Raw genomic sequence first — 53771 nt, 5'->3', positions numbered from 1 at the left:
TACTCTCGCAGGGATAGGCAGGAACCTTTAATAAACAAGGGCGATAAAAAGCCGCCAGGGCACGGCTGTTGCGGAGGACAGGGTGGGGACCACGCAGTTGGAAGCGGCTCCGGAGCCGAAGTACTGGCACCTGAAGACCGTGCTCACCGATGCGCTCGACTCCGAGTTCACGGTGGGCGAGATCCTGCCGAACGAGCGGGACCTCGCGGCCCGCTTCGGTGTCGCCCGCGCGACCCTCCGCCAGGCCCTGGAGCAGCTGGAGCTGGAAGGCCGACTGCAGCGCCGCCGCGGCGTGGGCACCACGGTCGCACCGCCCCGGATGGGCGTCGCCGTCGCGTCGAACGACCGGGACTGGCCCGGCGGCAGCGCGGACGCGTGGCAGGCCGTCGACTCCACCGTCGAGGTCCCGCCGAGCGCCGTGGCCGCGGCCCTGGAGACCGGCCCGGACACCGAGGTGCACGTCCTGCGCCGCACGCGCGTCTCGCACGGCCAGCCGGTCGCCGCCGAGCTGCTGTACGTCCCCGTCGGCGCGGACCCCGACCTGACGGCGGTCGACGCCGCGTCCGGTGCCGCACGCGCGCGTGCGGTCGTGCGCGAGCTGCAGCGCCTCGGGCTCGACGGGGAGGACCGCGCGGTCGAGCTGGGCTCGGCGCGCGCCGACGACGCGAAGGAGCTCGACCGGCTGCCGGGCGCCCCGGTGCTCGTCGTCACGACCCGCTACTTCAGCCGCGGCACGACCGCCGCGGTCTCGGTGGCGACCTACCGCGCGGACACCTGCCGGCTCACCTTCGGCGACACGGCGGGCGTGGAGATCCACCACGCGCCGGAGACGCGGGCTTCGTAGCGTCCCGGCCGGCGCTCAGCGGCGGGCCGTGACCGTGCTCTCCGTCGCGAAGAGTTCCTCTTCCACATGGTCGAGCGCGAGCCGCAGCGCCCCCGTGGCCACGGCCGCCTCGCCCAGCGTCGACAGCGTCACCCGCGGCGGCCGCAGGCAGTAGCGCTTCAGCTCCCGCCGCAGCGGTTCGAGCACGCCGTCGAGGCCCGCGGCCCAGCCGCCCACCACGACCAGTTCCGGATCGAGCGCGAGCACCAGCGCCGCGACGTCGTGCACGAGCCGCTGCAGGAACCGCTCGACCGCCGCCGTCGCCCGGTCGTCGCCCTCGCGCGCCAGCGTGAACACCTTCGCCACGGCGAGCTCGTCCAGCGGGTGCAGTGGCTCGTCCGTGGTGGACAGCAGCGCCTCGGGCCGCACCTCGCGGCCCAGCAGGTGCAGCGCGCCGATCTCCCCTGCGGCGCCCCCGAAGCCGCGGTGCAGCCGGCCGCCGATCAGGGCGCCCGCCCCGGGGCTCAGGCCCGCGAGGACGAACACCATGTCGTCGGTCTCCACCCCCGCACCCTTCCAGTGCTCGGCCACGGCCGCCGCGTTCGCGTCGTTCTCCACGAGCACCGGGCACTTGAAGGAGCGCCGCAGCCGCTCGCCGAGCGCGAGCCCGGTCCAGCCCGGGAGCGCGGTGCCGAGCCGCACCGACCCGTCCGCCCGCACGATCCCCGGACTGCCGACACCGACCGCCCGCAGCGAGGCACGGGCCACGCCCGCGTGGCGCAGCAGATCGGCGACGGTGCCGCGCAGCTTCTCCAGGCGCTCGTCCGCCGGTGCGGCCTCGTCGACCTCCTTGGACGCAGAATCGAGCACCCTGCCGTCCAGCGCCGAGAGCACTGCGGTCACCCGGTGCGCGCCGATCTCCAGGCCGAGCAGATGCCCGGCCTCGGCGCGGAAGCGGAACTTGCGCGCGGGCCGGCCCTGCCGCCGCGTGCCGGGCTCCTCGACCGTGGTCTCCACGACGAGTCCGGCCACCATCAGCCCCTCGACGACACCCTCCACCGTGGGCCTCGACAGGCCGGTGACGCGGGTGACCTCGGTGAGCGTGGCGAAATCGGTGGAGCGCAGCGCGTGCAGCACCACCGCGGAATTGATCCGCCTGAGCAGAGAGGGGTCCCCGCCGGTCAGCCGCCCCACCGTCGTCCTCCCCGCAGTCGCGCGTGTTCGCCGGATGGTACCCGCAGCCACGGGCGGCGGCGAGAGTCGGGTGCACCTCTGTGACGTACGGTGCTCAGCCGCGCGCGGCCGAAACCGTGCAGGTCGGACGTCATCCCGGCGCCACGAACCCCGACTCGTACGCCGCGATCACCGCCTGCGTCCGGTCCCGCGCGCCCAGCTTCGTCAGCACCGCGCTGACATGCGACTTGACCGTCTCGGTGCCGACGATCAGGTCCGCGGCGATCTCGGCGTTCGACAGGCCGCGCGCCATGAGCCGCAGCACCTGCTCCTCGCGTTCGGTCAGCGCCGCCCGCTCCAGCGTCTCGCGGGCCGCCGAACTCCCGTACTCCGAGGCCAGCTTGCGGACCGCGGCGGGGAACAGGAGCGACTCGCCCGCCGCGACGAGCCGCACCGCGTGCACGATCTCCTCGGGGCGCGCCCGCTTCAGGAGGAAACCGTCGGCGCCCGCGCGCAGCGCCCCGTACACGTACTCGTCGTTCTCGAACGTGGTGATCACGAGGATCTTCGGCGGCCGCTCCGCGCCGCGCAGCACCGCGCGCGTGGCCTCGATCCCGTCGAGCAGCGGCATCCGGACGTCCATGGCGACCACGTCGGGGCGCAGCTCCCGGACCAGGGGGACGACCGCCGCGCCGTCCGCGGCCTCGCCGACCACCGTGATGTCCGGCTGCGCCTCGAGGACCGCGCGCAGGCCGGCGCGGACGAGTGGTTCGTCGTCGACAAGCAGGACGGTCAGCGGCACGCCGCCAGCCTAGATCACCCGATGATCACCCGACGGGCAGTTCGACGTGAACCTGCCACTCGTCGCCAAGGGGGCCCGTCCGGGCGTTCCCGCCGAGCAGCGCCGCGCGCTCGCGTACGCCGCGCAGCCCGCTGCCCGTGCCGCCCTGCCCGGAGCCGCGTCCCGGCGGCAGCGGATTGCGCACCTCCAGGATGAGGCGCCCGTCCGCGACCTGGAGGGTCACGGTGACCGGCACGGTTCCGCAGTGCCGCAGCACGTTCGTGAGCGCCTCCTGGAGGATGCGGTAGCCCTCGCGGGACACCGGCCCCGGCACCGTCTCCAGCGGTCCCGACACCGTCACCTCCACCTTCGCCCCCGAGGCCCGCGCCGAGTCGAGGAGCCGGTCCGCCTCCTGGAGCGTGGGGCGGCTGCCCACCGGCCGCTCCGCCTCGCGCAGCACCAGGAGCACCCGCTCCAGTTCCTCCAGGGCGGCCCGGCCGGTCTCCTCGATGGCGTCGAGGGCCCGGTCGGTGAAGGCCGGATCGCCCGCCGCCCGCGCCGCGCCCGCCTGCACGACGGCGACCGTCAGCGCGTGGCCGATGGAGTCGTGCAGTTCCCGGGCGATGCGATTGCGCTCCAGGAGCTGTTCGGTGCGCTCCTCCAGCGCGGCGAGACGCTCCGCGCCGGACGGGCCGAGGAGCACCTGAGCCGTGCGGGCCGTCAGCCGGCCCGCGCCCGCCACCACGTACACGAGGAAGAGCAGAACGAAGGGGATCGCCACCGCGCACAGCCAGGGAGCCCCCGGCACGGGCAGTGGCGAGACCGAGTCGTCCCGCATGTCCAGCGCGCCGCCGGCCAACTCGATGGTGACTGACGCCACTTGACCCGAGAACAGGCCGACCGAGAGCCCCAGGAACAGCCGGAGCACCAGCCAGGCCGAGGTCCTGCCGCGGTCCTGCCACGACGCCGACGGCGTCACCGAGATCTCGCGCTCCGCACCGGAGCCGGCCCCGCGCGCGTGCTTGCCGGGGAACAGCATCATCCGCGCCTGCAGCCCCTCCGAGCGCCGGATCACCGGAATCGTGCCGAGCAGCAGGAGCAGCGGCACGGGCGTCACGTAGACGAGCACCCAGTCGCGCACCGAGGGGGAGGAGAGCCCCGGGTAGACCATCGCGAACACGAACGCGATCACCGACGAGCACAGCAGATGCAGCCAGCGGGTGTACGTGACCGCACGGGCGAGCGGTCTCAGGAAGCGGGGCATGCCGTCATCGTGCCAGCAGCCCCGCGCCGCCCGGCTCCCCCGCACGGGGGAGGCGAAGTCCACGGGCGGGGGAGGCCCGGAAGCCCCGGCGCGGCCGATTCTGAGGACATGACCAGTATCGACGTCCAGGACCTCACCAAGGTGTACGGGACGACCCGCGCCGTGGACGGCCTCACCTTCCAGGTGGAGCCGGGCCGTGTCACCGGCTTCCTCGGCCCGAACGGCGCCGGCAAGTCCACCACCATGCGCCTCGCCCTCGGCCTCGACCGCCCCACCTCGGGGACCGCGCTCATCGGGGGCCGCCACTACGCCGCGTACGACGAACCGCTGCGCGTGGTGGGCGCCCTGCTCGACCCGCAGGCCGCGCACGGCTCCCGCACCGCGCACGATCATCTGCGGGCGCTGGCCGTCAGCAACCGGATCCCCGCGCGGCGCGTCGACGAGGTGCTCGAACAGGCCGGGATCGCCGCCGTGGCGAAGAAGCGCGTCAAGACGTTCTCGCTCGGCATGCGCCAGCGCCTCGGCATCGCGGCGGCGCTCCTCGGCGACCCCGAAGTGGTGCTGCTCGACGAGCCGTCCAACGGCCTGGACCCCGAAGGCATCATCTGGATCCGGGAGTTGATGCGCGACCTCGCCCGCACCGGACGCACCGTCCTGGTCTCCAGCCACCTCATGAACGAGACCGCGACCTTCGCCGACCACCTCGTCGTCCTCGGTCGCGGGCGGCTCCTCGCCGACACCCCGATGGCGGAGTTCATCGCCGCGCACAGCGCACGCCGCGTACGGGTGCGTTCCACGGATCCCGCGCGCCTGAGAGCCGCGCTCGTGCGCGCCGGACACACGGTGACGCTCGCCGACGACGGCCGCTGCGACGTCGAGGGTGCCACCGCCGCCGACGTGGGCGCGCTCGCCGCCGCCGAGGGCGTGCCCGTCCTCGAACTCGCCGACGAACAGGCCTCGTTGGAGCAGGCTTACCTCGCCCTCACCGCGCACGACACCGAGTTCGCCGCCACGCCCCTCCAGGAGGCCTGACCATGGCCGGGATGTCCGCCAACGCCGTACTGCACGCCGAGTGGATCAAGGTCAGATCGCTGCGCGGCAGCTTCGGCTCGCTGCTCGCCGTCTTCGTCGTGACGCTCGCCATCACCACCCTGACGTACTCCACGATCGGCCAGGAGGAGGCAGGCAACGGCGGGGACCTGCTCTTCGAAGCCTTCTACGCCCTCAACTTCGGGCAGATCGCCGTACTCGCCTTCGGCGCCACGGCAGTCTCCTCCGAGTACCTGAACAACGCGCTGCGCGTCTCGCTCGCCGCCGTGCCGAACCGGAACCTCTTCTACGCCGCGAAGACGGCGGTCGTCGGCGCCTGCGGCCTTGCCGTCGGTCTGGTCACCAGCTTCACCGCGTTCCTCGTGGGCCAGGCGTTCATGGGCCCGTACACGATCGGCCTCGGCGACCCGGGGGCGCTGCGGGCCTGCGTCGGAGGCGGGGTGTACCTCGCGCTCATGGGCCTGTTCGCGGCGGGGCTCACGGCCGTGCTGCGCAGCGCGGTCGCCGTGCTGAGCATCCTCGTTCCGTTCCTGCTGATCGTGTCCTTCGTCATCGGGGACGTCGCGGGCTCGGTCGCCGACTTCCTGCCCGACCGCGCGGGCCAGCAGGTCCTCCACCAGCACGCCGAGGGCTCCCTCGGACCGTGGGCCGGGCTCGCCGTGACCGCGCTGTGGGCGGGGGCCGCGGTGCTCGCCGGCTGGTGGGCCGTGCGGCGCCGGGACGCGTAGTCCTGGCGGGCCCGTCGCGCACTTCATCGAACTCCCGTGCCAAGATGGGATCTTGAGCGGAGACCGGCTACGTACAAGGGAGATCGCATGAGTGACGCCGACGGGTCCAGGCCGGATGGACGGATCTCCAGCCACATCGCGCACAACGCGCGGGTGTGGAACTACTGGCTGGGCGGCAAGGACCACTACGAGGTCGACGAGAAGGTCGGCAACATGGTGACGTCCATGTACCCGAGCATCGGCGAGGTCGCCCGCGCCGACCGCGCGTTCCTCGGCCGCGCCGTCTCCTTCCTCGCGGGCGAGGCGGGCATCCGCCAGTTCCTCGACGTCGGGACCGGCCTGCCGACCGTCGACAACACGCACGAGGTCGCCCAGCGCATCGCGCCGGACGCGCGCGTCGTCTACGTCGACAACGACCCCATCGTGCTCACCCATGCCCGCGCGCTGCTCACCAGCTCCGCCGAGGGCCGGACCAACTACGTGGACGCGGACGCCCGCGACCCGAGGGCGATCGTCGAGGCGGCCTCCGAGACCCTCGACTTCGACCGGCCGGTCGCGGTCATGCTCCTGGGCATCCTGAACTTCGTGCTCGACACGGAGGAGGCCGCGTCCATCGTGCGCGAGCTCGTCGACGCCGTCCCCTCCGGCAGCTACGTGGTGCTCACCCACCCCACCCTCGAACTGGGCGGGGAGGGCAACGAGGCGGCCATGGCCTTCTGGAACGAGAACGCGAAGCCGTCGATCACCGCCCGCACGGGCGCAGAGATCGCGGCGTTCCTCGACGGCCTGGAGTTCGTCGAGCCCGGCCTCGTCTCCTGCGCGCGCTGGCGCGACGACGAGGCCACGCAGGTCGCCCAGTACGGGGTGGTGGCCCGCAAGCCGTGATGATCTAGGCCGCGGCCCCGTGCACCCGGGGCCGCGGTGTCCGGCCCCCCGCCCCGGCCACGATCTTCTGCAACAGGCTGTACGAGAGGATCGGCAGCAGTACCTCGGGGCGGTGGGAGAACCAGCCGGTCGCGAGCACGGCGGCGGCGCTGCTGTTGTTCATGCCGGTGGCGAAGGTGAGCGAGACCGTGTCGGGCCGGTCGCACCGCGTCCAGCGGGACAGCCACCGGCCGCAGCGGAACGTCAGAGCGCACACCGCTCCCGACAGGGCGAGCGCGAGCACCAGCAGGTCGGGGTCCGGGTGGGCCAGCGCCTGCCGCAGCGCGCCGGCCGCGTTGATGTAGCAGAGCAGCAGGATGTTCCCCAGGTTGACGGCCGTGACGGAGGGCAGCGTTCGGCGCACCCGGCCCTCGCCGAGCACGATCCGTACGGCGATCCCGGCCAAGCACGGCAGCACCACGGCGACCAGCGCGAACAGCCCGGCCCCTGTCCGGGCGACCGTGTCGATCCGCGCAGTGTCGTCCAGCGCTCCCGTACCACCGGGGCCGACGAGCGCCCCCGCCACCCGGATCCCGAAGGGGACCGTGAGCGGGCTCAGCAGCGTGGAGCCCATGACCATCGCGACGACCAGCGGGACGTTGCCGCCCGCCGTCTGACCCCAGGACGCGGCGCCCCCGGCGATCGGCATCGCGAGCACCAGCATCAGCCCGACCACGAGCCCCTCGGCCTCCGCCGGATCGGGCCAGGTGCGCAGGCAGAGGGCGACGACCGGCAGCACCAGGAGGGGCAGCAGCGCGTTGGCGGCGATCCCGAGCACGAGCCGCACGGGCCGGCCCGTCACGGCCCGCAGATCCGCGAGGCGCACCCCGAGCCCCGCGTTGAACAGCATCACCGCCAGCAGCACCATCGGCACGTGCAGCGCGGACGCGCGCAGCCGTTCGCCGGGTCCTGGCGCCACCCCGGCCAGCAGGTAGCAGCACACCATCAACAACAGCAGCCGTCGTCGCACGGCGGCGGTCAAGGTCGTCACGCAGCGGAGCGTAGGCATTCCCCTGCGTGAGATCCGGTCGTGTTGGTGCCGACTTGACCAAGCTCTCACCCCGGACGCGTCCGGGACCGACTACTCCTCGGCGGCCGCCTCGCGCAGCCGTGCGTACTCCTCGGCCATCGTCGCCGCCGTCCAATGGGCGTTCAGGCCACTGGGGTTGGGCAGCGCCCACACCCGGGCGCCGCCGATCTTCCGCTCCTGCGGGCCGATCCGCGCCCTGGGTTCACCGAAGGCCGAGCGGTACGCGGTCACGCCCACCACGGCGAGCCAGCGGGGTGTCAGCCGGGCCACCTTCTCCTCCAGGAGCCGGCCGCCCTCCCGGTACTCCTGCGCGCTCAGCTCGTCCGCCCGCGCCGTGGCCCGCGCGACGACGTTCGTGATCCCGAGCCCGTACGAGAGGAGTTCCTGCTGCTCGGAGGGCTTGAGCTGCCGGGGCGTGAAGCCGGACAGGTGGAGGACCGGCCAGAAGCGGTTGCCGGGGCGGGCGAAGTGGTGGCCGGTCGCGGCCGTCATCAGGCCGGGATTGATGCCGCAGAACAACACCGAGAGGCCGCTCGCGACGACGTCCGGAACGAGACGGTCGCGGGCGGCCTCCAGGTCGGCCTGTGTCAGGCGGGTCAGAGGATCGCTCCGGGCGTGTAGCCGGCGGCCTCCGGGTGCTGCTTCGCGATCTCCTCGACGCGGGCCACGAGCTGCGCGACCTGACCGGCGGCGGCGCCCGTGAAGGACAGCTTGTCCGCCATCAGCTCGTCGAGCTGCGCGCGGTCCAGCGGGATGCGGGAGTCGGCGGCCAGCTTGTCGAGCAGCTCGTTGCGCTCGACGCCCTGCTCGCGCATCGCGAGGGCCGAGGCCACCGCGTTCTCCTTGATCGCCTCGTGGGCCTCCTCGCGGCCGACGCCCGCGCGCACCGAGGCCATGAGCACCTTCGTGGTGGCGAGGAACGGCAGGTAGCGGTCCAGCTCACGGGCGACGACGGCCGGGAAGGCGCCGAACTCGTCGAGGACGGTGAGGAAGGTCTCCAGCAGACCGTCCAGCGCGAAGAACGCGTCCGGCAGCGCCACGCGACGGACCACGGAGCAGGACACGTCGCCCTCGTTCCACTGGTCGCCCGACAGCTCGCCGGTCATCGACGCGTAGCCGCGCAGGATCACCATGAGGCCGTTGACGCGCTCGCAGGAGCGGGTGTTCATCTTGTGCGGCATCGCGGAGGAGCCGACCTGGCCCGGCTTGAAGCCCTCCGTGACCAGCTCGTGCCCGGCCATCAGGCGGACCGTCTTGGCGAGCGAGGAGGGGGCCGCGGCCAGCTGCACCAGCGCGGTCACGACCTCGTAGTCGAGCGAGCGCGGGTAGACCTGGCCGACCGAGGTGAAGGCCTGCGAGAAGCCCAGGTGCTGGGCGATCCGCTGCTCCAGGTCGGCCAGCTTGTCGGCGTCGCCGCCGAGCAGGTCGAGCATGTCCTGGGCCGTGCCGACCGGACCCTTGATGCCGCGCAGCGGGTAGCGGTTGAGGAGTTCCTCGACCCGGCCGAACGCGACGAGCAGCTCGTCGGTCGCGGTCGCGAAGCGCTTGCCGAGGGTGGTGGCCTGCGCCGCGACGTTGTGCGAGCGGCCGGCCATGACCAGCTCCGCGTACTCCCCGGACAGCTTGCCGAGGCGCGCGAGGACGGCGACGGCGCGGTCGCGGACCAGCTCGAGGGAGAGGCGGACCTGGAGCTGCTCGACGTTCTCCGTCAGGTCGCGGGACGTCATGCCCTTGTGGACCTGCTCGTGCCCGGCGAGGGCGTTGAACTCCTCGATGCGGGCCTTCACGTCGTGCCGCGTGACCTTCTCGCGCTCGGCGATGGAGGCCAGGTCGACCTGGTCGAGCACGCGCTCGTAGTCGGCGATCGCGTCGTCCGGGACGTCGATCCCGAGGTCCTTCTGGGCCTTCAGCACGGCGAGCCAGAGCTGTCGCTCCAGCTTCACCTTCTCCTCGGGGGACCAGAGGGTGGCGAGCTCGACGGAGGCATAGCGGCCGGCGAGGACATTCGGGATACGGGGCTTTGCAGGCGCAGTCACATGGACGGAGTTTACCGGGCGTCCCTACAGGCTCCGAACCGTCGTCCGAATGTAGGAACGTACAGGTCACCGGCTCTGCCGTGAGGCGAGGGCACCGCCGAGCCCGTCGCCGTCGGGTTCCCCGGTCCCGGTGGCCAGCACCGTCGTGCGGAACGACGCGACCACCGGCCGCAGGTCGATCTGGTGCCAGGTCGCCCAGAGCCGAACGGACCGCTGGAACCAGGGGAGTTCGCGCACGGTGATCCCTGCGGTGCGGCCCGGCAGCATGCTCCGCTGGACGAACGCCATGCCGAGCCCCGACGCCACCAATCCCACCGCCGTGAGCGGTTCGGGGGCCTCGAAGCGGATGTCCGGGGTGAACCCGGCGGCGGCGCAGGCCGCGACGAAGTCGTCCCGCCAGACGTGATCCTGCGCGTCCTCGACGGCGATCCACGGCTGCCCGTCGAGGTCCTCGGGCCGCACCTCGGCGGCGTCCGCCAGCGGATGGGTGCCGGGGACGGCGAGCAGCAGCGGGTCCTCCAGGAGGAGCGTGCTGCGCAGGTCCGGATCGTCCTCCGGCGGCGCCTCCGGGACCAGCGCGATGTCGAGGCTGCGCTGGCGCAGGCCCTCGAACTGCTCGTGCGCGGTCATGTCGTACAGGGCGACGTGGATGCCGGGGCGTTCCTCGTTCAGCGAGCGCAGCGCCTTGGGCAGCAGCCCGGTGTGCATGGCGTCGCCGACGTAGCCGACGCACAGGCCGCCCTCCTCGCCGCGCCCGAGACGGCGGCCCAGGTTCTCCAGGCGGGCGGCGTGCCGCAGCAGGGCCGTCGCCTCGGTGAGGAAGACGCGGCCGTCGGAGGTGAGCCGGATGCGCTGCTGGCTGCGCTCGAACAGGGTGAGGCCCAGGTTCTTCTCCAGCTGGGCGATCTGCCGGCTCAGCGGCGACTGCGAGATGTGCAGCCGCTCGGCGGCCCGGCCGACGTGCTCCTCCTCGGCCACGGCCACGAAATAGCGAAGTTGTCGCAGGTCAAGCATGTTGGACCTCGGGGGACTCAAGTGTGTCCAAGCAAGTCTTGGACAGTCTTACCCGTCGATCCTAGCCTCGGAGGAGCAAGAGGCGCGGAGCAGGAGAAATCACGGCAAATCTCCTTCGGGCCGCGTACAGCACCAGACGTACGGCACCAGACGAGACGTACGGCACCAAGGCAAGGAACGAACTCCATGGGCATCAAGTCCCTCCTCCCCGGCAAGCTCGGCTTCGGCACCGCTCCCCTCGGCAACATGTTCCGCGCGATCCCCGACGAGGAGGCCCGCGCCACCGTCGAGGCGGCCTGGGACCACGGCATCCGCTACTTCGACACCGCACCCTTCTACGGCGCGGGCCTCGCGGAGGAGCGCCTGGGCGAGGTCCTGTCCACCAAGCCGCGCGACTCCTACGTCCTGTCGACCAAGGTCGGCCGCGTCATCCTCGACGAGCACGAGACGGACGTCCCGGACTTCGGCGAGAAGGGCGGCCTGTTCGAGCACGGCAACCCGAACAAGATCCTCCACGAGTGGACCGCCGACGCCACCGAGCGCTCCATCGAGGGCAGTCTCGAGCGCCTCGGCACCGACCGCCTCGACATCGTGTGGGTGCACGACATCGCCCAGGACTTCCACGGCGACGACTGGATCCAGAAGTTCGAGGAGGCCCGCACCGGCGCCTTCCGCGTCCTGTCGCGGCTGCGCGACGAGGGCGTCATCAAGGCCTGGGGCCTCGGCGTCAACAAGACCGAACCCATCGAGCTGACCCTCGCCCTCGACGAGCCGCGGCCCGACGGATTCCTGCTCGCCGGCCGCTACACCCTCCTCGACCACGAGCACGCCCTCACGCGACTGCTCCCCATGGCCCAGGAGCAGGGCGTCGACCTCGTCGCGGGCGGCCCCTACAGCTCCGGCATCCTCGCCGGCGGCACCCACTTCGAGTACCAGGAGGCGCCGCAGGAGATCATCGACCGCGTCGCCCGGCTGAAGGCCCTGACCGAGAAGCACGGCATCGGCATCAAGTCCGCCGCCCTGCAGTTCTCCCTGGCCCACCCGGCCTCCGCCGCCGTGATCCCCGGCGCCACCCGCCCCAGCCGCATCGCCGAGGACACCGCCGCCCTCGCCGAGGAGATCCCCGCCGCGTTCTGGACCGACCTGCGCGCCGAGGGCCTCGTCAGCCCCGCCGCGCCGCTCCCCGACAACGCCTGACACCACACCACTTGAACGTGAAGGAGGCGGCCGTCATGGCTTCCACCACCGCATCCCTCGACATCCCGCGCAGCCCCGACCGCGTCTGGCGGCTCATCGGCGGCTTCGGCTCGCTGCCGGACTGGCTCCCGTACATCCCGCAGAGCGAACTCGGCGAGGGCGGCCGGGTGCGCCGCCTGACCAACGCGGACGGCGGCGTCATCGTCGAGCGCCTCGTCGGGTTCGACGAGGCCGGGCGCCACTACAGCTACGCCATCGAGCAGGCCCCGTTCCCGGTCACCGGCTACCTCTCGACCATCACGGTCCACGCCGTCCCCGGCCACCCCGATGCCTCCCGCGTCGAATGGTCCGGATCGTTCACGCCGGTCGGTGTGAGCGACGCCGAGGTGGAGGAACTCTTCCAGGGCATATACGCCGACGGTCTCGCCGCGCTCCTGACGACCGTTCAGGCCTGACGGGCGCGCCCCGACGCCGGGTACCGGAGGCGGACCGCCCCCGGCACCCGGCGATCCGTGTCCTCACCTCGATATCCTTGCCCCGATCGACTCGACCCGGAGGTAAGGACCCATGGCGCGGCGGCCGACCGTCACCAGCGTGCAGATCGCCCGCGAGGCCGGAGTGGCGCAGTCGACCGTCTCCCGCGTCCTGAACGGCGGGAGTGTCGCGCCCGAGACGCGCCGCCGGGTTCTTGAAGTGGTCGACAAGTACGACTTCCAGCCCAGCCAGGCCGCCCGCAGCCTCGTGGGCTCGCGCTCCGGCCTGATCGGCGTGGTCATCCGCGATCTGACGAACCCGTTCTACCCGGTCATGGTCAAGGCGATGGAGCGCGTCCTGCACGAGCAGGGGATGCGGCTCACCCTGGTCACGGACGTCATGACCGCGGAGGAGGGGCTCGCCCAGCTGCGCCGCGAGGGCGTCGACGGCGTCGTGTTCACCTCGGCGTTGCAGGACGAGCCTCTGGCACATCGCACGGCCGGGCACGGCATCCCCGTCGTGCTGGTCCACCGCACCCTCGCGGACTTCCCCGCCGACCAGGTCGAGGCCGACAACCCGACCGCGGGCGAGCTCGCCGCCGGGCATCTGCTCGGCCTCGGGCACCGGCGGATCGCGATGATCTGCGGCCTCGCCGGATCGAGCACGGCCCAGCAGCGCGGCCGCGGCTTCCGCGACCGGGTACGGGACGCCGAGGGCGCCACGCTCACCGAGATCGACGGCGACTACGACTACGACACCGCGTACGCGGCGGTGCGCACGCTGCTCGCCACCCCCGAGCGGCCCACGGCGCTCTACTGCCACAACGACATCATGGCGTACGCCGCGCTCAACGCCGCGGCGGCCGAAGGCGTGGACGTACCGGGCGAGTTGAGCGTGGTGGGCTGCGACGACGTGCCGCTGTCCGCGTGGGAGCGGATCGACCTGACGACCGTGCGCCAGCCGCTGGAGCGGATCGCGCAGGTCGGCGTGGAGCTGCTGCTCGGCCGCCTGGAGGACCCCGAGCTGCCGCACCGGCACGAGGTGCTGCCGGTGGAATTCGTCGGGCGCTCGACCACGGGCCCGGCGCACACCCCGGCGTAAATCCCTTCCCCAACCCCTCTTGACCGTTCAACCCTTCGTCTTCCATTCTGTGGATACGTATCCAATGGATACGTATCCATCACGAGTGAGGAGCTGGGCGTGTCCCGCACCATCAAGGCCGCCGCCACCCCGTCCACCGCCCCGTCCGGCAACGACACCGTCGGGCAGGCCGTCCGCGAGCTGATCGCCGACGTGCGCGGCCGCGGCGACGAGGCCGTCCGTGAACTGTCCGCGCGCTTCGACCGCTGGGAGCCGGAGTCCTTCCGCCTCGACGAGCGGCGGATCGCCGAGATCATCGGCACGCTCGACCCGCAGGTCGTCGAGGACATCAAGACGGTCCAGGCCAACGTCCGCCGGTTCGCCGAGGCGCAGCGCGACTCGATGTCCGAGATCGAGATCGAGACCGCGCCCGGCGTCTTCCTCGGCCACCGGCACGTGCCGGTCCAGTCCGTCGGCGCCTACATCCCCGGCGGCCGCTACCCGCTGACCGCCTCCGCGCACATGACGATCGTGACCGCCAAGGCCGCCGGTGTGCCGCGCGTCGTCGCCTGCACCCCGCCGATCCGCGGCGAGATCCCCGCCGCGACCGTCGCCGCCATGCACTTCGCGGGCGCGGACGAGATCCACGTCCTCGGTGGCGTGCAGGCCGTCGCCGCGATGGCCGTCGGCACGGAGACCATCGGGAAGGTCGACATGCTGGCAGGGCCCGGCAACGCGTACGTCGCCGAGGCCAAGCGCCAGCTGTTCGGCGAGGTCGGCATCGACCTGTTCGCCGGGCCGACCGAGATCCTGGTCGTCGCGGACGAGCACGCCGACCCGTTCGTCGCCGCCGTCGACCTCCTCTCGCAGGCCGAGCACGGGCCCGACTCGCCGGCCGCCCTCATCACCACGAGCGAGCGCGTCGCCGAGGAGGTGCAGCGCCACATCGAGGAGATCCTGCCCGGCATGCAGACCGGCGACATCGCGGGCCCGGCCTGGCGCGACCACGGGCAGATCGTCCTGGTCGACGACCTCGACGAGGCGTACCGCGTCGCGGACGAGTTCGCGTACGAGCACGTGCAGATCCTCACCGAGAACCCCCGCGAGGCCCTGGACACGATGCACGCCTACGGCGCCCTGTTCCTCGGCGAGGGCACCTGCGTCTCCTACGGCGACAAGGTGATCGGCACCAACCACGTGCTGCCCACCCGCGGCGCCGCCCGCTACACCGGTGGCCTGTGGGTCGGCATGTACCTGCGCACCGTCACGTACCAGGAGGTGCGCGAGGAGAAGTCCTCCGCCGAGCTCGGGGAGCTGTGCGGCCGCGCGGCCCGCGTCGAGCTGTTCGAGGGGCACGCCCGCTCCGGCGACGTCCGCGCCGCCAAGTACGCCGGCGCCACGCTGCCGTGGACCGACCACTACGAGTCGGCCCGCGCCTGACCTCACCGGGTCGCCCCGCTCACCTCCCCCCGATCAACGGAGATCCCCATGCCCACCGCCGCCACCCCGACACCGGAGCAACTCCGGCGCAGATCACTGCAGTCCGGCACCATCGGCGCGATCGTCGAGTGGTACGAGTACACGATCTACGGCACCGCCGCGGCCCTGGTGTTCGGGCACCTGTTCTTTCCGAACCTGTCGCCCGGCATCGGCCAGATCGTCTCGCTCGCCTCGTTCGGCGTGGGGTCCTGGCCCGCCCGATCGGCGCGTTCGTCGCCGGACACCTCGGGGACCGGATCGGCCGCAAGTCGACGCTGATCCTCACGTTCTCGATCATGACGGTGGCCACGGCGGCGATCGGCCTCGTGCCGACCTACGACCAGATCGGCGTCGCGGCACCGCTGTTGCTGTGCGTGCTGCGGCTCGCGCAGGGCTTCGCCGTGGGCGGCGAGTGGGGCGGGGCGGCCATCGTCGCCGTCGAGAACGCGCCGCGGAAGCGGCGCGGCTACTTCGGCGCCTGGCCGCAGATCGGGGTCTCGGCGGGCCTGCTGCTCGGCACGGCCGCGGTGTCGCTGGCCTCGTGGCTCTCCGGCGACGCCTTCGACGAGTGGGGCTGGCGGCTGCCGTTCCTGCTCAGCGTGATCCTCGCGGCGGTCGGCTTCTTCATCCGGCTCCGCGCCACCGAAAGCCCCGCGTTCCTTGAAGAGAAGCGCAAGATGGACGCCGAGCTGGAGCGCCGCAAGGCGCCCGCGGCGGTCGTCTTCCGCGACCACCGCAAGGCCCTGCTGATCACGGTCTTCGGCCGCTTCGCCGAGGCGGGGAACTACTACCTGTTCACGACGTTCATCCTGTCCTACGTCACCAGCACGCTGGGCGCGCCGAAGAGCTACGGCCTGACGGCGTCGATGATCGGCGCCGCGGTGAACATCGTGATGATCCCGGTGTTCGGGGCCGTCTCCGACCGCATCGGACGCGTCCGGACCTTCCTCATCGGCGGCGCCCTGATCGTGGTCACGACCTGGCCGGTCTTCGCGCTGGTGCACACCGGTCAGCTGTGGGCGATCGTCGCGGGCGTGGTGCTGTTCCTCGCCCTCGGCCACGCCATGGTGTACGCGCCGCTGCCCGCCCTGTACTGCGAGATGTTCCCCACGGCGGTCCGTTACTCGGGCATCTCCATCGGCTACCAGATGGCCTCGATCCTGCTGGCGAGCTTCACCCCGGCGTTGGCCGGCGCGATGGTTCTGTGGGCCGACGGCAGCCTGTGGATGGTGATCGCGTTCGCCGTCGTGACGACGGTGATCTCCATGGTGGCCATCGCGTTCGCACCGGACCTGCGGGACCGGGAGCTGTCCGAGATCGGGGCGGCGGAGGAGCCGGACGTACAGCCCGCGCCCGTGCACTGACCGACCGCCGCGACGACCATCGGCGCGAACACCGGCCAGAGGGGGCCTAGTTCAGCTCGTCCGGATGCGGGCCCGTGCGCAGGTCGCGGTCGAGTGTGGCGAGGGAGGCCAGCTCGTCGTCGGTGAGCGTGAAGTCGAAGACGTCGAGGTTCTCGCGGATGCGGGCCGGCGTCACGGACTTGGGGATCACGACGTTGCCGAGCTGGAGGTGCCAGCGCAGGACGACCTGGGCGGGGGACTTGCCGTGGCGGGCGGCGATCGTCGTGATCGCCTCGTCGCCGAGGACCGCACCCTGCGCGAGCGGGCTCCAGGCCTCGGTGGCGATGCCGAGATCGGCGTGCACGGCGCGCAGCTCGCTCTGCTGGAGGCCCGGGTGCAGCTCGACCTGGTTGACGGCGGGGACGAGGTCCGAGCCGTCGATGAGGCGCCGAAGGTGCGCGGGCTGGAAGTTGGAGACGCCCGCGGCGCGGATCCGGCCGTCGGCGACCAGCTTCTCGATGGCCTTCCAGGTCTCGCGGTAGAGGTCGCGCTCCGGGGTCGGCCAGTGGATGAGGTACAGGTCGACGTGGTCGAGGCCCAGCTTCTCCAGCGAGGCGTCGAAGGCGGCCAGGGTCGCGTCGTAGCCCTGGTCGGCGTTCCACAGCTTGGTCGTGATGAACAGGTCCTCGCGGGCGATGCCGGAGGCGGCGAGGGCGCGGCCGACGCCGGTCTCGTTCCCGTAGATCGCCGCGGTGTCGATGCTGCGGTATCCGGCCTCGAGCGCGGCGCTCACGGCCGCGGTGGTCTCGTCGTCCGGCACCTGGAAGACACCGAAGCCGAGCTGCGGGATCTCGACGCCGTTGTTGAGGGTGACGGTGGGGATGGTGGACGGTGCCATGGTGCGTGCGACCTTTCCGGTGATGCGGGGGGCTTACGCCGCCCGACGGTACTTGCAGGCGCGGGTTAATTGCAAACGCATGTATCGGGGGCTTGCATTTACCTCCGTGTGCAACCATTGCTCGGATGAAGGCCATCACTCTGAACGCATACGGCGGCCCCGAGGCGCTCCGGCTCACCGACCTCGCCGACCCGAAGGTCGCACCCGGTGAGGTGCTGATCCGGGTCAGGGCCGCCGGGGTCAACCCGGTCGACTGGAAGCTCGCCGCGGGCGGCCTCGACCCGATCATGGAGACGCACTTCCCGCTCGTCCCCGGCTGGGACGTGGCCGGAGTGGTCGAGCGCGTCGGCTTCGACGTCGAGGAGTTCGCGCCCGGCGACGAGGTCTTCGGCTACATCCGCAAGGACACCGCCCAGCTCGGCGCCTACGCCGAATACGTCTCCGCGCACGTGCGCATGCTGGCCCGCAAGCCCGCCGCGCTCTCCTGGGAGCAGGCCGCGGGCGTCCCGCTCGCCGGGCTCACGGCGTACCAGGCCATCAAGCGCGTGGGCGTCGGCGCCGGTGACACCGTCCTGGTGCACGCGGCCGCGGGCGGCGTCGGCTCGTTCGCCGTCCAGATCGCCGTGGCGCTCGGCGCCCGCGTGATCGGCACGGCGAGCGCCCGCAACCACGATTTCGTACGGGAGCTGGGCGCGGAACCCGTGACCTACGGCCCCGGACTGGCCGACCGGGTCACGGAGTTGGCGCCCGAAGGCATCGGCGCGGCCCTCGACTTCGTCGGTGGCGCGGAGGCCGTCGACACCTCGCTGCGGCTGCTGGACAGGGCCGACAGGTTCGCGTCCATCGTCGAGGCGGAGGCCGCCGAGAAGGGCGGCCACTACGTGTGGGTCCGCCCGGACCCGGCCGACCTCACGGCACTCGCCGGCCTCGCCGACGCGGGGAAGCTGACGGTGCCCGTCGCGCGGGTGCTCCCGCTCGCCGAGGCCGCCGAGGCCTGGCGGCTCAGCGCCGAGGGGCACACGCGGGGCAAGCTCGTGCTGTCCGTGTAACCGGAGGTTTTGTCCCGCGCATCGTGCCAGGGTGGGGCGCATGACCTTCGACGTGCGTCCCGCCTCGGTGTTCGAGGACGTCCGAGCCGTGCTCGGCCCGAAGTCGGCCACCGCCACCGTGTGCTGGTGCCTGAGCTACCGGATCCCGTCCAAGCTCAACAACGCACTCCGTGGCCCGGCCCGCGGCGACTACGTCGGCGAACTGTGCCGCGCCGGGACCCCGCCGGGAGTGCTCGCCTACGACGGCGACGAGCCGGTCGGCTGGGCCGCCGTGGCACCCCGTTCGGACACCTCGTTCGCCCGCAGCCGCACCATCCCGCGCGTCGACGACCTGCCGGTGTGGTCCCTGTGGTGCATCCGGGCCCGCCCCGGTCACCGCAAGCAGGGCGTCTCGCACGCCCTGATCGCCGGGGCGGTCGACTTCGCCCGCTCCCAGGGCGCGCCGGTGGTCGAGGCGTACCCGCTCGACAACGGGGACGCACGCGTGGACGCGACCATGGCGTACCCCGGGATCCGCAAGAACTTCGAGCGCGCCGGGTTCACGCACGCCGCCGACACCACCTCGGTGCTGTCCGGCCATCCCCGCGTCCTGATGCGGCTCGACCTGCGGAGCTAGGGCCTGTCGACCTAACGACCTAACGACCTGTCGTTCGGATCAGGACCGTCGTACGGAGCCCCTAGGCGTGCGGATCCTGTGCGTACGGCGCCAGTTCCGCCCGCTTCGGCGCCCGGCCGTCGCCCGACGACCGACCCGTCAGGCGGCGGCCGATCCACGGCACGAGGTGCTGCTTGGCGAAGCGGGCGTCGGCCACGCGGCGCGACATCCAGTTCGGCGGCAGCGCGGGCGGCAGCGCGGCGCGCCAGTCGGACTCCGCGTCGTAGCCGAGGCCCTGCCAGACCGCCTCCGCGACCCGGCGGTGGCCCTCCGCGGTGAGGTGCAGCCGGTCCACGTCCCACATGCGCTGGTCGCCGAGGGCCGGCGCCCCGTACAGGTCGACGACGAGGGCGCCGTGCTTCGCCGCCAGCTCGTCGATGCAGGTGAACAGCTCCTCCATGCGCGGCCGGAAGCGCTCCATCACCGGGCCGTTGCGGCCGGGGCTGCGCATCAGGACGAGCTGCTCGCAGGACGGGGCCAGCGTCTCCACGGCCCGCGTCAGCAGATCGCGGACGCGGACCATGTCGCACTTGGGGCGCAGGGTGTCGTTGAGGCCGCCGACCAGGGTGACCACGTCGGCCTTCATGGCCGCGGCGACGTCGATCTGCTCGTCGACGATCTGGCCGATGAGCTTGCCGCGCACGGCGAGGTTCGCGTAGCGGAAGTCCGGGGTCCGCGCGGCCATCCGGGCGGCGAGGAGGTCGGCCCATCCGCGGTAGGAACCGTCGGGCAGCAGGTCCGACATGCCTTCGGTGAAGGAGTCGCCGACGGCGACGAGGCTGGTGTGGGTGGGGTTCGTGTGCATGGCTCCTCCGATCGTATCCCGAGGCAACGAAGTGCCGGGCGCCGCGGGGCTGGGCAGCCGCGCCCTGCGGCGGTATGCCGGGAGCGGACACGGTGAACGGGGGAGCGGGTCATGTGGAGCATGAGTTTCTGGAAGGCCACCGCCGAGCGTGCGATCCGGACGTTCGCGCAGGCGCTGGCGGCGGTGCTGGTCGCGGGCGCGACGAACCTGCTGGACGTCGACTGGGCCGCGGCCCTCGGCACAGCCGGGCTCGCCGCGCTGCTCGCGGTCCTCACGGCGGTCGGCACCGCGGGCATCGGCCCGCACGGGCCCGGAGTCCTGGAATCCCCTACGCCGGAGGCCGCGGCGCCGCGGCCTCAGCCCACGACGGACCCGCCCGCGACGCGCACCTGACGGCCCTCGAAGCGGTCCCGGAGCCTGCGGTCGTGGGAGACCACGACGAGCGTGCCCACGTAACCGGCGAGCGCCTCGTCCAGGTCCTCCGCGAGCGCGGGGGAGACGTGGTTCGTCGGCTCGTCCAGGAGCAGCAGATCGGCGGGGCGGGTGACGAGCCGGGCCAGATCGAGCCGGCGGCGCTGGCCCACTGAGAGGTCCCGGACCGGCACGGCCAGGTCCTCCTCGCGGAAGAGGCCGAGCGCCAGCAGGTCCTGGGCGTGCTCCTCGGGCAGCCCGCCGAGCCCGGCCGCGAACGCGTCGAGGAGCGGCCGCGCGGTGCCGTCGTGCGCGACCTCCTGCGTCAAGTGGCCGATGCGGGGCGGGATCGCGACCGTGCCCCGGTCCGGCGCGAGCCGCCCGGCCAGGAGGGCGAGCAGCGTCGACTTGCCCGCACCGTTCGGCCCGGTCACCAGGGTGCGCGACCCGGGCTCGAGCACCAGCCGGTCGACCGCGAGCCGCCCCTCGACGACGACGTCGGTCAGCTCGACGGGGCGCAGGAACGGGTGGCCGCCGCCTTCGAGGACGCCGGGCGCGCCGGGTTCCGGGGCGCCGTCCGTCGCACCCCCGCCCACCCGGAACCGCAACGGCTCCGGAGGCTTCGGCACCGGGTCGGCGCGCAGCCTGCGCAGCCGCTCGCGCGCGTTGCGGACGACGCCGGAGACCTGGCCCTCCACGGAGCGCTGGTGCTTGGAGAACTTGGCGAACGTGCTGCTGTCCCGCATCCGCCAGCCGCCGGACAGCCGGGCCGAGGTGTCCTCGGCGATCCGCTCCTGCCGGTCCACCTCGTCGGACCACGCCCGGTACCGCTCCTCCCAGCGGCGTCGCGCGGTGGTCCGCTGTTCCAGATAGCCGTCCCAGCCGTTGCCGTAGCGGGCGACGGCGTGCCGGTCGCCGTCGACCTCGACGATCGCGCCGGCCACCCGGTCGAGGAAGACACGGTCGTGGGTGACGGCGACGACGGTGCCGCGGTGCGCCCGCAGGCGCTCCTCCAGCCAGCCCAGCGCCTGGTCGTCGAGGTGGTTCGTCGGCTCGTCCAGGAGCAGCAGCTCGGGCAGCGGGGCGAGGACGCAGGCCAGGCCGAGCCGTGCCGCCTCGCCGCCCGACAGCGAGCCGAGCGTGCGCGTGCGCGCCAGATGCGGGACGCCGAGCCCGTGCAGGGCGGCCTCCAGACGGGCGTCGGCGCGGTAGCCGTCGCGCGCCTCGAAGGCCGCCACCAGATCGGCGTACTCGGTGAGGGCGCCGGGCCCGGCCGAGCCGAGGGACGCCTCCGCCTCGGTGATCCGCCGCTCCAGGTCGCGCAGCTCGGCGAGCGCCGCGTCGACGGCGTCCTGCACGGTCGCCCCGGGCGGCAGCGGCTGCGTCTGGGCGAGATAGCCGGTGCCGCCGTCGGCGCTCACCGCCACCGAGCCCTCGGACGGGGTCAGCCCGCCCGCGAGCAGCCGCAGCAGCGTCGACTTGCCGGAGCCGTTCTCACCGATGACACATGCCTTCTCGCCGGGCCGCACCGACAGCGAGACCCGGTCGAGGACCGGCCGGTCCGGGTACCCGTACGACACGTCCTTGAGGACGAGCTGGCTCATGCCTCCCCTTTCCCGGCCCTACGGAGCCTCCCGGCCCCGCGGAGGGCTCACACCGGCTGGCCGAACAGCTCCCGCAGCACGTCCTCCATCGTCACCAGGCCGGCGAGCCGGCCGTCCGCGCCGAGCACCGCCGCGACGTGCGTACGGCTGCCGCGCATCGCAGTCAGCACGTCGTCCAGCGGCGTCGTCTCGCGTACGCGCGCGATGGACCGCATCTCCGGCACCCGGAACGGCAGGTCGCGCGGCGTCGCGTCCAGGGCGTCCTTGACGTGGAGGTAGCCGACGATCCGCCGGCCCTCGTCCACCACGGGGAAGCGCGAGAACCCGGACTCGGCGGAGAGCCGCTCCAGCCCCTCGGGCGTGACGCCCACGCGCGCGTAGACGACCTTCTCGATGGGCAGGACGACGTCCTTGATGGGCCGGCGGCCGAGTTCCAGCGCGTCGTGCAGGCGCTCCTGCGCGCGGTCGTCGATCAGGCCCGCCTCGGAGGAGTCCTTGACCATACGGGCCAGCTCGTCGTCCGAGAACGTCGCCGTGACCTCGTCCTTCGCCTCCACACGGAGCAGCTTGAGCAGCCCGTTGGCGAAGGCGTTGATCGCGAAGATCACCGGGCGCAGGGCGCGCGCGATGGTGACCAGCGGCGGACCGAGCAGCAGCGCCGAGCGCACCGGCTCGGCGAGCGCGATGTTCTTCGGCACCATCTCGCCGAGCAGCATGTGCAGATACGTCGCCACGGTCAGCGCGATCACGAACGAGATCGGGTGGACCAGGCCGTGCGGCACGCCGACCGCGTCGAACGCGGGCTCCAGCAGATGCGCGATGGCCGGCTCGGCGACGATGCCGAGCACCAGCGTGCACAGCGTGATGCCGAGCTGCGCCGCGGCGAGCAGCGCGGAGACGTGCTCCAGGCCCCACATGACGCTGCGCGCGCGCCGGTCGCCCTCCTCGGCATACGGCTCGATCTGGCTGCGGCGCACCGAGATCAGGGCGAACTCGCCCCCCACGAAGAAGGCGTTGACGACGAGCGTCGCCAGGCCGATGAGCAATTGGATCGCGGTCATCGGGCCGCCCCCTTCTCGTGCGAGGCCTTGTCGGCCTTGGCGGACCTGTGCGCGGCCCTGGCCTTCGCGGCCGCCCGGCCGGACTTCTCCTCGTCCGCCGCCCGGCGTTCCTCGGTGTCCAGGATCAGCGGCGCGTGCAGCAGCACGCGGGCCGCGCGGTGTCCGTGCGCGTCCACGACGTCGAGCCGCCACCCGGTGACCTCGACGCTGTCGCCGATGTCCGGGATCCGGCCCAGCTCCGTCGCCACGAGCCCGGCCAGCGTCTCGTACGGTCCGTCCGGCGCGCGCAGTCCGACCCGCGCGAGCTGGTCGGTGCGGGCCGCGCCGTCCGCGGAGTACAGCGCCCGGCCCTCGGGGTCGGTGCCCGCGGCGGCGATGTCGGGGGTCTCGTGCGGGTCGTGCTCGTCGCGGACCTCGCCGACGACCTCCTCGACGATGTCCTCCAGGGTGGCGACACCGGCCGTGCCGCCGTACTCGTCGATGACGACGGCCATCGTCCGCTTGCCGGACAGCCGGTCGAGGAGCCGGTCCACGGTCAGCGTCTCCGGTACGAGCAGCGGCTCGCGCAGCAGGTCGGAGACGCCCTTGCGGGCCCGCTGCTCGTCGGGGACCGCCAGCACGTCCTTGATGTGCACGACGCCGACGACGGAGTCGAGGCTGCCGCGGTAGACGGGGAAGCGGGACAGGCCGGTGGCCCGCGTCGCGTTCGCCACGTCCTCGCAGGTGGCCTGCAGATCCAGGGCCATGACCTGGACGCGCGGCGTCATCACGTTCTCGGCGGTCAGATCGGCGAGGTTCAGGGTGCGCACGAACAGCTCGGCGGTGTCCGCCTCCAGGGCGCCCTCCTTCGCGGAGTGCCGGGCGAGCGCCATCAGCTCCTGCGGGCCGCGCGCGGAGGCCAGCTCCTCGGTCGGCTCGATGCCGAAGCGGCGCACCAGCCGGTTCGCCGTGTTGTTGAGGTGCGTGATGAACGGGCGGAACGCCGCGCTGAACCAGCGCTGCGGCGTCGCCACCTTCTTCGCCACGGCCAGCGGCGAGGAGATCGCCCAGTTCTTCGGCACCAGCTCGCCGACGACCATCAGGAACACGGTCGACAGCGCGGTGCCGATCACCAGGGCCACCGACGTCGAGGCGCCCTCGGACAGGCCGAGGGACTCCAGCGGCCCCGACAGGAGCTTGGAGATGGACGGCTCGGCGAGCATGCCGACGACCAGGTTGGTGACGGTGATGCCGAGCTGGGCGCCGGAGAGCTGGAAGGTGAGGTTCCGTACGGCCCGCAGGGCGCCGGCCGCGCCGCGCTCACCGCGGTCGACGGCCTCTTCGAGATCCGCGCGCTCGACGGTCGTGAGCGAGAACTCCGCCGCGACGAAGGCGCCGCAGGCCAGGGACAGCAGGACTGCGACGGCGAGCAGCAGTACTTCGGTCATCGGGACGTCACCTCCGTCCCATGGTCGGCCAGGGGCGGGACGGATGCGCGCTCGTGGGGGCCGCGCGGGGAGACGAAACGGGGACTGGGAGGCTCGCCCATGGGCGGACGCTCACACCTTTCGTATGGAGTTCGAGAGAGCTCGCGAGAGTTCGAGTGACCCATCCATGGTAAAGGACCGGCAAAACGACTTTCTCCCGCCGCGGCACCGTCAGCCGGTGAGCGGCTTGACCCAGCGCGACCACTGCGGCTGCGGCGCGTACCCTGCCGCCTTCCACGCGTGCCGCGCCCGCTCGTTCCGGTCCAGGACCATGGCGTCCCCGCGGCGCCCGCCGAGCGCGACGAACCGCTCCTCCGCCGCCGCGAGCAGCGCGGACCCGATGCCCTGACGCCGCGCCTCGGGGTGCACCGCGAGCCGGTACAGATGGCAGCGCCAGCCGTCGAACCCGGCGATGACCGTGCCCACGAGCTCCCCGTCGCGCTCGGCGAGCAGCAGGGCCTCGGGGTCCCGCTCGACCAGGCGCTCGACGCCCGAGCGGTCGTCGCTGATGCTGGTGCCCTCCGCGGCCTCCTTCCAGAACGCGAGCGCGGTGTCGAGATCGGCGGGTCCTGCGGCACGTATGCGGAGATCACTCATGGTCGAGATCCCACCACCGCGGGCCGCCGGGCGCCGCGGATTTCACATGCCGGACGCTCAGCGGCCCCGCAGCTCCTCGATCACCGGCGCGAGCGCCTCCATGGACGGCTCCAGGACGGTGAAGTACGAGAACCCGAACCGCTCGCGCCGCTCCAGGAGCTGCTCGACGATCTGCTCGACGGTGCCGACGAGCAGCAGCGGGGAGTCGAGCACCTGCTCCTCGGTGAGGTGCGGCAGATGCTCCAGGAGCGGCTGGACGGCCGCGGGCCGGTCGTCGGTCACTGCCACCAGCTGCACGAGCAGATTGAGTTCGGCGCTCTCGGCGCGGTCGGCCGCGAACTTCCGGTAGGTGGCGACCCGCTCGTCCAGCTCGTCGGCGGTCAGGGGTTCGAGCCCGCCCGCGTTCCCGTTCGGCGCGCGGGCCCCCGTGAACGCGGCGATGTCGGCGTGCTCCGCGGTGATCCGCAGCATCCGGTCGCCGTTCGCGCCGATCAGGAGCGGGGGCCTCGGGCCCTGGTCGGGGGCGGAGAGCAGCCGGTCGAGCTCCGCGACGGTGTGCTGCAGGTGGCCGACGCGGCTGCCCGGCGTGCCCCACTCCAGACCGGCCTGCTCGAACTCCTCGCGCACGTAGCCGGTGCCGAGGCCGAGTTCGAGACGGCCGCCGGTCAGCGCGACGGTGGTGGTGATCTCGCGGGCGAGCAGCACCGGGTTCCAGAACGCGCAGTTGAGGACGAACGTCCCCACCCTCGGCCGGCTCGTCGCGTCGGCCGCCGCCACGAGCGAGGGGAACGGCGACGGGGCGCCCAGATGGTCGGGCACGAGGATCACGTCGTAGCCGAGCTCCTCGGCCCGCCGGCACTTGGCGCGCCACGCGTCGTCCGGCGCGGGCGTGACCAGGTTGACGCCGAAGCGGAACGGGCGCGCGGCCCGCGAACCTTCCGTACCCATACCCATGAACTCCCCTCACACCGTGGACAGTTGCCCTACCGACCCTACGTCCGCCCCACTACTCGTGCGCGATCGCCGCCAGTACGTTCAGCCGCGAGGCCCGCAGCGCCGGCAGCAGCGCCGCCGCGAGGCCCACGACCACCGAGCCGACCACCACCGCGACGATCGTCGACCACGGGATCGCCAGCGCCTTCATGCCCTCCAGGGCGAGCACCCGCTGCGCGACCACGCCCCATATGAGGCCGAGCGCGAGCCCGAGCACCGCCCCGAACACGGCGATCACCACCGACTCCAGGCGGATCATGCGCCGCAACTGGCGCCGCGCGAGCCCGATCGCCCGCAGCAGCCCTATCTCCCGCGTCCGCTCCACGACGGACAGGGCGAGGGTGTTGACCACACCGAGGACCGCGATGACGATCGCCAGGCCGAGCAGCGCGTACACCAGATACAGCAGGACCGCGATCTGCCCGTGGATCAGCTCCTTGTAGTCGGCGAGGTCGCGCACCTGCACCTGCGGATACGGGTCGAGCGTCTTCTCCAGGCGCTCGCGCAGCGCGTCGGGCGAGGTTCCGGACGAGGCGTTCACGTACACCGCCGAGTCCTGGCCGCCCGGTGCGTACTTCGTCAGCGTGGCCATGCCCATCGCGAAGCCGCCGGACATGCCGAAGTCGTTCGCCTCCTGGTCGGTCAGGGCGCCCACGGTCAGCTCGGTGCGCTTCCCGCCGGGGAACTCCACGGGCAGGACGCTGCCGATCCGGGCCCCGTGCTCGTCGGCGAACTCCTTCTGCAGCAGCAGGTGTCCGGGCGCGAGCCCCGTGGCGCTGCTGCCCCGTGCGTACGTCACGTGCGCGACGTCGTCGACGCTCCGGTCCCACCCCGCGGCCGTCGTCTTCACCCGCTTCCCGTCCGGCATCCGCACGGCCAGCGCGGTGAACCGCTGGCGCACCACCTGGCCGACGCCGTCCGTCGCCCGTATCTTCCGGGTGACCTCCCGCGGGAACGGCATGAAGTTGGTGTTCTGCACGGTGAAGTCGGCGCCCAGCGTGTCGTCGATCTGCTGGTCGAACGACTTGCTCATGGACGCGCTCGCCACCGACATCCCCGCCACCAGGGCGAGCCCCACCATCAGGGCCGCGGCCGTCGCCCCCGTCCTGCGCGGATTGCGCAGCGCGTTGCGCTGGCTCATCCGGCCGACCGAACCGAACACGGCGGGGAACGCCCCGCCGAGGACGCGGATCACGGGGCGTACGAGCAGGGGCCCCGCGACGACCGTCGCGATCAGCGTGAGGACGATGCCGAGGCCGAGCAGCGAGGCCGCGGGCCCCGTCTCGTCCGCCGCCCAGCAGCCGATCAGCGCGGCGGCGCCCGCCGCGCCGATCACCGAGCCCACCAGCGCCCGCACCCGCAACGGCCGCCCCACGCCCGCGATCTCGGCATCCGCGAGCGCGGCCATCGGGGAGACGCGGGCCGCGCGCCGCGACGGCAGGTACGCGGCCACGAACGTGACCCCGACGCCGACCGCGAACGACACGACGGGCGTGCCCCAGCCCACCGCCATCTCCGTGGACTTGAGGTTCATCCCGAAGACGCCCATCAGCCTGATGAGCCCGACGGCAAGACCCACCCCGAGCGCGAACCCGACCGCCGAACCGACGAGTCCCAGCAGCACCGCCTCCGTGAGCACGGAGCGCCGCACCTGCCTGCGGTCCGCGCCGAGCGCCCGCAGCAGCCCCAACTCCCGGGTCCGCTGGGCGATCAGCATCGAGAACGTGTTGACGATGAGGAACACGCCGACCAGCACGGCGATCCCGGCGAAGCCGAGCATCACGTACTTGATGACGTCCAGGAATCCGCCCAGGTCCTCGGCGGCCGACTTCGCGTCCTCGTCGGCCGTCTTCAAGTCGTACGCCCCGCCCAGCTCCTGGCCTATCCGCCGCTTCAGCGTCGCGTCGGCGACGCCCGGCGCCGCGTCCACCGCGATGCTCGTCGCCCGGCCGGGGCCGCCGAGCAGCCGGCGCTGCGCGGTGCCGGTGTCCAGGAAGACGAGGGCCGCGCCCGGATTCGTCGTACGGAACGTGGCGATGCCGACGACCTCGACCTTGAAGGAGCCGGGCTCGGCCATCACCGTGAGCGGGTCCCCGATGCGCACGTGCTTCTTGTCGGCGGTGTCCGCGTCGAGCAGCGCCTGACGGGGCCCGCGCGGCGCGTGCCCCGACGTCAGGCGTACCGGACTGCGGTCCGTGGGCTCCCAGTTGGTGGCGATGGTGGGCGCGCCGGTGGTCGGGCCCACCGACTTGTTGTGCCGGTCGACCACCGTGATGTTCTCGACCCCGGCGTCGATGTGCGTCGCGGCCACACCCTCGACCCGGTCGATCCGCCCGGCCAGCGAGGCCGGCACCGTACGCACCGTGCCCGACGGCACCGACTCGTCGAAGTCGTCCTCCTTGGGCCCCACCCGGACGTCCGCGGACGTCGAGGCGAAGAGCCGGTCGAAAGTGCGCGACACGGTGTCCGAGAAGATCAGGCTGCCCGCGACGAACGCCACCGACAGGACGACGGCGAGCGCGGACAGGACGAGGCGCCCCTTGTGCGCCAGGAAGCTCCGTAACGTCGCCTTCAGCATGGCTACGCCCGGGGGCCCGGCTTCTCGGTGACGGCCTGACGCGCCACGTCGAACCGCTTCATGCGCTCCAGGACGGCCTCGGCGGTCGGCTCCCGCATCTCGTCCACGAGGCGGCCGTCACCGAGGAAGAGGACCAGGTCGGCGTGGGCGGCGGCGCCCGGGTCGTGGGTCACCATGACCACCGTCTGCCCCAGCTCGTCGACCGACTGGCGGAGGAATCCGAGGACTTCGAGCCCGGCCCGCGAGTCCAGGTTCCCCGTCGGCTCGTCCGCGAAGATCAGCTCGGGGCGCGCGGCGAGCGCCCGTGCGCACGCGACGCGCTGCTGCTGCCCGCCGGACAGCTGGGCGGGCCGGTGCTTCAGCCGGTCCCGCAGGCCGAGCGTGTCGATGACCTGCTCCAGCCACTTCTCGTCCGGGGCCTTGCCCGCGATGTCCATCGGCAGCGTGATGTTCTCCGCCGCGTTCAGCGTCGGGATCAGGTTGAAGGACTGGAACATGAAGCCCACGCGGTCGCGCCGCAGCCGCGTCAGGTCGCGCTCCTTCAGTCCCGTGATCTCCGTTTCCCCCAGCCAGACCTGGCCCGCCGAGACCGTGTCGAGTCCCGCCAGGCAGTGCATCAGCGTGGATTTGCCCGAGCCCGAGGGGCCCATCACGGCCGTGAACCTGCCGCGTGCGATGTCCACGTCCACCGCGTCGAGGGCGAGCACCTGCGTCTCGCCCGAGCCGTACGCCTTCGTCAGGCCCCTGGCCCGCGCGGCGACGGCGGCATCCTTGACCACACCCGTTCCCCCCACCCCAACTCCCTTACCTCGTAAGCCAGTTGCACATCGGACTCGAAGGCTCGACATCGGATTCCGAGGATAGTCGCTCGCTCTGACAACGGGCCTTCAGCGCGCGTCCACGCCGCTCCACTTCCAGCCGCACGCCGGACGCCGACACCCGCGGCGCGGACACGGAAGGCGCGGACACGGAAGGCAGGGATGCGGAAGGCACGGACACGGAAGGCAGAGGTACGGAAGGCAGCCACCGCGAAGGCGTGCCATCGGCGGGACTCGGGCTCGGGCTCCGGCTCGGTCTCGGGCTGGTGCGTTCGGACGGCACGGCGGCCTGTCGGTGGGCGGTCCGCGTCGCGCGGGCGTGCGGGAGCGCGGAAGCGGGGCGGGGAGCGTCGACGGGGCGCGCGTCCCCCGAGGGCGCCTCGGCCACCCGCGGCCGAGGCGCGGTGTGTTCGGCGGCGTACGGCAGCACGAACCCCGCCACCACCAGGCCCCCCGTCGCCGAGGACACCGCGACGGCCTGCGCGGGACCGCTCGCGACGAGCTTGCCGCGGCCCCACAGGAACGCCGCGAGGCCCAGCGTCCCGGCCAGGGTGGAGCGCAAGGTGCGCCTGGCCCGCGCGAGCAGCGACTCGACGGTCCGGTGGCCGAGCCGCATCCGCCCGGCCACCTCGCCCACGTCGAGGCCCTCGGACTTCAGCCGCAGCGCCTCGGCCTGGCGTTCGGGCAGCCGGGCGGTGCGGGCCGCCAGCCAGCGCGCCTCGTCCCGGTCGCACACGGCCTCGTCGACGGGCACCGGCCCGGGCGCCGTCAGCATCGGGCTGCGGTGCGCCTCGGCCTCCCGCGCGACCTGCCGGTGCCGGTCGGCGCAGAGCCGCATCGTCACCGTCGTGAGCCAGCCGCCGAGCCGCTCCTCGTCCAGGTCCGGCCGCTCCACCGCGCGCAGCATCGCCTCGTGCACCGCGTCCTCGGCGTCCTCCGGGGACGCGGTTCCGTGCCGGGCGGCCCTGAGCAGGTCCTCGCGGTGGCTCCAGACGCGCCGCCAGCGCTCGGGGTGCGGGCCGCGGCCCGCGGCGGCGTGCGCTGTGTCGTCCGGCCTGTCCATCGGCATGAGGGCCCCTTCGCGCTCATCCGCCGGTCCTGTCCCGTCCGGCCCGCGAGAGTACAGCCGGAGATCAAAGGTGGGGAGAGGCACAGACGATCGATCGTCCGCGCCTTGCCGGTGCTAGCGGAACGGCGCTAGCGTGGAGGCATGGCCAAGACGCAGCTGAACGTCAGGGTGGAAGAGGGCACCGCCCGCGCCGCCCGTGAGCGCGCGCTCGCCCAAGGGGTGAGCGTGAACCGGTACATCGAGGAACTGGTGCGGCGCGACGCGGGCGAGCAGGGCCGGCAGTTCGTCGACGCCGCCGCCGACTTCATGAAGCAGTACGAATCGGTGTTCGCCGAGGAGTTCGGCGCGGACACGGAAGGCCGGCGCCGTCCCGTTGAGTGAACCGCCACAGCCGTCACAGCCGCCCCATCTGACCATCGACCTCGCCTGGCTGCTCATGGTCGCCGAGCAGAAGACCCCCGGCGACCCGCAGGTCACCGACTGGGGCGCCCTGGTCTCGGCCGTCGCCCGCCACCGGGCCGCGATATTCGACGTGCCGGTGTACGACTCGCCGCACGCGCGCGCCGCCGCCCTCCTCCAACTCCTCATCCACGTACCGGCGTTGGAGCGCTCGAACGTGATGTACGCGACGGCCGTCGCCTACGCGTATCTCGTCGCCAGCGGGCTGAAGATCGTCACGTCGCCCGAGCAGATCCGCGATCTGGCGCGGCTGGTGAAGACGGGCACGGCGACGCTCGACGACATCGAGAAGGAACTGCGCACCTGGTGCCTGTGAGGCTACGCGCCGTCGCCGGGTTCCACGGGGCGCCTGGCCGTGCCCAGTACGCAGTACGACATCGGCTGCCGGGGCCCGTGCCCCGGCATCGTCAGCGTCCGGTGGGCGCCCAGCTCGAAGCCGGCCGCGCGCAGCGAGCCGAGGACGTCCCGCCGCAGATGGCAGCCGCCGACGCACAGGGGCCAGACGGTCCGGTCGAGGGCTCCCTGCACGAGGCGCATGCCGCGTCCCTCGGCCCGTACGTGTTCGAAGAACCGCACCTCACCGCCGGGGCGCAGCACGCGCCGCACCTCGCGCAGGGCGCGGTCCACACTCCGCACGCTGCACAGCACGGTGCTGAGCACCACGGCGTCGTACGCCTCGCTCTTCACGGGCAGCGCCTCCGCGACACCGGGCACGACGTCGACCGGCACGTCCACGCGCTGTGCCGCGTCGAGGGCGATCCGGCGCAGGGTGCGCTCCGGTTCGATGGCGACGACCTCGGAGACGGTGGCCGGGTAGTGCCCGAAACCGATCCCGGTCCCGGCCCCGATCTCCAGTACGCGCCCGGAGAGCCCGGCGACGAGCTCGCCGCGCACGGGGGCCATCATGGGCTCGACGCGCTCGATCACCTTCGCGTAGTACCGCGCGAACACGGGGTGCCGAACGGTGTCGCCGCGCGCCTTCGTCCTCCTGGCGAACACTGACTGTGCCTTGCCCACGATGACGCCTCCTCCGGGTGGCCGCCCCCTACCCTCCTTCTTGCCCGAACCCCGGTTCCGCGCACCCTTCACCAGGTCGCAGGCTCCCGGGAGCCGTGTGCCGTGCGAACTCCGGCCCGTCCCACACCCCGCCCAACTCCGGCCCCAGCCACGCCCCGGCCCCGGCCCGGAACGCCTCCGGCGACATCGCCCCGGCCCCCGCGGGCACCGCCCCCAGCAGTTCCGCGTCCGCCACCACCGGCAGGTCCGCGACATTGCAGCGCTCCGCGAGATCCGGCTCCCGGGGCCAGCTGCCGATGACGACGCCCGCCTGGCGAAGGCCGCGCGAGCGCAACGCCTCAGCCGTCAGCTGCACGGTGTTCAGCGTCCCGAGGCCCGCCGCCGCGACCACGAGGACCGGCGCCCCGAGCGGGCCCGCCACGTCCGCCAGCGTCGAGCCCTCCTCGTCGAGGCGCACGAGCAGGCCGCCCGCGCCCTCGACGAGCACGAGGTCGTGCGAGGCCGCCAACTTGTCGACGGCCTCGACGATCTGCGGCGGCCGCACCGGCGCGAGCCCCGCCCGCGCCGCCGCCGTCCCCGGCGCCAGCGGCTCCGGATACCGGGCCAGCTCGACGCCCGTCACCGCGTCCCCGGCGAGCCGCACCACCTCGTCCACGTCCCCCGGCTCCCCGGGTGCGACGCCCGTCTGCGCCGGTTTGAGCACGGCCACCGAACGCCCCGACCGCGCCGCGACGGCCGCAAGTGCGGCCGTCGTCACGGTCTTGCCGACCTCGGTCCCGGTCCCGGTCACCACCAGCACACCCACCGCGGCACTCACCCTTCCCTCGAAGTCGAAGCGGCCGCGGCGACCGCGCACACCGCACGGCCGATCCGGGCCACGTCCTCGTCGCCCGTCACATACGGCGGCATCGTGTAGACGAGGTCCCGGAACGGCCGCAGCCACACACCCTCCGCGACGGCGGCCCGCGTCGCCGCGGCCATGTCGACCTCGTGGTCGAGCTGCACGACACCGATGGCTCCCAGGACCCGTACGTCCCGAACCCCGGGCACGTCCCAGGCCGCTGACAGGGCGTCACTCAGCCCCGCCCCGATCCGCTTCACCTCACTGCGCCAGTCCTGCTCGAGCAGCACATCGATCGACGCGCACGCGACGGCCGACGCCAGCGGGTTCCCCATGAACGTCGGCCCGTGCGCGAGCACCGGCACCTCGCCGCGCGAGATCCCCTCGGCGACCCGCGGCGTGCACAGGGTCGCCGCCATCGTGAGATAGCCGCCGGTCAGCGCCTTCCCGACGCACATCACATCGGGCGACACCCCCGCGTGCCCGGCCGCGAACAGCTCACCGGTCCGCCCGAAGCCCGTGGCGATCTCGTCGAACACCAGCAGGACGTCGTGCGCGTCGCATGCCTCCCGCAGCACCCGCAGATACGCGGGGGAGTGGAACCGCATGCCGCCCGCGCCCTGCACCACCGGCTCCACGATCACGGCCGCCACCTCGTGCGCGTGCCGGCCGATCGCCTCCCGCAGCCGCTCCGCGTACGACTCGTCGTACGCGTCGAAACCGCTCGGCGGCTCGGGCACGAAGATCTGCTCCTGCAGCACACCCGCCCACAGCCCGTGCATCCCGCCCTGCGGGTCGCACACGGACATCGGCTGCCAGGTGTCACCGTGGTACCCGCCGCGCCACGTCAGCATCCGCCGCTTCTCGGGCCGGCCGAGCGAGCGCCAGTACTGCAGACACATCTTCAGTGCCACCTCGACCGACACCGATCCCGAGTCGGCGAGGAACACATGCTCCAGGCCCTCCGGCGACATGTCGACCAGGCGCTCCACGAGCCGTACCGCCGGCTCGTGCGTCAGACCGCCGAACATCACATGGCTCATCCGTCCCAACTGGCCGCGCGCCGCCTCGTCGAGGACCGGGTGACGGTAGCCGTGGATCGCCGACCACCACGACGACATGCCGTCCACCAGTTCGCCGTGCCCGGCGACCCGCAGCCGCACCCCGGCCGCCGACTCGACGACCAGGGGTGCCTGCGCGCCGGGCATCGGACCGTACGGGTGCCAGACGTGCCGCCGGTCCAGGTCGAGCAGTTCGGCCACGTTCAGCTCAGGCATTGGGCGCCAGATCCGTCCCAGCGCCCCGGCGGCGTACGGCGACGAGATCGGTGCGCGCCCCATCGGTGTCGACCTTGATTTCGGTCTCCGGCGACGCCGACGGCGCACACGTCGAACCGCAGCCACCCACCGCGCGGTGCTCCGGCAGGGTCACCTGCTCCGTGCCCTCCACCTCGAACCCGGCGTCCGCGATCATGTCCAGGTCGGTCTTCCCGGCCTGGCCCTCGCTGGTCAAGTAGTCGCCCAGGAAGATGGAGTTGGCGATGTGCAGCGCGAGCGGCTGCATCGACCGCAGGTGCACCTCGCGGCCGCCCGCGATCCGCACCTCCACGTCCGGGCACACGAACCGCACCATGGCCAGGATCCGCAGACACCGCTGCGGCGTCAGGTTCCACTCCTTGGCCAGGGGTGTCCCCTCGAACGGGATCAGGAAGTTCACCGGCACCGAGTCGGGGTCCAGTTCACGCAGCCCGTACACGACGTCGACCAGGTCCTCGTCGCGCTCGCCCATGCCCGCGATCAGGCCGGAACAGGCGGAAAGACCCGCTTCGTGCGCCTTCTTCACGGTGTCGACGCGGTCCGCGTAGGTGTGCGTCGTGGTGATGTCGCCGTACGTCGCCTCGGAGGTGTTGAGGTTGTGGTTGTACGCGTCGGCTCCCGCGCCGCGCAGCCGCTCCGCCTGGCCCTCGTCGAGGAGGCCGAGGCAGGCGCACACCTCCACGCCCTCGTTCTCGGACTTGATGGCGTCGATGGTCTTCGCGACCCGGTCCACGTCCTTGTCCGTGGGCCCGCGTCCGCTCGCCACCAGACACACCCGCTTGGCGCCGCCCGCGACCCCGGCGGCCGCCGCCTTCGAGGCCTCGTCGGGCTTCAGCCAGGTGTACTTGAGGATCTCCGCCTTCGAACCCAGGCGCTGCGAGCAGTACGAGCAGTCCTCCGGGCACAGGCCCGACTTGAGGTTCACCAGATAGTTGAGTTTCACCCGCCGCCCGAACCATTGGCGGCGCACCTTGCCGGCCGCGGCCACCACGTCGAGCAGTTCGTCGTCCGACGTCGCGAGTACCGCGAGCGCCTCTTCACGGCTCGGCAGTTCGCGCCGAAGCCCCTTGTCCACCAGCGTGTTCAGCAGGTCCATGGGCCCTGATCCTTACCTATCCCGTGCTCCCGGGGAAAGGAGACTCTCTACAAAGGACGGCGTACGTCGTGTGGGTATTGCCACACCCTGCCCGAGTGGCGCGGGCGCTAGTGTCTGTGCATTACCTACAAAGCACCGCTCACCCGTCGCCGGACTCGCAGAGGGACACATGGCCACGCCCCACACACCCGCGTTCGGCTGGATCGGCGCACAGCGGCGCGCCCGCGAGGCCGCGGGACTCGTCCGCACCCTGCGCCCGCGCCCCGCGGACAACCCGGTGCTCGACCTCGCGAGCAATGACTATCTGGGCCTCGCCCGGCACTCCGAGGTCGTCGAGGGCGCGGCCGAGGCGGCGCGCCGGTGGGGCGCGGGGGCCACCGGGTCCCGCCTGGTGACGGGCAGCACCGAGCTGCACGCCCGACTGGAGCGGGAACTCGCCGAGTTCTGCGGCTTCGAGGCGGCCCTCGTGTTCTCCTCGGGGTACGCGGCGAACCTCGCGGCCGTCACCGCGCTCGCGCCGCACGGGTCACTGATCGTGTCCGACGCGGGCAACCACGCCTCGCTGATCGACGGGTGCCGGCTCGCCCGGGGCGCCACCCAAGTGGCTCCGCACGCGGACCCGGAAGCCGTCCGCAAGGCACTCGGCACGCATGAAGGCCCGGCCGTAGTCGTCACCGACTCGGTGTTCTCGGTCGACGGCGACCGCGCGCCCGTGGTCGAACTGGCGCAGGCGGCAAGGGAGTTCGGGGCGGGACTGATCATCGACGACGCACACGGGCTCGGTGTCGTGGGCCCCGGCGGGCGCGGTGTCCCGTACGAGGCGGGCCTCGCGGGCGCCGCGGACACCGTCGTCAGTGTCACCCTGTCCAAGTCGCTCGGCAGTCAGGGCGGCGCGGTCCTCGGCCCGGCCCATGTCATCGACCATCTCGTCAACGCGGCCCGCACGTTCATCTTCGACACGGGCCTCGCCCCTGCCGCGTGCGGTGCGGCCCTCGCGGCGCTGCGACTGCTGCGCCGCGAACCCGAACGTGCCGCGCGCGCACGGCACGTGGCGACGACCATGCATCAACTACTCGCAGGTGAAGGCCTGTTGGCGGTGCGCCCCGACGCGGCGGTCGTCTCCGTGCGCGCCCCCTCGCCCGACGCGGCCGTCCGCTGGGCGGCCGACTGCCGGGACGCCGGGCTCTCCGTGGGGTGCTTCCGGCCGCCCTCCGTGCCCGACGGCATCGCACGGCTGCGGCTGACCGCCCGCGCCGACCTCACGGAGACCGAGGTCGCCGAGGCCGTCCGGGTGATCAGCCGCACCGCCCCCAAGGGGGCGTCTACCGCAGGGAGTTGACGAAGCTCCGCCATGTCTCGGACGTGAACAGGAGCGCGGGTCCCGCCGTGTGCTTGGAGTCGCGGACGGCCAGCAGGCCGGTCGTCACGCTCGTCCTCAACGGGGCTGTCTCCACGCAGTTGTTGGCGCCCGTGCTGCGGCTGCTGCGCCGCCATCGGACTCCGCTCAGCGACGTACTGCAGGCAATGGTCATGGTGCCTCCTCACGCGGTGCCGGCGCACGACGAGGTGTCGGCGTCCTCGCTTACCCGGCAATCTTTGCGATGAATTCCAGTGAATCCTCGGGTGACCTGGCATGGAGCAGAAGAGCGTCAAAGGCGTCCGTGTACGCCTTGAGGTCTTCTTTCCGTTCGAGGTAGAGGCTACTCGTCAAATGGTCGAGAACAACCACATCCAGATCAGATGTGTTCGGAAAAGAGAACACAACGAAAGGTCCCGTCAGGCCGATATGACCTCCTGACGAGAACGGAAGCACGTGGATCCGGACATGCGGCATGGACGCCGCCTCGGCCAGATGTGTCAACTGCCGCCGCAGCACACCGCTCCCGCCCACCTCCCTGCGCAGCACCGCCTCGTCGAGCACGGCGGTGAGCCGCAGCGGCGGCTCGGCGCGCAGCACGTCCTGGCGTGCGAGCCGCACCTCCACCAGGGCGTCGATGTGCCGGTCCGGCGCCCCGTTCAGCACCGAACGTGTCACCGCGTGCGCGTACTCGGGTGTCTGCAGAAGCCCTGGTACGACGCTCGTCTCCAGAGTCCTGATGCGGCACGCCTGGGACTCGAGACTGATGAAATCGCGGTACGCGGGCGGCAGCAGACCGCGGTACGCGTGCCACCAGTGGTGCCCGCCCGCCTCGTCACCGCCGGCCAACGCGACCACCAGCTCGCGCAGTCGGGGGTCGCGGGCCTCGAAGGCGTCGAGCAGCCGCAGCACGTCCGAAGGCTTCACGCCACTGCGCCCTGTCTCGATCCTGCTCACCTTCGACTGGTGCCAGCCGACGAGCCGGGCCGCCTCCCCGCTCGTGAGGCCGGCCTGGACGCGCAGCGTCCGCAATTCGGCACCGAGCTTGCGGCGGCGTACCGCGGGACCGTATTTCATGGAGGACTCCTCGGGCTCCTCGCGCCACCCGGCCGGGCTCCCTCCCGGCCCGCACGGGACGCGTGTCTGAGCCGACGGTAGAGGACGCGGCGTGCCCCGGCCCAAATACGGTCTACCGTCGCAGAGTTCACCGCATCGAGCGACAGATATATGCATATCTTGGGGGATCGGCACCACACTGGTAGGTCCAAGTGGCAATCTGGCGCGAAGCAGTTGCCGGGGCCCGCGCGCGAGCGATCCGCGAGGCCGGACGAGCCACCTCGGCGGGAAAGGGACACGTCGCCATGGCAGACCACCAGGAAGCATCCGTCACGCTGCCGAGCGATCCCGCCTCGGTCTCGGCCGCCCGCAGGTATGTCGCCTCCGTGCTCGCGGAGTGGGGCATGGCATCGGGGAGCGACGCGGCGGACACCGTCCGCCTGATCGTGTCCGAACTCGCGACGAACGCGGTGCAGCACACCCTCGGGCAGTCGCCCACGTTCACCGTCGACATGGAGCTGGAGCGCGACGAGCAGCTGCGCATCGGCGTCACCGACAGCCATCCCCGCTACCCCAAGCGGCTGCCGGCCGCGGTCCAGCAGGACAACGGGCGGGGGATGGTCATCATCCGCTGTCTCACCGCGGAGTGCGGCGGCACCCTGACGGTGCGCCCGACCCCGGAGGGCGGCAAGACGGTGTGGATCACGCTGCCGTGGGCCGCCCCGGTCAGCCGTCCCGCCTGAGGACGGCCCGCCGCATCAGCCACGGGAGCAGTCCCCACAGCCCCGTACAGACGCAGAACGCCCCGGCGCCCGCGGCGATGCCACCGGCCCTGCCGACCGTCACGTCGACCACGAGCAGCACGGACCCGCTCAGCGCGAGCACGAGCGCCGCCATCCCGTACGCCGCGAGCCGCGAGGACACCCGCACGATCAGCCGCTTCGCGCCGAGTTGGAACAGCACCCGGTGCACCGCGGCCGGCGCCGTGAACAGCGCGGCCGCGATGACCGTGAGAAGCAACGTCGTGACATAGGTGGTCCGTTGGACCGTGTCGAGCGACGGGAAGCGGGGGGTGAACGCGAGTGTCAGCAAGAACGCGAACAGGAACTGCACGCCGGTCTGGGTGACCCGGAGCTCCTGAAGGAGTTCCCCGAAGTTCCGATCGGCGCGTTCCAGCGGCGTCTCGTTGCGCTCATGCATCCCCTACGAGTATCCGCTCGGGGCCCGCTCAAGCGCGAGCTCGGCGGCTCACCGCACTCGGCCGTAGGACACGCTGTTCGTCCAGATCCGCTCCAGACGGACTACGGACCCGGTCTTCGGGGAGTGCCAGATGCGGCCGTTGCCGGCGTAGATGCCGACGTGGTAGATGCTCCGGCCGGAGCGGAAGAACACCAGGTCACCGCGTGTGCGATGGGACCTGGAGATGTGCTTGGTCTTGTTGTACTGCTGGGCCGCCGTGCGCGGCAGCTTCTTTCCCGCCCGCTTGAACGAGTAGAGCGTGAGGCCGGAGCAGTCGAACCGGTGCGGCCCCGCGGCGCCCCACTTGTACGGTGCACCCTTCTTGGACGCGGCGACCTTCAGTGCCTTGACGGATGCCGTTGCCGCCGATGCCTCGGATGCGGCGCCGGGGACCATGAGTCCAGCGCCGGCGACGGCGAGGGAGAGGGCGGAGGCGGTGCCCGCCCGGGTCAGCAGCGACGGAACACGATTCAGCGCAGTCATGCGCAACCCTTCGTCAACCGCCTGTGAAGGATGACCTGTCGGGTTCGGGTGGCGAAGTTGCCCGGCCGCATGGTGCGGCTTCACCCCAAGGGCCGTCCGGCGCGGCCTGAAGTCGAGGCGCGTCGGGGGCCCGTCGTGCTCGGGTCCTCCACTCCTGCCGATGCACTCCTGTCGACCTGGCATCCGCACGGCGGCAGGACTCGGCGTCCGTGCGGACCGCCCCGCCGCGGCGGCGGGGGCTTGTCGTCGCAACGGATCTTCACGCACGGCAGCGGCGAAAACCGAGTTGAACCGGCGGTAAGTGAGGCTCGTCACGCTTGACCCGTTCGGGTGGACGCTGCGGCTTTCGCCCCTGCCCGACGAGGCCCGACGAGCCCCGTACCAGGGGCGGAAGGCCACATTCCGGCGGCCTCCTACGGCTCGTGCGCAACTTTGCCGGGCTCATTTCCGTACTGGAGGCTAGGCCGTCCGAGGTACCCCATCCGGGTCGTTTGGGTCGCGGCGTGGCGGCTCGGGATGTCCCGTGAGCGGTCTGCGACTTCGGTTGACTCGAACCGACTTCAACCGACCGGTTCTGAAGGAAGCGTGACGCGATTGGTGCGCCGCTCCCCGTCCAGGACGCGCAGCGCCCGCGCCAGCGTGCTCGCGTGCACCCGGCTCTCGCCCCTCTGGTGCATCAGGTTCAGCGCGTCCCGCAGTTCGACGGCCCGGCTCACCAGCGCCTGCGCCGCGCGCAGTCCGCTGTAGGTGTCGTCGCCCCGGGCGGGGTTGATCCGCGCGATGAGGTCGACCACCTCCAGATAGCGGTCCACGAGCTCGCACTCGGCGCGAGTCATCGCGGGCAGCGGCGGCAGTTCGGGCGGATACATCGGCCGATCACCTCGCGCCGGGGGAGCGCAGCGTGGCGGTGCGGTTCTCGACGACGTGGTCCACCAGGCCGTACTCCAGCGCCTGTTCGGCCGTCAGCACGGTGTCCCGCTCGATGTCCGCGCCGACCTGTGCCTTGCTGCGCCCGCTGTGCCGGGCGAGCAGCTCCTCCAACTGGTCGCGCATGCGCGTGAGTTCACTCGCGTAGATCTCCAGGTCGCTCGGCTGGCCCTGGGCCGGCTCGGGCAGCGAGGGCTGGTCGATCACCACGCGCGCGCCGGGCAGCGTCATCCGCTTGCCCGGCGTCCCCGCCGCGAGCAGCACGGCGGCCACGGACGAGCACTGCCCCAGGCAGGTCGTGGCGACGTCGCAGCCGACGAACTGCATCGTGTCGTAGAGCGCGGTCATCGCGCTGAACGAGCCGCCCGGCGAGTTGATGTACAGGGAGATGTCCCGGTCGGGGTCCTGGTGCTCGAGGTGCATGAACTGCGCCATCACATCGTTCGCCGAGATGTCGTCGATCGGCGTCCCGAGGAAGACGATCCGCTCTTCCAGAAGCTTCGAGTACGGGTCGAGGGTGCGACTGCCCGAACTGGTGCGCTCGGTGAACTCGGGCAGAACGTAGCGGCCGGACGGACGGGGCATGGTGCCTCCTCAAGACGCTGCTTCAAGACCTGGCTGCATGCAGTACCTGGCTTCAGTACCCGCTTCTCCAAAAATGTACAGGACGTACATGACGTACGATGGTGAGCATGGGCTACGAGATTCCGGTGACGCAAGCCAGGGCTGAGCTCGCCGACCTGATCAACCGCGTCGTGTACGGCGGGGAGCGCGTGGTCGTCACCCGGCACGGCAAGCCGCTCGTCGCCCTGGTCTCGGCCGCCGACCTGGAGCGACTCGAGGCGATGGGGGAGCCCGCGGGGGACTCCGTGGATGAACCTGTGATCACGTCTGTGTCACGGATTGGCTCCCTGGCGTCCGCTCCAGGCGAACAGCAAAGGTTCGGTATTGCCGCCGAGCACCGCGGTCCGGAGATCAGGTAGCGCGGTCGGCGTTCAGCAATAAGACGGTCAAGCGTCGGTTAACGCCGTTGAAACTCCGCTCAATTAGCCTTCAGTCCCAGGTCATCGACCCCTTTTAGGGGCAGGGGTCCGCACAGGTGTCCGTATTCCTTGTGTGTTACATCTAGACCCGTCGCGGTGGCCGCGGCAGCCGAGCCCGCACGGCTCGGCATGAAGGACTGTGAGGTGGATCGTGCAACTGACCCCGCACGAGCAGGAAAGACTGCTCATCCATGTGGCATCCGACGTCGCCGAGAAGCGTCGGGCCCGGGGTCTCAAGCTCAATCATCCCGAGGCGGTCGCGCTGATCACCTCGCACATTCTCGAAGGTGCCCGGGACGGGCGCACGGTCGCCGAACTCATGGCGTCCGGCCGCAAGTTGCTCACCCGTGACGACGTCATGGACGGCATCCCCGAGATGATCCACGACGTGCAGGTCGAGGCGACGTTCCCGGACGGCACCAAGCTCGTCACCGTCCACGAGCCGATCGTCTGACGGGGGAGCGGAAGCCATGATTCCCGGAGAGATCCTCTTCGCCGACGAACCCGTCGTGTACAACGAGGACCGCGACGTCATACGTATGACGGTCCTCAACTCCGCCGACCGCCCCATCCAGGTCGGCTCCCACTACCACTTCTACGAGGCCAACCCCGGCCTCGACTTCGACCGCGCCGCCGCCCGCGGCAAGCGGCTGAACATCGCCGCGGGCACCGCCGTTCGCTTCGAGCCCGGCATCCCCGTCGACGTCGAACTCGTAGCCCTCGCAGGCAACCGCATCGTCACCGGCCTGCGCGGCGAGACCGGAGGTGCCCTCGATGCCTGAGCTGTCCCGTGCCGCCTACGCCGATCTGTTCGGCCCCACCGCGGGCGACCGCATCCGGCTCGCCGACACCGACCTGCTCGTCGAGATCGAGGAGGACCGCTCCGGCGGCCCCGGCCTCTCCGGCGACGAGGCGGTCTTCGGCGGCGGCAAGGTCATCCGCGAGTCGATGGGCCAGTCGCGCGCCACGCGCGCCGACGGCACCCCGGACACGGTCATCACCGGTGCCGTGATCATCGACCACTGGGGCATCGTCAAGGCCGACATCGGCATCCGCGACGGCCGCATCACGGCGATCGGCAAGGCCGGCAACCCGGACACGATGGACGGCGTCCACCCCGACCTCGTCCTCGGCCCGGACACCGAAGTCATCGCGGGCAACGGCAAGATCGTCACCGCGGGCGGCATCGACACCCACATCCACTTCATCTCGCCGACCCAGTTCGACGAGGCCCTCGCCTCCGGTGTCACCACGCTGGTGGGCGGCGGCACGGGCCCCGCGGAGGGCTCCAAGGCGACCACCATCACCCCCGGCTCCTGGCACCTCGCCCGGATGTTCGCGGCGATGGAGAACAGCCCGGTCAACATCGGCTTCCTCGGCAAGGGCAACACCATGTCGAAGGACTCGATGCGCGCCCAGCTGCGCGGCGGCGCCATCGGCTTCAAGATCCACGAGGACTGGGGCGCGACCCCGGCCGTGATCGACGCCTGCCTCGACATCTGTGAGGAGTCCGGCGTCCAACTCGCCATCCACTCCGACACGTTGAACGAGGCGGGCTTCGTCCAGGACACCTTCGACGCGGTCGCCGGGCGAACCCTGCACGCGTTCCACGTCGAGGGCGCGGGCGGCGGGCACGCGCCCGACATGATCACCGCGGTGTCGCTGCCCAACATGCTGCCGTCGTCCACGAACCCGACCCGGCCGCACACCGTCAACACCGTCGAGGAACACCTCGACATGCTGATGGTCTGCCACCACCTCAACCCGGCGGTGCCCGAGGACCTGGCCTTCGCCGAGTCCCGGATCCGGCCCACCACCATCGCGGCCGAGGACATCCTGCACGACCTCGGCGCCATCTCCATCATGTCCTCGGACTCGCAGGCCATGGGCCGCGTCGGCGAGGTCATCATGCGGACCTGGCAGACCGCGCACGTGATGAAGCGCCGCCGCGGCTTCCTGCCCGGCGACACCCGCGCCGACAACGCGCGGGCCCGCCGCTACGTCGCCAAGTACACGATCAACGCCGCCGTTTCGCAGGGCATCGACCACGAGGTCGGCTCCGTCGAGCCCGGCAAGCTCGCCGACCTGGTGCTCTGGGACCCGAAGTTCTTCGGCGTGAAGCCGCAGCTCGTCGTCAAGGGCGGACAGATCGCGTACGCGCAGATGGGCGACGCCAACGGGTCGATCCCGACGCCGCAGCCGGTGCTGCCGCGCCCGATGTACGGGGCGTACGGCAAGGCGCCGCAGGCCAACTCGGTCAACTTCACCAGCGAGTGGGCGATCGAGGACGGGCTGCCGGAGCGGCTCGGGCTCGGGCGCTCGTTCGTGCCGATCCACTCCACCCGTGGCCGCGGCAAGTCCGACATGGTCAACAACGACGCCCTGCCGCGCGTCGAGGTCGCGGCCGACTCGTTCGCCGTGACCATCGACGGCGAGCTCGTCGAGCCCGCTCCCGCCGCCGAACTGCCGCTCGCGCAGCGGTACTTCCTGTTCTGATGCGGACTGGCACGAGCCGGGCGCGTACGTCATGACGCGCGCCGCACTGCTCGTCCTGGCCGACGGCCGCTTTCCCGCCGGAGGGCACGCGCACTCCGGTGGGGCGGAGGCCGCCGTCAAGGCGGGCCGCATCACCGACGCGGCGAGCCTGGAGGAGTTCTGCCGGGGCCGCCTGCACACCAGCGGCGCCGTGACCGCTGCCCTCGCCGCGGCGGCCGCGCTCGGCATCGACCCCGGCACGCTCGACACGGCGGCCGACGCACGGACGCCGTCGGCCGCGCTGCGGGTCGTCGCGCGCAAGCTCGGCCGGCAGATGATGCGGGCCGCGCGTGCCACCTGGCCGCATCCCGAACTCGACGCCCTGGCACGGCAGTTCCCCAAGGGGGCGCACCAGCCCGTCGTGCTCGGGCTCGCCGCGCGCGCCGCGGGGCTCGGGGCGGAGGACGCCGCGTACTGCTCCGCGTACGAAGGGGTGGGTGGGGCCGCCACCGCCGTGGTGCGGTTGCTGAGCCTCGACCCGTTCGACGCCACCGGGGTGCTGGCGAGGCTCGCGCCCGAGGTCGACCGGGTGGTGGCCGATGCCGTGGAGGCGGCCGGGCGGGCCGTCGAGCTCGGTGTCGACGCGTTGCCCGCCGGGTCCGCGCCGCTGCTGGAGATCGGGGCCGAGGCGCATGCGGCTTGGCCCGTGCGGCTGTTCGCGTCCTAGATGTCGTCGACCCGCCGCACCCCGGGGGCTTCGCCCCCGGACCCCCCTTGTCCTCAATCGCCGGACGGGCTGGTCGCTACGCCAGTCGGAACGGCGAATCCTCACCTTGGAGCCGTGATTTCTATGCACCTTGGACACCACCACGACGAAGCCTCCGCCGTCTCCGCCGACGCCCACCGGCCCGACGGTACCCGGCGCGCGCTGCGGATCGGGCTCGGTGGGCCCGTCGGTTCGGGCAAGACGGCGACCGTCGCCGCGCTGTGCCGCGCGCTGCGCGAGGAGCTCTCGCTCGCCGTCGTCACGAACGACATCTACACCCGCGAGGACGCCGCCTTCCTGCTGCGCGAGGCCGTACTGCCGCCCGAGCGGATCACCGCCGTGGAGACGGGCGCCTGCCCGCACACCGCGATCCGCGACGACATCTCCGCGAACCTGGAGGCCGTCGAGGACCTGGAGGACGAGGTCGGCCCGCTCGACCTGATCCTCATCGAGTCCGGCGGCGACAACCTCACCGCCACCTTCTCCAAGGGCCTCATCGACGCGCAGATCTTCGTGATCGACGTCGCCGGCGGCGACGACATCCCGCGCAAGGGCGGCCCCGGCGTCACCACCGCCGACCTGCTCGTCATCAACAAGACCGACCTCGCCCCGTACGTCGGCTCCGACCTCGCCCGGATGGAGGCCGACGCCAAGGAGGCGCGCGCCGAGCTCCCCGTCGTGCTGCAGTCCCTGCGCTCCGAGGTCGGCGTCGGGGACGTCGCGGCCTGGGTGCGCTCGCAGCTCGCCGCGTGGACCGCGTGAGCGCCGGAGTCCGGTCCACCGCCCGGATCGTCGCGCGCGGCGACGGCCGGGGCGGGACCGCGCTGCCCGTCATGGCGGGCGAGGGCTCGTTCGCGCTGCGCCGCACGCGCGGCGCGGCGCCCGCCGAGTCCCGGGTGATGCTCGTCGGCGCCATGAGCGGACCGCTCGGCGGCGACCACCTCACCGTGGAGGCCCGTGCAGAGGAGGGCGCCCATCTGCACGTGGGCTCCATCGCCGCGACCATCGCGCTGCCGGGCCAGGCCAAGGACCCCGCCCACTACGACGTACGGATCGAGGTCGCCGACGGGGCCCGCCTCGACTGGCTGCCGGAACAGCTGATCTCGGCGGGCGGAAGCGATCTGCGGGTCCACACGCGCGCCGAACTCGCTCCGGGCGCGCGGCTCGTGCTGCGCGAGGAGCAAGTGCTCGGACGCGTGGCGGAGGAGCCCGGCCGGCTCACCAGCCGGCTCACCGTGTACCGGGCGGGGCGCCCGCTGCTCGACCAGGAGCTGGCGTGCGGCCCGGGCGCGCCCGGTGGCTGGGACGGCCCCGCCGTGCTCGCCGGGCACCGGGCACTCGGCCAACTGATCGTCGTACGCCCGGAATTCGAGACGGAGAAGCCGTCCGCCGCGCTGCTCGACGAGACCGGAACGGCCTCGCTCACGCCGCTGGCGGGCCCTGCCGTGCTGGTCACGGCGGTGGCGCCGGACGCCCTGCGGCTGCGCAGGACGCTCGACGAGGCGTTGGGCCGACTGGCCTGATCCGCTCACCGGGCGAGTTATACCGTTTATCGGATTGGTAAAGAACACCCGATGTCTCTGTTGTCAGGGGCACTGCACGCGTCAGGATCCGCGTACCGATCAGCAACACGATCGACGTACGGATCGAATCGATGTGCGGGAGGCCTGACTTGAGACGGACCAGACAGACAGCGCGCGGCAGCCGGAAGGCGGTGATCGGCTCCGCGGGCGCGTTCGCCGCGGCGGCGCTGATAGCGGGCGCGGTCACCGCCCCCGCCGCCCAGGCCGACGCCCAGAAGTCCGGTGCGAGCACCGCCAATCTGCAGGCGCGCGGCGCCGCCCTCGCCGCCGCCAGGGCCGCGAAGACCGGCATCGACTGGAAGGACTGCCCCGCGGACTGGGGCATCGCCAAGCCCATCCAGTGCGGCTGGGTCAGCGTGCCGCTCGACTACGCGAAGCCGAACGGCAAGCAGATCAAGCTCGCCGTCGACCGCATCGGCAACACCGGCACCAAGGACGAGCGCCAGGGCTCCCTCGTCTACAACCCGGGCGGCCCCGGCGGCTCCGGCATGCGCTTCCCGACGCGCGTGACCACCAAGAACCCGATCTACGCGAAGATGGCGAAGGCCTACGACTTCGTCGGGTTCGACCCGCGCGGCGTCGGCCACTCCGCGCCGATCTCCTGCGTCGACCCGCAGGAGTACGTCAAGGCGCCGAAGGCCGACCCGGTGCCCGACTCCGAGGCCGACAAGCTCGCGCAGCGCAAGCTGGCCAAGGAGTACGCGGACGGCTGCTACGAGAAGAGCGGCGAGATGCTGCCGCAGATGACGACGCCGAACACCGCGCGCGACCTCGACGTCATCCGTGCCGCCCTCGGCGAGAAGAAGCTCAACTACCTGGGCGTCTCCTACGGCACCTACCTGGGCGCCGTCTACGGCACGCTCTTCCCGGGCCACGTCCGCCGCATGATCGTCGACAGCGTGGTCAACCCGGCGAAGGACAACATCTGGTACCAGGCCAACCTGAACCAGGACATCGCCTTCGAGGGCCGCTGGAAGGACTGGCAGGACTGGGTCGCCAAGAACGACTCGACCTACCACCTCGGCGACACCCGCGCCAAGGTGCAGCAGCAGTGGGAGACGCTGCGCGCCGCCGCGAAGAAGAACCCCATCGGCGGGGTCGTCGGCCCGGCCGAACTGATCGCCTTCTTCCAGAGCGCGCCGTACTACGACTCGGCGTGGGTGCCCACCGCCCAGGTGTGGAGCAAGTACGTCGCCGGTGACACGCAGGCGCTCGTCGACGCCGCCGCCCCCGACATGTCGGACACCGCGGGCAACGCCTCCGCGGAGAACGGCAACGCCGTCTACACGGCCGTCGAGTGCGCCGACGCCAAGTGGCCCACCAGCTGGTCGAAGTGGGACAAGGACAACACCGAGCTCCACAAGAAGTACCCGTTCATGACGTGGTCCAACGCGTGGATGAACCTGCCCTGCGCCACCTGGAAGACCAAGCAGCAGACGCCGCTGGACGTGAAGACCGGCAAGGGCCTGCCGCCGGTTCTCATCGTGCAGTCCGAGCGTGACGCCGCCACCCCGTACGAGGGCGCCGTCGAGCTGCACAAGAAGTTCAAGGGCTCCCGCCTGATCACCGAGAAGGACGCGGGCTCGCACGGTGTCACCGGTCTCACGAACCCCTGCATCAACGACCGGGTCGACACCTACCTGCTCACCGGCAAGACCGACAGCAAGGACGTGACGTGCGCCCCGCACGCCACGCCCAAGCCGTAGCCGTAGCAGTTCGATAGGGCTACGCGGCCCGGGACGCCAGCCAGGCGTCCTCGGCCGCGTAGTCGAACAGACCGGTCGTGTACGACGCGACCATCTTCGGGAAGCCGGTCTCCCAGTCCTGCTCCCGCAGCCGCGCGGTCAGCCACTCGACCGTCTCCGGGAGCGCGTCGGCGTATGTCGTCACCGGCTTGTACCCCAGCTCCCGCTCGGCGGCCGACATGTCGAAGACGAACGGGTACGGCAGCGACCACGGCGTGTCCCCGACGGTCTCCGCGGGCGGCGGGCCGGGCACCAGCACCGTCTCCGTCTCCACGCCCATCAGCTCGTCGATCATCGTGCCGATCTCGGCGACGGTCGGGCAGTCGGGGTCGGCGGCATTGAGCACCCGCGAGCCCGGACGGGCCGCGGCGAGCCGCACCAGCTCCGCCACGTTCCGGACGCTCGCCGGGTTGAAGCGGCTCTCCCCGCCGAACGCGAGTACCCGCCTGCGGCGCCCGTCGAGGTTGCGCTTCACGAAGTACAGCTCGCGCGGCGTGCGGCAGTGCGGCCCGTGCACCGCGGACGCCCGCAGCAGGGTCGTCGGCAGCGCCTCGCCCAGCGCCAGCAGATCCCGCTCCAAGCGCACCTTGCGCGTCCCGTACGTCGCGTCGCCCGGCGCGAGCGACCGGTCGGTCTCCTTCACGGGGCCGTCGTAGCGGGGCCAGCCGTCCGGCTCGGCCTGCGTGTCGAAGCTGCGGCCCGCCTCGTCCTCGTAGACGGCGCCGCTGGAGATCACCACCGCCGAACCGATCCGGCCCGAGAGGTTCGCGAGCTGCCGCCCGTGCTCCCGCGTGAAGGCCACCATGTCGACGACGAGGTCGACGCCGTCCCCGACCAGCTCCGCGAGCGCCGCGTCGTCCTCCCGGTCGAGCCGCACCGCCCGCACCTCGCCCGGCCAGCCCGCGTCCCGCCCGCCGCCGCGCGAGGCCGCCGTCACCTCCCAGCCGTCCGCCGCGAGCGCCCGCACCGCGGGCCGCCCGATCTGCCCTGCCGCACCGATCACCAATGCCTTCTTCATGACCGGACCGTACGTCGGCGGGGGCCGCCCGGGCCCCGGAATCTGCTCAGCGCAGAGCGCGGAACGGCGCGCGGAACCCGGGTCGGGATCAACTCAGCGGGAGCCGCGGGAACTTCCGGGCCTTCTCCTCCTCGGCCTCCGCCTTCACGAGGGCCGCGTACTTGTCGACGTACTCCTGCCCGGACAGCTCCAGGATCGCGTACATGATCTCGTCGGTGACCGCCCGCAGGATCGCCTTCTCGTCGTCCATCCCGACGTAGCGCGAGAAGTCCAGCGGCCTGCCGAAGCGGATCGTCACCCGGTGCATCTTCGGGATCTTCTGGCCGGGCGGCTGCGCCTCGAACGTGCCGATCATGGCGCACGGGACCACCGGCGCCTGCGCCTTGAGCGCCATCGCGGCGACGCCGACCTTGCCCTTGTAGAGGCGGCCGTCGTGCGAGCGCGTGCCCTCCGGGTAGATGCCGAGCAGCTCCCCGCGGCGCAGCACCCCGAGGCCCTCGCGGATCGCCGCCTGCCCGGCCTCCTTGCCCGAGCGGTCGACCGGGATCTGGCCCGCGCTGCGGAAGAACGCGGCCGTCAGGCGGCCCTTGAGCCCCGGCCCGGTGAAGTACTCGGCCTTCGCCAGGAACGTGATCCGCCGCTTGATGATCGCGGGCATCAGGAAGTGATCGGCGAACGACAGATGATTGCCCGCGACGATCGCGGCGCCGGATTCCGGTATGTGCTCCAGGCCCTCGATCCGGGGCCGGAAGAGCAGCCGCAGCAGCGGCCCGAGGATCACGTACTTGAGCAGCCGGTAGAACATCCCGATCGCCTTCCCCCACGAACCACTTGGACCGCTTGTACTGCCGCTTGTACCGCCGCGTGCTTGCGCACAGTAACCAATCGGCAGCGTCGGCGCGAGAGCCCGATCGGGCCCTGTCCGGGGCCGGTACGGCGCGTCCGCTTGGCGGCGGCGGCCTTGGCGGGTGCCCTGTTTCCACCCTGACGTCCCAGCACCGGAGGTTCATCCGCATGCGTTCCGTCCACCTGGCCGCTGCCGCGTTCCTGTTCCTGTCCGCGGCCGCCCCCGCCGCGGCCGCCGCGACCACCGGTCCCGAACAGCCGCGCGAGCTGTTCCTGACCGTCTCCGGCGCCGACGACACCTGGACCCGCGGCGTCCACCTGAACTGCATGCCCCGGCCCTCGGGCGAGCACCCGCACCCCGCCGAGGCCTGCGCGGCCCTGGAGGCGGCCGGGGGCGACCTGGACGCACTGCCGGTCGAGCAGCAGCTGTGCACCCAGGTCTACGATCCGGTCACCGTCGAGGCCACCGGCACGTACCGCGGCAAGGCGATCGCCTGGCACAAGACCTTCGGCAACCCCTGCGCGATGGAGGCGTCGACGGGCCCCGTCTTCCGCTTCTGAGCCCGGTGGCGCCGGCCGTCAGCTGCTGCGCGACGCCACCATCGCCACGGTGAGCAGGCCGAGCACCACCCAGCCGAACCACAGCCACCCATTGCTGCCGAGCGCCACCGTGTAGGCGGTCACGGCCACCAGGCCGCCCACGGTGAACGCACCCATCGTCTTCGTGGAACCGGGCATCACACACCCTCCTCCCAGCAGCCGGACGGAGTCCGAGCCGCGACCAGGAGGCCATATTCACCCGTAACGGGGCAGTGGCGCTACTGCCCGCGCCGGTCGGCTACTGCGGGCGACCGTGGAGCGAGGCCAGATAGGCGTTGTACGCCTCCAGCTCCTTGTCGCCGTCCCGGTCCGCTGCGCGGTCCTTGCGGCGGGCCTGCCGGTCCTCCGACTTCTTCCACTGGAAGAGCAGGGCGAGCAGCACCAGGACCGAGGGCACCTCGCTGAACGCCCAGGCGATGCCGCCCGCCGCCGTCTGATCGGCGAGCGGATCGATGCCCAGCGAGGCCGGCGGATTCTCGAACGTGCCGACCATCGTCGTCGACGCCATCATCAGCGCGATGCCGAAGAAGGCGTGGAACGGCATGCCCGCGAACAGCTCCAGCATCCGCATCACATAACCGGGCCGGTGCGGCCCCGGGTCCACGCCCATGATCGGCCAGAAGAACACCAGGCCGACGGCGAGGAAGTGCACCATCATCGCGATGTGGCCGACCTTGGACCCCATGAGGAAGTCGAAGAGCGGCGTGAAGTAGAGCGCGTACAGGCTCGCGATGAACAGCGGGATCGTGAAGGCGGCGTGCGTGATGATCCGCATGTAGCGGCTGTGCAGCAGCGCGAGGAGCAGCTCGCGCGGCCCCTTGCTGCCGCGCTTCGCGGACACCGGCAGCGCCCGCAGCGCCAGCGTGATCGGGGCGCCCATCAGGAGCAGGATCGGCGACAGCATGCTGATGACCATGTGCTGCACCATGTGCACGCTGAACATGACCATTCCGTAGTCGTTGAGCTTGGTGCACATCACCAGACCGATGGTGAGCACGCCCACGACGTACGAGATCGTCCGCGACACCGGCCACGCGTCACCGCGGCGGGTCAGGCGCACGACGCCCCATCCGTAGAGGGCGAGCGCCAGCAGGCACCCGACGAGGAAGAAGGGGTCGGCCGACCATTCAAGGCCACGCCCCAGCGTGAACGGCGGCAGATCCATGTTCATGCCGTGCCCGCTGTGATCCATCCGCCGGCTCCTGTTGCTCGTTTCGTACGGATTGTGCGCACCCAGACTAGAACTGCCCCCGGCCGTCGCATCGGCCGGGGGCAGTTACGCGTGCTGGGGAGGCGTACGGGTCAGAGCACGCACTCGGCTTCGGCGTACCGCTCGTCCGGCACCGTCTTCAGCGTCTGCACGGCCTCGGCCAGCGACGTCATCACGATGTCGGTGCCGCGCAGCGCCGTCATCTTGCCGAACTCGCCGCGGTGCACGGCCTCCACGGCGTGCCAGCCGAACCGCGTCGCGAGCACGCGGTCGTACGCGGTGGGGGTGCCGCCGCGCTGCACATGGCCGAGGATCACGGGGCGCGCCTCCTTGCCGAGGCGCTGCTCCAGTTCGATGGAGAGCTGCCGCGCGATCCCCGCGAAGCGCTCGTGGCCGTAGACGTCCTTGCCGCCCTCGTCGTACTCCATCGACCCGGCCCGGGGCTTGGCGCCCTCGGCGACGACGACGATGGCGAACTTCTTGCCGGCCTCGAACCGCTCGCCGACCTTCTTGGTCAGCTCGTCGATGTCGAAGGGGCGCTCCGGCACGACGACGGCGTGCGCGCCCGCGGCCATGCCGGAGTGCAGCGCGATCCAGCCGGTGTGCCGCCCCATGACCTCGACGATCAGCACGCGCTGGTGCGACTCGGCGGTGGTCTTGAGGCGGTCGAGCGCCTCGGTGGCGACACCGACGGCCGTGTCGAAGCCGAAGGTCACGTCGGTGACAGCGATGTCGTTGTCGATCGTCTTCGGGACGCCGACGATCGGGAGGCCGCTGTCCGACAGGAGGCGGGCCGCCTTCAGGGTGCCCTCGCCGCCGATCGGGATGATCGCGTCCAGACCGAGGTCCGCGACGTGCCCCCTGGCCCGCTCGACGCCGTCACGCAGATGCGCGGGCTGGACGCGGGAGGAGCCGAGGATGGTGCCGCCGCGGGCGAGGATGCCGCCCACCGCGTCGAGGTCCAGCTTGCGGTAGTCGCACTCGAGCAGGCCCTTCCACCCGTCGTGGAAGCCGATGACCTCGTCGCCGTGGTCGACGACGGCACGGTGTACGACCGAACGGATCACGGCGTTCAGACCGGGGCAGTCTCCGCCGGAGGTGAGGACACCAATACGCATAAGCCCGGAATACCTTTGCAAACGTGGGCCGATGGCCGGACCACGCCGTCCGGCTGGACCCCCGTACCTTATCGGCGTCCGGGGGCCCTTCCGCACGGGGCGTCCGACTGGTGGACCGGCCTGCTCACATGGGCGCGGGGGCGCACCGAAGGGCCCCCGGGGAGGGCCCTTTCACGGGTCAGGCGGGCTGCGTCGTGGCCGCGGCGATCCGCTCGCCCCGGAGCTCCTCGTACCAGTGGTCGTTCACCGGCGGCAGCGCGTTCACGTCGAGCGCCAGCTTGATCAGCAGGTCGGCGATCTGCGGATTGCGCGCGAGCACGGGCCCGTGCATGTACGTGCCGAAAACGGTGTCGTTGAAGGCGCCCTCGGTGCCGTCCCCCGTCCCGTTCCCCTTGCCGATGCGGGTGCGGGCGAAGGCGCGTGCCGTGGGGCCCAGGTGCGTGACGCCCTGGTGGTTCTCGAAGCCGGTCAGCTCCGGAAGCCCCAACTCCGGGTCGATGTCGCCCAGTACGTCACCGACGCAGCGCTCGCCCTCGCCGCGCGTGGAGACGACGTCGAGCAGGCCGAGCCCGGGCTCGCGCTCACCGAGGTCGTTCACGAACTCGTGGCCGAGGATCTGGTACCCGGCGCACACGGAGAAGACGATCGCGCCGTTGCCCACCGCGCGCTGCAGTCCGCCGTCGCGGCGCAGCCGCTCGGCCGCGAGGCGCTGCGGCCGGTCCTCGCCGCCGCCGATGAGGTAGATGTCGCCGGAGGTCGGCACCGCCTGGTCGCTGCGCACGTCGTAGCGCTCGACCTGGAGGCGGCGCTGCTGCGCGCGGCGCTCCACCACCAGCGCGTTGCCCTGGTCGCCGTAGGTGCTCAGGAGGTCGGGGTAGACCCACACGAGACGCAGGCTGTTGTCACTCATGCTCATGATCCTTCGCTGGTCCTCGTCAGGCGGGGTCAGTTGCCCACACGCCGGCGGACGTCCTGGAACGCGGTGTAGTTGGCGATCAGCTCGATGCGCCCCTGCGGCGACATCTGCACCGCCTCGTCGAGCGTCTCGCAGACCCGGAAGTCCAGGCCCGCGACCTCGAGCCGGACCGCGAGGTCGAGCCGGCGGTCGCCGATCACGCAGATCGGGTGTCCGGCGAGGCGCGTGTAGTCGACGTCCCACAGCCAGGAGGTGTCGGT

At 71.9% G+C, this 53771-nt stretch carries 60 protein-coding genes (1 of these 60 running past the window's edge); 26 read left to right on the top strand and 34 right to left on the bottom strand.

The genetic code is table 11. From position 1 onward, the window contains the following. Positions 1–82 precede the first annotated feature (82 nt). Positions 83–844 (top strand): GntR family transcriptional regulator, encoded by a 762-nt coding sequence (locus ACZ7L4_RS39725; protein WP_472109930.1) that lies wholly within the window; start codon positions 83–85, stop codon positions 842–844. A 15-nt stretch (positions 845–859) separates the two neighbouring features. Here ACZ7L4_RS39725 and ACZ7L4_RS39720 read toward each other — a convergent pair whose 3' ends face one another. The 3 genes from ACZ7L4_RS39720 to ACZ7L4_RS39710 all read right to left on the bottom strand — a co-directional run bounded on the left by ACZ7L4_RS39720 (position 860) and on the right by ACZ7L4_RS39710 (position 4041). Beyond that, positions 860–2017 carry an ROK family protein gene (locus tag ACZ7L4_RS39720; protein ID WP_472109929.1) on the bottom strand — a complete coding sequence of 386 codons (1158 nt, stop codon included), beginning with the start codon at positions 2015–2017 and terminating at the stop codon, positions 860–862. Between the two features lie 130 nt (positions 2018–2147). Next, the gene (locus ACZ7L4_RS39715; RefSeq protein ID WP_399238251.1) at positions 2148–2798 is read right to left on the bottom strand and encodes a response regulator; all 651 of its coding nucleotides are present in this window, start codon (positions 2796–2798) and stop codon (positions 2148–2150) included. Between the two features lie 25 nt (positions 2799–2823). Beyond that, the gene (locus ACZ7L4_RS39710; protein ID WP_472109928.1) at positions 2824–4041 is read right to left on the bottom strand and encodes a sensor histidine kinase; all 1218 of its coding nucleotides are present in this window, start codon (positions 4039–4041) and stop codon (positions 2824–2826) included. A 108-nt stretch (positions 4042–4149) separates the two neighbouring features. On the opposite strand from ACZ7L4_RS39710, the gene ACZ7L4_RS39705 reads away from it, so the two are divergent. From ACZ7L4_RS39705 to ACZ7L4_RS39695, 3 genes are all read left to right on the top strand, one after another. Continuing rightward, entirely contained in the window at positions 4150–5073 is a 924-nt protein-coding gene (locus ACZ7L4_RS39705; RefSeq protein ID WP_472109927.1) for an ABC transporter ATP-binding protein, read from the top strand. An 11-nt stretch (positions 5074–5084) separates the two neighbouring features. Beyond that, positions 5085–5819 (top strand): ABC transporter permease, encoded by a 735-nt coding sequence (locus ACZ7L4_RS39700; protein ID WP_472110025.1) that lies wholly within the window; start codon positions 5085–5087, stop codon positions 5817–5819. 87 nt (positions 5820–5906) lie between these two features. Further along, the gene (locus ACZ7L4_RS39695; RefSeq protein WP_472109926.1) at positions 5907–6704 is read left to right on the top strand and encodes an SAM-dependent methyltransferase; all 798 of its coding nucleotides are present in this window, start codon (positions 5907–5909) and stop codon (positions 6702–6704) included. Positions 6705–6708: 4 nt separating this feature from the next. On the opposite strand, the gene ACZ7L4_RS39690 is transcribed toward ACZ7L4_RS39695, so the two are convergent. The 4 genes from ACZ7L4_RS39690 to ACZ7L4_RS39675 all read right to left on the bottom strand — a co-directional run bounded on the left by ACZ7L4_RS39690 (position 6709) and on the right by ACZ7L4_RS39675 (position 10823). Beyond that, positions 6709–7734 carry a bile acid:sodium symporter family protein gene (locus ACZ7L4_RS39690; protein ID WP_472109925.1) on the bottom strand — a complete coding sequence of 342 codons (1026 nt, stop codon included), beginning with the start codon at positions 7732–7734 and terminating at the stop codon, positions 6709–6711. A 90-nt stretch (positions 7735–7824) separates the two neighbouring features. Beyond that, positions 7825–8373 (bottom strand): G/U mismatch-specific DNA glycosylase, encoded by a 549-nt coding sequence (gene mug / locus ACZ7L4_RS39685; RefSeq protein ID WP_472110024.1) that lies wholly within the window; start codon positions 8371–8373, stop codon positions 7825–7827. Further along, positions 8370–9809, bottom strand: a complete 1440-nt coding sequence (purB, locus tag ACZ7L4_RS39680; RefSeq protein WP_472109924.1) for an adenylosuccinate lyase — start codon at positions 9807–9809, stop codon at positions 8370–8372. Before purB ends, mug begins: the two co-directional genes overlap by 4 nt. 66 nt (positions 9810–9875) lie before the next feature. Further along, positions 9876–10823: a LysR substrate-binding domain-containing protein gene (locus tag ACZ7L4_RS39675; RefSeq protein WP_472109923.1), complete on the bottom strand. Its 948-nt coding sequence runs from the start codon at positions 10821–10823 to the stop codon at positions 9876–9878. A 186-nt stretch (positions 10824–11009) separates the two neighbouring features. On the opposite strand from ACZ7L4_RS39675, the gene ACZ7L4_RS39670 reads away from it, so the two are divergent. The 6 genes from ACZ7L4_RS39670 to ACZ7L4_RS39645 all read left to right on the top strand — a co-directional run bounded on the left by ACZ7L4_RS39670 (position 11010) and on the right by ACZ7L4_RS39645 (position 16417). Continuing rightward, on the top strand, positions 11010–12020 hold the full coding sequence (locus ACZ7L4_RS39670; protein WP_472109922.1) for an aldo/keto reductase: 1011 nt from the start codon (positions 11010–11012) through the stop codon (positions 12018–12020). A gap of 35 nt (positions 12021–12055) precedes the next feature. Continuing rightward, entirely contained in the window at positions 12056–12475 is a 420-nt protein-coding gene (locus ACZ7L4_RS39665) for an SRPBCC family protein (protein ID WP_472109921.1), read from the top strand. Between the two features lie 112 nt (positions 12476–12587). Beyond that, the gene (locus ACZ7L4_RS39660; RefSeq protein ID WP_472109920.1) at positions 12588–13595 is read left to right on the top strand and encodes a LacI family DNA-binding transcriptional regulator; all 1008 of its coding nucleotides are present in this window, start codon (positions 12588–12590) and stop codon (positions 13593–13595) included. 99 nt (positions 13596–13694) lie between these two features. Further along, positions 13695–15014 (top strand): histidinol dehydrogenase, encoded by a 1320-nt coding sequence (gene hisD / locus ACZ7L4_RS39655; protein WP_472109919.1) that lies wholly within the window; start codon positions 13695–13697, stop codon positions 15012–15014. A gap of 48 nt (positions 15015–15062) precedes the next feature. Continuing rightward, the gene (locus ACZ7L4_RS39650; protein WP_472110033.1) at positions 15063–15332 is read left to right on the top strand and encodes a hypothetical protein; all 270 of its coding nucleotides are present in this window, start codon (positions 15063–15065) and stop codon (positions 15330–15332) included. Then, positions 15263–16417 carry an MFS transporter gene (locus ACZ7L4_RS39645; RefSeq protein ID WP_472110023.1) on the top strand — a complete coding sequence of 385 codons (1155 nt, stop codon included), beginning with the start codon at positions 15263–15265 and terminating at the stop codon, positions 16415–16417. The genes ACZ7L4_RS39650 and ACZ7L4_RS39645 overlap by 70 nt, the downstream gene beginning before the upstream one ends. A gap of 46 nt (positions 16418–16463) precedes the next feature. Here the strand turns inward: ACZ7L4_RS39645 and ACZ7L4_RS39640 are convergent, their stop codons facing one another. Further along, positions 16464–17294: an aldo/keto reductase gene (locus tag ACZ7L4_RS39640; RefSeq protein ID WP_472109918.1), complete on the bottom strand. Its 831-nt coding sequence runs from the start codon at positions 17292–17294 to the stop codon at positions 16464–16466. A 125-nt stretch (positions 17295–17419) separates the two neighbouring features. Between ACZ7L4_RS39640 and ACZ7L4_RS39635 the strand changes: the two genes are divergently transcribed. Together ACZ7L4_RS39635 and ACZ7L4_RS39630 are read left to right on the top strand one after the other, a co-directional pair. Continuing rightward, positions 17420–18343 carry an NADP-dependent oxidoreductase gene (locus ACZ7L4_RS39635; protein WP_472109917.1) on the top strand — a complete coding sequence of 308 codons (924 nt, stop codon included), beginning with the start codon at positions 17420–17422 and terminating at the stop codon, positions 18341–18343. A 40-nt stretch (positions 18344–18383) separates the two neighbouring features. Continuing rightward, complete coding sequence (locus tag ACZ7L4_RS39630) at positions 18384–18959, top strand: GNAT family N-acetyltransferase (RefSeq protein WP_472109916.1); 576 nt, start codon at positions 18384–18386, stop codon at positions 18957–18959. Positions 18960–19020: 61 nt separating this feature from the next. Here ACZ7L4_RS39630 and ACZ7L4_RS39625 read toward each other — a convergent pair whose 3' ends face one another. Then, a complete protein-coding gene (locus tag ACZ7L4_RS39625; RefSeq protein WP_472109915.1) occupies positions 19021–19803 on the bottom strand; it encodes an SGNH/GDSL hydrolase family protein in 783 nt (260 codons plus the stop codon). Positions 19804–19914: 111 nt separating this feature from the next. Here ACZ7L4_RS39625 and ACZ7L4_RS39620 point away from each other — a divergent pair, with 111 nt between their 5' ends. Then, on the top strand, positions 19915–20196 hold the full coding sequence (locus ACZ7L4_RS39620; protein WP_472109914.1) for a holin: 282 nt from the start codon (positions 19915–19917) through the stop codon (positions 20194–20196). Here ACZ7L4_RS39620 and ACZ7L4_RS39615 read toward each other — a convergent pair. The 8 genes from ACZ7L4_RS39615 to ACZ7L4_RS39580 all read right to left on the bottom strand — a co-directional run bounded on the left by ACZ7L4_RS39615 (position 20160) and on the right by ACZ7L4_RS39580 (position 30400). Beyond that, positions 20160–21818, bottom strand: a complete 1659-nt coding sequence (locus tag ACZ7L4_RS39615) for an ABC-F family ATP-binding cassette domain-containing protein (protein ID WP_472109913.1) — start codon at positions 21816–21818, stop codon at positions 20160–20162. The genes ACZ7L4_RS39620 and ACZ7L4_RS39615 overlap by 37 nt on opposite strands. 47 nt (positions 21819–21865) lie before the next feature. Beyond that, entirely contained in the window at positions 21866–22879 is a 1014-nt protein-coding gene (locus ACZ7L4_RS39610) for a hemolysin family protein (RefSeq protein WP_472109912.1), read from the bottom strand. Beyond that, positions 22876–24306, bottom strand: coding sequence for a hemolysin family protein (locus ACZ7L4_RS39605; RefSeq protein WP_472109911.1), 1431 nt, complete (start codon positions 24304–24306; stop codon positions 22876–22878). Before ACZ7L4_RS39605 ends, ACZ7L4_RS39610 begins: the two co-directional genes overlap by 4 nt. A gap of 210 nt (positions 24307–24516) precedes the next feature. Next, positions 24517–24942: a GNAT family N-acetyltransferase gene (locus tag ACZ7L4_RS39600; protein WP_472109910.1), complete on the bottom strand. Its 426-nt coding sequence runs from the start codon at positions 24940–24942 to the stop codon at positions 24517–24519. 57 nt (positions 24943–24999) lie between these two features. Then, on the bottom strand, positions 25000–25890 hold the full coding sequence (locus ACZ7L4_RS39595) for an LLM class F420-dependent oxidoreductase (RefSeq protein WP_472109909.1): 891 nt from the start codon (positions 25888–25890) through the stop codon (positions 25000–25002). 58 nt (positions 25891–25948) lie between these two features. Continuing rightward, positions 25949–28513, bottom strand: coding sequence for an ABC transporter permease (locus tag ACZ7L4_RS39590; protein WP_472109908.1), 2565 nt, complete (start codon positions 28511–28513; stop codon positions 25949–25951). A gap of 2 nt (positions 28514–28515) precedes the next feature. Next, positions 28516–29307, bottom strand: coding sequence for an ABC transporter ATP-binding protein (locus tag ACZ7L4_RS39585; RefSeq protein ID WP_472109907.1), 792 nt, complete (start codon positions 29305–29307; stop codon positions 28516–28518). A 10-nt stretch (positions 29308–29317) separates the two neighbouring features. Continuing rightward, positions 29318–30400 carry an RNA polymerase sigma factor gene (locus tag ACZ7L4_RS39580; protein WP_472109906.1) on the bottom strand — a complete coding sequence of 361 codons (1083 nt, stop codon included), beginning with the start codon at positions 30398–30400 and terminating at the stop codon, positions 29318–29320. Between the two features lie 141 nt (positions 30401–30541). Here ACZ7L4_RS39580 and ACZ7L4_RS39575 point away from each other — a divergent pair, with 141 nt between their 5' ends. Then, positions 30542–30781 (top strand): toxin-antitoxin system HicB family antitoxin, encoded by a 240-nt coding sequence (locus tag ACZ7L4_RS39575; protein WP_472109905.1) that lies wholly within the window; start codon positions 30542–30544, stop codon positions 30779–30781. 55 nt (positions 30782–30836) lie between these two features. Further along, positions 30837–31175 (top strand): fic family toxin-antitoxin system, toxin component, encoded by a 339-nt coding sequence (locus ACZ7L4_RS39570; RefSeq protein ID WP_450813302.1) that lies wholly within the window; start codon positions 30837–30839, stop codon positions 31173–31175. Between the two features lie 2 nt (positions 31176–31177). Here the strand turns inward: ACZ7L4_RS39570 and ACZ7L4_RS39565 are convergent, their stop codons facing one another. The 4 genes from ACZ7L4_RS39565 to bioB are packed head-to-tail and all read right to left on the bottom strand — an operon-like array spanning position 31178 to position 35129. Next, positions 31178–31876 (bottom strand): class I SAM-dependent methyltransferase, encoded by a 699-nt coding sequence (locus ACZ7L4_RS39565; protein ID WP_472109904.1) that lies wholly within the window; start codon positions 31874–31876, stop codon positions 31178–31180. 28 nt (positions 31877–31904) lie between these two features. Then, positions 31905–32681 carry a dethiobiotin synthase gene (bioD, locus tag ACZ7L4_RS39560; protein WP_472110022.1) on the bottom strand — a complete coding sequence of 259 codons (777 nt, stop codon included), beginning with the start codon at positions 32679–32681 and terminating at the stop codon, positions 31905–31907. Between the two features lie 8 nt (positions 32682–32689). Next, complete coding sequence (locus ACZ7L4_RS39555; protein WP_472109903.1) at positions 32690–33994, bottom strand: adenosylmethionine--8-amino-7-oxononanoate transaminase; 1305 nt, start codon at positions 33992–33994, stop codon at positions 32690–32692. Next, positions 33987–35129, bottom strand: a complete 1143-nt coding sequence (gene bioB, locus ACZ7L4_RS39550) for a biotin synthase BioB (protein WP_472109902.1) — start codon at positions 35127–35129, stop codon at positions 33987–33989. The genes ACZ7L4_RS39555 and bioB overlap by 8 nt, the downstream gene beginning before the upstream one ends. 169 nt (positions 35130–35298) lie before the next feature. Here bioB and ACZ7L4_RS39545 point away from each other — a divergent pair, with 169 nt between their 5' ends. Further along, the gene (locus ACZ7L4_RS39545; RefSeq protein ID WP_472109901.1) at positions 35299–36468 is read left to right on the top strand and encodes an 8-amino-7-oxononanoate synthase; all 1170 of its coding nucleotides are present in this window, start codon (positions 35299–35301) and stop codon (positions 36466–36468) included. Here ACZ7L4_RS39545 and ACZ7L4_RS39540 read toward each other — a convergent pair. Both ACZ7L4_RS39540 and ACZ7L4_RS39535 read right to left on the bottom strand, forming a co-directional pair. Continuing rightward, on the bottom strand, positions 36452–36661 hold the full coding sequence (locus ACZ7L4_RS39540) for a DUF397 domain-containing protein (RefSeq protein ID WP_450813220.1): 210 nt from the start codon (positions 36659–36661) through the stop codon (positions 36452–36454). The genes ACZ7L4_RS39545 and ACZ7L4_RS39540 overlap by 17 nt on opposite strands. Before the next feature lie 50 nt (positions 36662–36711). Beyond that, the gene (locus ACZ7L4_RS39535; protein ID WP_472109900.1) at positions 36712–37563 is read right to left on the bottom strand and encodes a helix-turn-helix domain-containing protein; all 852 of its coding nucleotides are present in this window, start codon (positions 37561–37563) and stop codon (positions 36712–36714) included. A 284-nt stretch (positions 37564–37847) separates the two neighbouring features. Between ACZ7L4_RS39535 and ACZ7L4_RS39530 the strand changes: the two genes are divergently transcribed. Beyond that, positions 37848–38285 (top strand): ATP-binding protein, encoded by a 438-nt coding sequence (locus tag ACZ7L4_RS39530; RefSeq protein ID WP_472109899.1) that lies wholly within the window; start codon positions 37848–37850, stop codon positions 38283–38285. On the opposite strand, the gene ACZ7L4_RS39525 is transcribed toward ACZ7L4_RS39530, so the two are convergent. From ACZ7L4_RS39525 to ACZ7L4_RS39510, 4 genes are all read right to left on the bottom strand, one after another. Beyond that, positions 38269–38742 carry a DUF6328 family protein gene (locus ACZ7L4_RS39525; protein ID WP_472109898.1) on the bottom strand — a complete coding sequence of 158 codons (474 nt, stop codon included), beginning with the start codon at positions 38740–38742 and terminating at the stop codon, positions 38269–38271. The two genes, ACZ7L4_RS39530 and ACZ7L4_RS39525, sit on opposite strands and share 17 nt — an antisense overlap. Before the next feature lie 48 nt (positions 38743–38790). After that, a complete protein-coding gene (locus tag ACZ7L4_RS39520) occupies positions 38791–39264 on the bottom strand; it encodes a C40 family peptidase (protein WP_450813215.1) in 474 nt (157 codons plus the stop codon). 560 nt (positions 39265–39824) lie between these two features. Beyond that, complete coding sequence (locus ACZ7L4_RS39515; protein WP_422479212.1) at positions 39825–40133, bottom strand: hypothetical protein; 309 nt, start codon at positions 40131–40133, stop codon at positions 39825–39827. A gap of 7 nt (positions 40134–40140) precedes the next feature. Next, the gene (locus tag ACZ7L4_RS39510; RefSeq protein WP_472109897.1) at positions 40141–40776 is read right to left on the bottom strand and encodes an ATP-dependent Clp protease proteolytic subunit; all 636 of its coding nucleotides are present in this window, start codon (positions 40774–40776) and stop codon (positions 40141–40143) included. A gap of 107 nt (positions 40777–40883) precedes the next feature. Here ACZ7L4_RS39510 and ACZ7L4_RS39505 point away from each other — a divergent pair, with 107 nt between their 5' ends. From ACZ7L4_RS39505 to ACZ7L4_RS39470, 8 genes are all read left to right on the top strand, one after another. Continuing rightward, positions 40884–41174, top strand: coding sequence for a type II toxin-antitoxin system Phd/YefM family antitoxin (locus ACZ7L4_RS39505; protein ID WP_472109896.1), 291 nt, complete (start codon positions 40884–40886; stop codon positions 41172–41174). Positions 41175–41385: 211 nt separating this feature from the next. Continuing rightward, the gene (locus ACZ7L4_RS39500; RefSeq protein WP_326020178.1) at positions 41386–41688 is read left to right on the top strand and encodes an urease subunit gamma; all 303 of its coding nucleotides are present in this window, start codon (positions 41386–41388) and stop codon (positions 41686–41688) included. 16 nt (positions 41689–41704) lie between these two features. Continuing rightward, entirely contained in the window at positions 41705–42016 is a 312-nt protein-coding gene (locus ACZ7L4_RS39495; protein WP_472109895.1) for an urease subunit beta, read from the top strand. Next, a complete protein-coding gene (locus tag ACZ7L4_RS39490; protein ID WP_472109894.1) occupies positions 42009–43730 on the top strand; it encodes an urease subunit alpha in 1722 nt (573 codons plus the stop codon). The genes ACZ7L4_RS39495 and ACZ7L4_RS39490 overlap by 8 nt, the downstream gene beginning before the upstream one ends. A 31-nt stretch (positions 43731–43761) precedes the next feature. Then, the gene (locus ACZ7L4_RS39485; RefSeq protein WP_472109893.1) at positions 43762–44436 is read left to right on the top strand and encodes an urease accessory protein UreF; all 675 of its coding nucleotides are present in this window, start codon (positions 43762–43764) and stop codon (positions 44434–44436) included. Positions 44437–44559: 123 nt separating this feature from the next. Further along, entirely contained in the window at positions 44560–45237 is a 678-nt protein-coding gene (gene ureG / locus ACZ7L4_RS39480) for an urease accessory protein UreG (protein ID WP_472110021.1), read from the top strand. Then, the gene (locus ACZ7L4_RS39475) at positions 45234–45998 is read left to right on the top strand and encodes an urease accessory protein UreD (protein ID WP_472109892.1); all 765 of its coding nucleotides are present in this window, start codon (positions 45234–45236) and stop codon (positions 45996–45998) included. Before ureG ends, ACZ7L4_RS39475 begins: the two co-directional genes overlap by 4 nt. A gap of 149 nt (positions 45999–46147) precedes the next feature. Beyond that, positions 46148–47764: an alpha/beta hydrolase gene (locus ACZ7L4_RS39470; RefSeq protein ID WP_472109891.1), complete on the top strand. Its 1617-nt coding sequence runs from the start codon at positions 46148–46150 to the stop codon at positions 47762–47764. A gap of 19 nt (positions 47765–47783) precedes the next feature. Here ACZ7L4_RS39470 and ACZ7L4_RS39465 read toward each other — a convergent pair whose 3' ends face one another. Both ACZ7L4_RS39465 and ACZ7L4_RS39460 read right to left on the bottom strand, forming a co-directional pair. Continuing rightward, positions 47784–48821, bottom strand: coding sequence for an NAD-dependent epimerase/dehydratase family protein (locus ACZ7L4_RS39465; RefSeq protein ID WP_472109890.1), 1038 nt, complete (start codon positions 48819–48821; stop codon positions 47784–47786). Positions 48822–48909: 88 nt separating this feature from the next. Next, positions 48910–49626, bottom strand: coding sequence for a lysophospholipid acyltransferase family protein (locus tag ACZ7L4_RS39460; RefSeq protein ID WP_472109889.1), 717 nt, complete (start codon positions 49624–49626; stop codon positions 48910–48912). 209 nt (positions 49627–49835) lie between these two features. On the opposite strand from ACZ7L4_RS39460, the gene ACZ7L4_RS39455 reads away from it, so the two are divergent. Beyond that, complete coding sequence (locus ACZ7L4_RS39455; RefSeq protein ID WP_472109888.1) at positions 49836–50228, top strand: SSI family serine proteinase inhibitor; 393 nt, start codon at positions 49836–49838, stop codon at positions 50226–50228. Between the two features lie 18 nt (positions 50229–50246). On the opposite strand, the gene ACZ7L4_RS39450 is transcribed toward ACZ7L4_RS39455, so the two are convergent. The 5 genes from ACZ7L4_RS39450 to ACZ7L4_RS39430 all read right to left on the bottom strand — a co-directional run. Beyond that, a complete protein-coding gene (locus ACZ7L4_RS39450) occupies positions 50247–50405 on the bottom strand; it encodes a hypothetical protein (protein WP_326020160.1) in 159 nt (52 codons plus the stop codon). Between the two features lie 100 nt (positions 50406–50505). Continuing rightward, a complete protein-coding gene (locus tag ACZ7L4_RS39445; protein WP_422405878.1) occupies positions 50506–51459 on the bottom strand; it encodes a cytochrome c oxidase assembly protein in 954 nt (317 codons plus the stop codon). 110 nt (positions 51460–51569) lie between these two features. Continuing rightward, entirely contained in the window at positions 51570–52595 is a 1026-nt protein-coding gene (locus ACZ7L4_RS39440; protein WP_472109887.1) for a 6-phosphofructokinase, read from the bottom strand. A 178-nt stretch (positions 52596–52773) separates the two neighbouring features. Continuing rightward, the gene (locus ACZ7L4_RS39435) at positions 52774–53505 is read right to left on the bottom strand and encodes a type 1 glutamine amidotransferase (protein WP_472109886.1); all 732 of its coding nucleotides are present in this window, start codon (positions 53503–53505) and stop codon (positions 52774–52776) included. Between the two features lie 35 nt (positions 53506–53540). Beyond that, positions 53541–53771: the final stretch of a MurT ligase domain-containing protein gene (locus ACZ7L4_RS39430; RefSeq protein WP_472109885.1), read on the bottom strand. Its footprint extends 1008 nt past the window's final position; only the last 231 of its 1239 coding nucleotides appear in the window; the start codon falls outside the window, past its right edge — the gene reads right to left on this strand; it ends in the stop codon at positions 53541–53543.

It is taken from the genome of Streptomyces sp. NPDC107575 (assembly GCF_055657265.1).
The sequence above is the reverse complement of the archived record's forward strand: the minus strand, read 5'-3'. Positions and strand labels throughout refer to the sequence as shown.

Excerpts from the sequence above, each read along its gene's own strand:
- ACZ7L4_RS39710 (WP_472109928.1), bottom strand. The coding sequence starts at position 4,041 with ATGCCCCGCTTCCTGAGACCGCTCGCCCGTGCGGTCACGTACACCCGC.
- ACZ7L4_RS39705 (WP_472109927.1), top strand. The coding sequence starts at position 4,150 with ATGACCAGTATCGACGTCCAGGACCTCACCAAGGTGTACGGGACGACC.
- ACZ7L4_RS39700 (WP_472110025.1), top strand. The coding sequence starts at position 5,085 with ATGTCCGCCAACGCCGTACTGCACGCCGAGTGGATCAAGGTCAGATCG.
- ACZ7L4_RS39695 (WP_472109926.1), top strand. The coding sequence starts at position 5,907 with ATGAGTGACGCCGACGGGTCCAGGCCGGATGGACGGATCTCCAGCCAC.
- ACZ7L4_RS39675 (WP_472109923.1), bottom strand. The coding sequence starts at position 10,823 with ATGCTTGACCTGCGACAACTTCGCTATTTCGTGGCCGTGGCCGAGGAG.
- ACZ7L4_RS39670 (WP_472109922.1), top strand. The coding sequence starts at position 11,010 with ATGGGCATCAAGTCCCTCCTCCCCGGCAAGCTCGGCTTCGGCACCGCT.
- ACZ7L4_RS39665 (WP_472109921.1), top strand. The coding sequence starts at position 12,056 with ATGGCTTCCACCACCGCATCCCTCGACATCCCGCGCAGCCCCGACCGC.
- ACZ7L4_RS39660 (WP_472109920.1), top strand. The coding sequence starts at position 12,588 with ATGGCGCGGCGGCCGACCGTCACCAGCGTGCAGATCGCCCGCGAGGCC.
- ACZ7L4_RS39650 (WP_472110033.1), top strand. The coding sequence starts at position 15,063 with ATGCCCACCGCCGCCACCCCGACACCGGAGCAACTCCGGCGCAGATCA.
- ACZ7L4_RS39640 (WP_472109918.1), bottom strand. The coding sequence starts at position 17,294 with ATGGCACCGTCCACCATCCCCACCGTCACCCTCAACAACGGCGTCGAG.
- ACZ7L4_RS39635 (WP_472109917.1), top strand. The coding sequence starts at position 17,420 with ATGAAGGCCATCACTCTGAACGCATACGGCGGCCCCGAGGCGCTCCGG.
- ACZ7L4_RS39630 (WP_472109916.1), top strand. The coding sequence starts at position 18,384 with ATGACCTTCGACGTGCGTCCCGCCTCGGTGTTCGAGGACGTCCGAGCC.
- ACZ7L4_RS39625 (WP_472109915.1), bottom strand. The coding sequence starts at position 19,803 with ATGCACACGAACCCCACCCACACCAGCCTCGTCGCCGTCGGCGACTCC.
- ACZ7L4_RS39620 (WP_472109914.1), top strand. The coding sequence starts at position 19,915 with ATGTGGAGCATGAGTTTCTGGAAGGCCACCGCCGAGCGTGCGATCCGG.
- ACZ7L4_RS39615 (WP_472109913.1), bottom strand. The coding sequence starts at position 21,818 with ATGAGCCAGCTCGTCCTCAAGGACGTGTCGTACGGGTACCCGGACCGG.
- ACZ7L4_RS39610 (WP_472109912.1), bottom strand. The coding sequence starts at position 22,879 with ATGACCGCGATCCAATTGCTCATCGGCCTGGCGACGCTCGTCGTCAAC.
- ACZ7L4_RS39605 (WP_472109911.1), bottom strand. The coding sequence starts at position 24,306 with ATGACCGAAGTACTGCTGCTCGCCGTCGCAGTCCTGCTGTCCCTGGCC.
- ACZ7L4_RS39600 (WP_472109910.1), bottom strand. The coding sequence starts at position 24,942 with ATGAGTGATCTCCGCATACGTGCCGCAGGACCCGCCGATCTCGACACC.
- ACZ7L4_RS39595 (WP_472109909.1), bottom strand. The coding sequence starts at position 25,890 with ATGGGTACGGAAGGTTCGCGGGCCGCGCGCCCGTTCCGCTTCGGCGTC.
- ACZ7L4_RS39590 (WP_472109908.1), bottom strand. The coding sequence starts at position 28,513 with ATGCTGAAGGCGACGTTACGGAGCTTCCTGGCGCACAAGGGGCGCCTC.
- ACZ7L4_RS39580 (WP_472109906.1), bottom strand. The coding sequence starts at position 30,400 with ATGCCGATGGACAGGCCGGACGACACAGCGCACGCCGCCGCGGGCCGC.
- ACZ7L4_RS39575 (WP_472109905.1), top strand. The coding sequence starts at position 30,542 with ATGGCCAAGACGCAGCTGAACGTCAGGGTGGAAGAGGGCACCGCCCGC.
- ACZ7L4_RS39570 (WP_450813302.1), top strand. The coding sequence starts at position 30,837 with ATGGTCGCCGAGCAGAAGACCCCCGGCGACCCGCAGGTCACCGACTGG.
- ACZ7L4_RS39555 (WP_472109903.1), bottom strand. The coding sequence starts at position 33,994 with ATGCCTGAGCTGAACGTGGCCGAACTGCTCGACCTGGACCGGCGGCAC.
- bioB (WP_472109902.1), bottom strand. The coding sequence starts at position 35,129 with ATGGACCTGCTGAACACGCTGGTGGACAAGGGGCTTCGGCGCGAACTG.
- ACZ7L4_RS39545 (WP_472109901.1), top strand. The coding sequence starts at position 35,299 with ATGGCCACGCCCCACACACCCGCGTTCGGCTGGATCGGCGCACAGCGG.
- ACZ7L4_RS39540 (WP_450813220.1), bottom strand. The coding sequence starts at position 36,661 with ATGACCATTGCCTGCAGTACGTCGCTGAGCGGAGTCCGATGGCGGCGC.
- ACZ7L4_RS39535 (WP_472109900.1), bottom strand. The coding sequence starts at position 37,563 with ATGAAATACGGTCCCGCGGTACGCCGCCGCAAGCTCGGTGCCGAATTG.
- ACZ7L4_RS39530 (WP_472109899.1), top strand. The coding sequence starts at position 37,848 with ATGGCAGACCACCAGGAAGCATCCGTCACGCTGCCGAGCGATCCCGCC.
- ACZ7L4_RS39525 (WP_472109898.1), bottom strand. The coding sequence starts at position 38,742 with ATGCATGAGCGCAACGAGACGCCGCTGGAACGCGCCGATCGGAACTTC.
- ACZ7L4_RS39520 (WP_450813215.1), bottom strand. The coding sequence starts at position 39,264 with ATGACTGCGCTGAATCGTGTTCCGTCGCTGCTGACCCGGGCGGGCACC.
- ACZ7L4_RS39515 (WP_422479212.1), bottom strand. The coding sequence starts at position 40,133 with ATGTATCCGCCCGAACTGCCGCCGCTGCCCGCGATGACTCGCGCCGAG.
- ACZ7L4_RS39510 (WP_472109897.1), bottom strand. The coding sequence starts at position 40,776 with ATGCCCCGTCCGTCCGGCCGCTACGTTCTGCCCGAGTTCACCGAGCGC.
- ACZ7L4_RS39505 (WP_472109896.1), top strand. The coding sequence starts at position 40,884 with ATGGGCTACGAGATTCCGGTGACGCAAGCCAGGGCTGAGCTCGCCGAC.
- ACZ7L4_RS39495 (WP_472109895.1), top strand. The coding sequence starts at position 41,705 with ATGATTCCCGGAGAGATCCTCTTCGCCGACGAACCCGTCGTGTACAAC.
- ACZ7L4_RS39490 (WP_472109894.1), top strand. The coding sequence starts at position 42,009 with ATGCCTGAGCTGTCCCGTGCCGCCTACGCCGATCTGTTCGGCCCCACC.
- ACZ7L4_RS39485 (WP_472109893.1), top strand. The coding sequence starts at position 43,762 with ATGACGCGCGCCGCACTGCTCGTCCTGGCCGACGGCCGCTTTCCCGCC.
- ureG (WP_472110021.1), top strand. The coding sequence starts at position 44,560 with ATGCACCTTGGACACCACCACGACGAAGCCTCCGCCGTCTCCGCCGAC.
- ACZ7L4_RS39465 (WP_472109890.1), bottom strand. The coding sequence starts at position 48,821 with ATGAAGAAGGCATTGGTGATCGGTGCGGCAGGGCAGATCGGGCGGCCC.
- ACZ7L4_RS39460 (WP_472109889.1), bottom strand. The coding sequence starts at position 49,626 with ATGTTCTACCGGCTGCTCAAGTACGTGATCCTCGGGCCGCTGCTGCGG.
- ACZ7L4_RS39455 (WP_472109888.1), top strand. The coding sequence starts at position 49,836 with ATGCGTTCCGTCCACCTGGCCGCTGCCGCGTTCCTGTTCCTGTCCGCG.
- ACZ7L4_RS39450 (WP_326020160.1), bottom strand. The coding sequence starts at position 50,405 with ATGCCCGGTTCCACGAAGACGATGGGTGCGTTCACCGTGGGCGGCCTG.
- ACZ7L4_RS39445 (WP_422405878.1), bottom strand. The coding sequence starts at position 51,459 with ATGGATCACAGCGGGCACGGCATGAACATGGATCTGCCGCCGTTCACG.
- ACZ7L4_RS39440 (WP_472109887.1), bottom strand. The coding sequence starts at position 52,595 with ATGCGTATTGGTGTCCTCACCTCCGGCGGAGACTGCCCCGGTCTGAAC.
- ACZ7L4_RS39435 (WP_472109886.1), bottom strand. The coding sequence starts at position 53,505 with ATGAGTGACAACAGCCTGCGTCTCGTGTGGGTCTACCCCGACCTCCTG.